Source organism: Bradyrhizobium sp. MOS003 (assembly GCF_003020125.1).
Taxonomy (GTDB): domain Bacteria; phylum Pseudomonadota; class Alphaproteobacteria; order Rhizobiales; family Xanthobacteraceae; genus Bradyrhizobium.
In genome coordinates this window covers 397,285-449,592 of record NZ_PYFW01000004.1, presented here as the reverse complement: position 1 = coordinate 449,592, position 52,308 = coordinate 397,285, and the positions used below count along the sequence as shown (strand labels likewise).

Below are 52,308 nucleotides of genomic sequence, written 5' to 3'. Positions count from 1 at the left end.
TTCTCGGTTCCGTCACAATCGGGCCGCACGGCTCGGTTTGGTGGGCAATGGCTGTTTTCTCGCTCGCACCATTTGGGCACAATGGTTTGAGCTTGGGCGCGGTCTTGGGTAAGATTGCCCGGGGCCGTGCTTTGGGACGAGTAGGGGATTTCCCAGGTGTTGGCGTTATGGGACCTGCAAAAGACGCTGCCGATCCGCGGCGCGCTGCTGATCGCGGCGCTCGCCGTCGGCGGCTGCTCGAGTCAGCTCGCGGATATGACGCCCATGGATGCGCAGGCGCATCCCAGGGAGCCTGGCACCTATCTTCCGGTGCACGACCTTCCGCCGGATCGCGATCAGGCGGTCATCCCGCCGGAGCAGCGCGCCAAGATCGAGGCTGAGCTCGCCGCCGCGCGCGACCGCCAGGCGGTCGCCGGCAAGGATGCGAAATGAGCCGCTCCAAGGTAATCGCTGGCGCCCCCGCCTTGCCGTGCTAAAAGACCTCGGTTCAGCCGAGAGTCAGGGCGAACGACTTCAGTCTTCGTCGTCGATGATTGCTCTAAGCATTTGATTTTGAGTAATTTTCACGACGGAAATGGACGCCTTTCCGAATTGCCGTCCCGGCCTGTCGATTCTGTCCTGACCGGTTGCCCCGGAGCCCAGAGAGCCATGGAAGAATTTTACCGCATCCGCCGCCTTCCGCCCTACGTGTTCGAGCAGGTCAATCGGGCCAAGGCGGCCGCGCGGAATGCCGGCGCCGATATCATCGACCTCGGCATGGGCAACCCGGACCTGCCGGCGCCTGCGCATGTGCTGGAGAAGCTGAAAGAGACGCTGGGCAAGCCGCGCACCGACCGTTACTCCGCCTCCCGAGGGATCAACGGCCTGCGCAAGGCCCAGGCCGGCTACTACGCCCGCCGCTTCGGCGTGAAGCTCAATCCGGACACCCAGGTCGTGGCAACGCTGGGCTCGAAGGAAGGCTTTGCCAACGTGGCGCAGGCGATCACCGCGCCCGGCGACGTCATCCTTTGTCCGAACCCGAGCTACCCGATTCACGCCTTCGGCTTTTTGATGGCGGGCGGCGTGATCCGCTCGGTGCCCTCCGAGCCGACGCCGCAGTTCTTCGAAGCCGCGGAGCGTGCGATCGTGCATTCGATCCCGAAGCCGCTCGCGCTCGTCGTCTGCTATCCCTCGAACCCGACCGCCTATGTGGCGAGCCTCGACTTCTACAAGGACCTCGTTGCGTTCGCGAAGAAACACGAGATCCTGATCCTGTCAGACCTCGCTTATGCCGAGGTCTATTTCGACGAGAACAATCCGCCGCCCTCGGTGCTCCAGGTGCCCGGCGCGATGGACGTGGCCGTCGAGTTCACCTCGATGTCGAAGACCTATTCGATGGCCGGCTGGCGCATGGGCTTTGCGGTCGGCAATGAGCGCGTGATCGCAGCTCTTGCCCGCGTCAAATCCTACCTCGATTACGGCGCCTTCACGCCGGTGCAGGTCGCGGCGACCGCTGCACTGAACGGCCCGGACGATTGCATCAAGGAGATGCGCGACACCTACCGCAAGCGCCGCGATGCGCTGGTGGAATCATTCGGCCGCGCCGGCTGGGAGATCCCGCCGCCGGAGGCCTCGATGTTCGCCTGGGTGCCCCTGCCGGAAGCCTTCCGCAGCGTCGGCAGCATGCAATTCGCGACCCTGATGGTGGAGAAATCCGGTGTCGCGGTCTCGCCCGGCGTCGGCTTCGGCGAGCATGGTGAAGGATATGTCCGCATCGCCATGGTGGAAAACGAGCAACGGATCAGGCAGGCCGCGCGCGGCGTACGACGCTTCCTTGAAAGCGGCATCGAAACGTTGCACAACGTCGTTCCGCTCGCCAATCGGCGTTAAGTTCTCTTCGGCAGGTTTTCTAAGTCATCATGGTTGCACCCCTGAAAGTGGGCATAGCGGGGCTCGGCACCGTGGGCGCCGAAGTTGTCCGTTTGATTGAAGCGCAGGCCCGCGTGCTCGCCGGCCGCAGCGGCCGCGGCATCCGCGTGGTTGCCGTCACCGCGCGCTCGAAGGCGAAGAAGCGCGGCATCGACCTGCGCGGCGTCGAATGGGTCAGGGATCCCATGGCTCTGGCCACCCATCCCGGCATCGATTGCTTCGTCGAGCTGATGGGCGGCGCCGGCGATCCCGCGCTGTCGGCGGTCGAAGCCGCGCTCAGCGCCGGCAAGTCAGTGGTCACGGCCAACAAGGCGCTGCTCGCGAAGCACGGTTTGAAACTGGCGAAAGCCGCTGAAAAGCACGGCGGCGCGCTGAATTACGAGGCAGCGGTCGGCGCCGCGATCCCCGTTATCAAAACGTTACGCGAGGGTCTTGCCGGAACCGGCATCAACCGCGTCTACGGCATCCTCAACGGCACCTGCAATTACATCCTGACACGGATGGAGCAGGAGGGCCTGTCTTTCGCCGAATGCCTCGCGGATGCGCAGCGGCTCGGTTATGCCGAGGCCAACCCGTCCTTTGACGTCGACGGCCACGACACCGCGCAGAAGCTCGCCATTCTTGCCAGCCTCGCCTTCGGCACCAAAGTTGCTCAAAGCGCGGTGTATGTCGAAGGCATCTCCTCCATCGCGCCGGAAGATCTGCGTGCGGCCGCCGATCTCGGTTACCGCCTCAAGCTGCTCGGCGTTGCGGTGCGCACCGCCAAGGGCATCGAGCAGCGCGTGCACCCGACCATGGTGCCGAAATCCTCCTCGATCGCGCAGGTGATGGGCGTCACCAATGCGGTCACGATCGACGGCGAGGGCATTCCGCCGATCACGCTGGTCGGCCCCGGCGCCGGTGGTGCTGCGACCGCATCTGCCGTCGTTGCCGACATCGCCGACGTCGCGCGCGGGATCCGCGCCAATCCGTTCGGCCGGCCCATTTCTCAGTTGCGCGACACTAAGAAGGCGCCGATGGAGCGGCACGAGGGCGGCTATTACATCCGCCTCCTGGCGCGCGATTTCCCCGGCACTGCGGCTGCGATCGCGACGCGGCTTGCCGAGCAGAAGATTTCGATCGAGTCGATCGTGCAGCGTCATCCCAATGGCGGCGTTGCGCCCGAAAACGGCAAGGCGGTCCCCGTGCCGGTCATCCTGATCACTTACGCCACTCACGAAGACGCCGTGCGCCGCGCGCTCGCCGCCGTGCAGAAGGACAAGGTGATCAGTGGACGGCCGCAGGTGATCCGGATCGAGAAGAACTAGAGCGTGAACAGACGAGCGGTTCGAACGAACCGTGGGTGTTGCGAGTTGATGCGGACGGAGATGTCCGTCCCAAACGTTTCGAAGGAGTGAGCCGATGTCGACCCATATTTCAGTCCCCCCGCAAGCGTTGCTCGAGCGCATCCTCACGCTGGAGATCGTGCGCGTGACGGAACGGGCGGCGGTGTCGTCGGCGCGGCTGCGCGGACACGGGAACGAGAAGGCGGCCGACCAGGCCGCGGTGGATGCGATGCGCCGCGAGCTCAACAAGCTCCCGATCGAAGGCACGATCGTGATCGGCGAGGGCGAGCGCGACGAGGCGCCGATGCTCTTCATCGGCGAGAAGGTCGGCATGAACGCCGGCCCGCAGGTCGACATCGCGGTCGATCCGCTCGAAGGCACCACGCTCTGCGCCAAGAACATGCCGGGTTCGATTGCCACCATGGCGATGGCCGACGGCGGCACGCTGCTGCACGCTCCCGACGTCTACATGCAGAAGCTCGCGATCGGCCCCGGCTACGCCAAGGGCGTCGTCGAGCTCGACGCCACGCCTGCCGAAAACGTACGACGGCTTGCGAAAGCCAAGGGCGTCCAGCCTGACGGCATCACCGTTCTCGTGCTGGACCGTCCGCGCCACGCCAGCATCATCGAGAGCGTGCGCTCGACCGGCGCTGCCGTGCGCCTGATCACCGACGGCGACGTCGCCGGCGTGATCCACTGCGCCGATCCCGACAACACCGGCGTCGACATGTATCTCGGCACCGGCGGCGCGCCGGAAGGCGTTCTCGCGGCCGTGGCGCTGCGCTGCATCGGCGGCCAGATGCAGTGCCGCCTGATCCTCGATTCCGGCGAGAAGATCGAGCGCGCCGCCAAGATGGGCGTCAGCGATCCCAAGATGATCTACGGCATCGAGGATATGGCGCGCGGCGACTGCCTGTTCGCCGCCACCGGCGTCACCACCGGCTCGCTGCTGTCGGGCGTCAAGTTCCGCAAGGACGGCGTGATCGAGACCGAGACGGTCGTGATGCGCTCCGTCACCGGCACCGTGCGCTACATCAAGGCCGAGCACCGCGAGCTTGCGAAGTTCCATCTGGACTAAGTTAAGATACGCGACCCTCGTTCCGGGCCTGCGCTTCGCGGCGCAACCCGGAACGACCAAGAACAAGCAACATTCAGGGAAGCGCCATGTCCGATCTCTCCGCCGTCAGAGCCCTTGTCTTCGACGTGTTCGGCACCGTCGTGGACTGGCGCACCAGCCTCATCACCGACTTCATGTGGTGGGCCAAGGGACGCGGCATCAGCGCCGACTGGACCGCTCTGGTCGACGGCTGGCGCGGCATGTACATGGCCTCGATGGACGACGTGCGCAAACATCCAGAGCGCGGCTATGTCATGCTGGATGATCTGCATCGCCGCTCGCTGGAAAAGCTGGTCGCGCAGTTCGCGATCAAGGGCCTCACCGAGGCCGATCTCGATTATCTCACCAAGGGCTGGCACCGCCTCAATCCCTGGCCGGACAGCGTCGCGGGCTTGACGCGGCTGAAGACGAAATTTGTGATCGCGCCGCTCTCGAACGGCAACGTCGCATTGCTCACCAACATGGCGAAGTTCGCGGGCCTGCCGTGGGACCTCATCATGTCGGCCGAACTGTTCGAGCACTACAAGCCCGATCCCGAGACCTATCTCGGCGCGGCAAAGCTGCTCTGCCTCAAGCCTGATGAGGTGATGATGGTCGCCGCCCACAACGGCGATCTCGCGGCCGCCCAGAAGAACGGGCTGAAGACCGCCTTCGTGGCGCGGCCGACGGAGTACGGTCCGTTGCAGAAAGTCGATTTCGAGGCGACCGGCAATTGGGACATCGTCGCCAGGGATTTTGGCGGGATCGCCGACAAGCTTGGCTGCTAAACCGGACTCTCGATAGGATGTGCGCGGACCGCAATGGTCCGGGCGGCACGCGCGCCGCCCGGACCAATTTGCGAAGGGCTACAACGTCATCTGCATCGGTTCGGGATAATAGTGGAAGCCTTCACCGGCCTTGGCGACGTGGCCGTAGCCCGGCCAGGCGAAGTGATAGGACATCACCGGCGTCTTGTTGGCCGCGAGCATCGTCAGAAGTTTGACGCGCGACTCGGCCGCCTGCTTGGGGTCGGTGTCGTAGGAAAATTCCATCCGCGGCCGCTCCAGCAGCAGCACGGAATGGTGCGAGAGGTCGCCGAGGAAGGCGAACGATTTGCCGGCCGAGGAGACCATGAAGATGGTGTGGCCGACGGTATGGCCGGGCGCGGAGATCGCCTGCACGCCGGGCAGGAATTCCTGGCCGTCCTTGAAGAACACGATCCGGTCGCGGACCGGCAGCAGGTTCTTGCGGGCGTGAACGACGAAGTCCTTGGCCGCGCTTCCCAGCTTGCCTTCGTCGGTCCAGAAGTCGAAATCGGTCTGGGAGATGTAGATCTGCGCGTTCGGAAACAGAGGCTTGCCGCCTTCGTCGACGATGCCTCCGATATGGTCGATATGGGCATGCGAGCACACTACGGCATCGATGTCCCCCGGCTTGATGCCAGCCTCCGTCATGCTCTTCTGTTGCCGGCCGGTGCTGGCGCCGAACATCTTCGATGAGCCCATGCCGGTATCGAACAGGATCAGCTTGTCGCCGGTGTTCACGATCGGCGAGTTCTGTTCGAGCACGACGTTGTCCGGCGACAGGAAATTCTCCGCCAGCATCTTCTTCACCTCTTCCTTGGGAACACCGGTGAAGGTTCCGGAGGGATCGCCAAGCGGCAGCGGCCCGTCGGAGACGACAGTGACCTCGGCATCGCCGAGTACGAAGCGGTGCCAGTATGGCGTCTGGGTACCGAGCTTCGGAGCCCGCGCCAATGCGCTGGTGCCGAGCACGGCGCTGGCACCGAGGCCAGCTCCAAGGCTGGCTCCAAGTGCGAGTAGGGATCGACGGGAGACATCGATTGTCATGCATTTCCTCCGGTTTTGTCTTTTGTTTTGCGCGATTGTTCGCGCGTTGGGGCCGGCCTGATCGGCCACGCGGCCGCGGCCCGGCAGAAAAGTATGCTGCTCCGGCCGCGACAAGCTAGCAAGTGGAATTAGTGCGCAGATTCACGCAGGCCTAGAACGGGCTGCGGCAGCGGGACGGCCGCGTGTGGAGGCGCACCGACCGCACGAACGAGGCGAATTGCGCCTTACGCAATTTTCAACGTGAGATCGCTTCCTTCCGTCTCGGCAAAGCCCGCCTGCAACACCTCTTCGCGCTTGTGACGGAGATGCGCGCGCAGAATATGCGAGAGGCCGGCGCCGTCGCGACGCTGGAGCGCGTTCAGGATGGCGTCATGCTCCTTCACGGCGAGCGCCCAGCGCTGCGCCGTCATCGGCGTGACGTAGCGCGCCCGACGGATGCGGGCAGTCACGGACGTATATAGCCCCGCGAGCACGGGGTTCCCGGCTGCGCTGACGATGGCTTCGTGAATGGCGCGGTTGCCGCGGTAATACTGGATCAGATCGTCGTCGCGATAATGCTGCACCATGGCCGCATGCGCGGCGGCGATCAGGTCGATCTCGGCGTCCGTGATGCGCTCGCAGGCGAGCTCGCCGGCGAGGGCCTCCAGTCCCTGGCAGACTTCGAACAGGTCGCGCATGTCCTTGTCGGTGAGCTTTGCCGCGCGTGAGCCGCGATGCGGCAGCAGCTGTACCAGCCCCTCGGCGGCCAACACCTTGAGTGCCTCGCGCAGCGGCGTGCGCGATATCTCCAGCCGCTCACACAGCTCGCGCTCCGGTATCCGCGCCCCCGGCGGAATTTCGCCATCGAGCAGGATGGCGCGGATACGCCCGACGACGTCCTCGTGAAGCATGGGGACAAGCACTCCAATTTGAATGCAAAAGTGGGTTGGATGATCGTAACTTTCCAAGTTTCAGCTTGCTAATCGCAAATTTTGCATTCAAAAATGCAAAAAACAAGAGGATATGAGGAAATGGACCGGGCGGTAGGGGCAGACGACCTCGTTTTTGAATGCAACGAAGGCATCGGGCGGATCACCTTCAACCGCCCGCAGGCCCGCAACGCCTTCACTTTCGCCATGTACGAGCGGCTCGCCGCGATCTGCGAGCAGGCCAACAGCGATCATGCGATTAAGGTGCTGGTGCTGCGCGGGGCCGGCGACAAGGCGTTCGCCGCGGGCACCGACATCAACCAGTTCCGCGAGTTCAAGGTGCCGCAGGATGCGATCGACTACGAGAAGCGTATCGATCGGGTGCTGACCACCCTCGAACAGTGCCGGGTGCCGACCATCGCGGCGATCAACGGATTCTGCACCGGCGGCGGCGCCGGCATCGCCGCGGCCTGCGACCTGCGCATCGGCACACGCAGTGCGCAGATCGGTTTCCCCATCGCCCGGACGCTCGGCAATTGCCTGTCGATGTCCAATGTCGGCCGTCTCACCGCGCTCATCGGCGCCGCGCGCGTCAAGGACCTGATCTTCACCGCGCGTCTTATCGATGCCGCGGAGGCGGCGAGCATAGGGCTGCTCGGCGAGGTCGTCGAAGATCTGGCTGCGCTGGAGCGGCGCGCCGACGAAGTGGCCCGGCTCGTCGCCAGTCATGCGCCGCTGACGCTGAATGCGACCAAGCAGGCGGTCGGCCGGCTGCAACAGCGGCTGACGGGAGACGAAGACGAGGACCTCATCCTGATGTGCTACACGAGCCAGGATTTTCGCGAAGGGCTCGATGCTTTCCTCAACAAGCGCGCCCCGCAATGGCGCGGTCAATAGGACGCCCCGATGCAAAGCGATCGATCGCAATCCACCTCCCGCCGTTCGGGACCTCTTGCCGGCCTCAGGGTCGTCGACCTCACCCATGTGATGGCCGGGCCGACCTGCACCCTGATGCTCGCCGACATGGGCGCGGACGTCATCAAGATCGAGAAATCGCCGAACGGCGACGACACCCGCCATTCGGTGCCGCCGAAGATCGGCGATGAGGCGGCCTCCTTCCTGATGATGAACCGCAACAAGCGCGGCATCGTGCTGGACCTCAAGACCGAGGGCGGCAAAGAGGTGCTGCGGCGGCTGATTGCGGACGCCGACGTGCTGGTCGAGAATTTTGCGCCGGGCGCGATGGAGCGCCTCGGCTTCGGCTACGAAGCGCTGCACCAGCAATTCCCGGCGCTGATCTATTGCTCGCTCTCGGGCTTCGGCCGCACCGGTCCCTACAAGCATCGCCGCGGTTTCGATCTCGTCGCCCAAGCCATGAGCGGCATCATGAGTTTCACCGGCGAACGCCCCGACGGTCCGCCCGTCAAATGCGGCCCGCCGCTGTCGGACATCACCGCCGGCCTGCTTGCCAGCATGGGCATCCTCGCGGCCTATGCGCACCGGCTCAAGACCGGGGAGGGCCAGTGGGTCGAGACCTCGCTCTATGAAGCCGCCCTGGTGCAGACCTATTGGCAGTCGACCATCGCGCTCGCCGCGGGCACGGCGCCGCGCGCGATGGGCTCTGCCCATCCGCTCAATGCACCGTATCAGGCGTTCGAAGCCTCGGACGGCTGGCTCGTGGTCGGCGGCGCCAACAAGAAGCATTGGCTGTTGATGCTGGAAGCGCTCGGAGCGAGCGAGCTCGCCTCCGATCCGCGTTTCGTCAATGGCGCCGACCGCATGGCCAATCTCAGAGAGCTGGAAGCGCTCCTGAGCGAGCGCTTCCGGACCCGGTCGCGAGCGCATTGGCTCGCGGCGCTGGACGAGAAGGGCGTGCCGTGCGGACCCGTGCACGACATGCTGGAGGCGCTGAGCGATCCCCAGACTCTGGCGCGCGAGATGGTCGTCGAGGTCGAGCATTCCACGCTCGGCCCGGTCAAGACGATCGGTCTTCCCGTCAAGTTTTCGGAGACCCCAGGCAAAGTGCTTACGGGCGCCCCGGTCTATGGTGAGCATACGCGCGAGGTCCTGGCCGAATATGGGTTCGACCAGAAGCAGATCGAAGCGCTGGAAAAAGACGGCGCAATCGTCCTGGCATCGGGAAGACGCGAGGAACGCGTCGCCTGACCGGACGTCGATACGACAACGATAAAAGACAAAAATCAGCTGGAGGAAATCATGGGTCGGACGTCGATATTTCTGCTCTCCGCAGCCGCAACGATGCTCGCCGGCACGATGCCGGCGCTGAGCGCCTGGCAACCGCAAAAGCCGATCGAATTCGTCGCCACCGCCGGGCCCGGCGGCGGGACCGACAACCTCGCGCGCGCGGTGCAGAACATCATCACCAAGCACAAGCTGGTTGAGCAGCCGATCGTCGTGGTCAACAAGGGCGGCGGCAGCGGCGCCGAAGGCTATGTCTACGGCAAGGCCTCCGCCGGCGATCCCTACAAGGTGATCTTCGGCACCTCGAACGCGTGGCAGCAGCCGCTCGTCTCCAAGGTCGCCTTCAACTACACCGACCTCACGCCCGTAGCGGCGATGGCGCAGGATGAGTTCCTGCTCTGGGTCAAGCAGGACGCGCCCTACAAGAATGCGGGCGACTATCTGAAGGCCGCCGCAACGGGCGAGTTCAAGATGGGCGGTGCCCAGTCAAAGGACACCGACGAGGTCCTGACGCGCATGATCGAGAAGGCCGGCAAGGTCAAGCTGACCTACATTCCCTTCAAGAGCGGCGCGGAGACCGCCGTGCAGCTCGCCGGCGGACACCTCGACTCTCACGTCAACAATCCCAGCGAAAGCCTTGGGCAATGGCGTGGCGGCACGCAGCGGCCACTCTGCGTTTTCAGCCCGAAGCGGCTGCCGCAGGGCGCCAAGGTCACCGCGACCGAAGGCTGGGGCGACGTTCCGACCTGCGTCGAGCAGGGGCTCGACATCAAGCAATATGAGCAGCCGCGCACCGTGTGGCTGCCCGGCAAGGTCACGCCGGACCAGGCCGCGTTCTATGTCGACCTCATGAAGAAGGTGCAGGCGACGCCCGAGTGGAAGGACTACATCGAGAAGACGTCCCAGGTCGACACCTTCCTGACCGGCGCCGAGTTCGACAAATTCATCAAAGAGGATCTCGAGCACGTCAAGCAGGTCGCAGGCGAGCAGGGCTGGCTGGTGAAGTGAGGCGGCGAATGGGCTTCGATCGCGCAGCCGACTGCAGCCCTGGTCCTCATCCTGAGAAGCCCGCCGGAGGCGGGCGTCTCGAAGGATGGCAGCGGATGCGATGTCGCCTGGAGCCGTCCTTCGAGACGCCCGCCTCGGAACGAGGACTGTTTCCCCGGAGCTGCCCATGATCTCACGCCGCGCGCTTGAACTCGCGACTGCCGTCCTCACCGGTGGCTTTGGGGTCGCCGTGGTGGTCCAGAGCCTCGACAACGGCATCGGCTGGTCGAGCGCGGGCGTCGATGCCGGCACGTTTCCGCTCCTGACCGGCACCATCATCGTGCTCGGGAGCCTCTACAACCTGGTGCGGGGCGTGTTGCCGGTTGCGTCCCTGGCCAATGTCCCCATCGCGATCACGCAGATCGAGTTGCGCCGGCTTGCCGGTCTGTTCGTGCCGGCCGCGATCTTCGTGGCCGCGATCCCGCTCGCGGGGATGTACGTCGCCTCGGCGCTGTACGTCTTCGCGGTGCTGGCGATCCCCCGGCATCAATCGGTGCCGCGGGCGCTGGTGATGGCGGCTGCGACGGCGCTCGCGCTCTACGTGGTGTTCGAGCGCATGTTCCAGGTCAGCTTGCCCCACGGCGCGCTTGCCGCCGCACTCGGCTTCTGAGGGCGAGGCCGATGGATAATCTCGGGGAACTCCTGCACGGCTTCAGCATCGCGGTCACCGTGCCGCATCTGGTGCTGATGGTGGTTGGCGTGCTGCTCGGCATTCTCGTCGGCGTGCTGCCGGGGCTGGGTGCGCCGAACGGGGTGTCGCTGCTGTTGCCGCTCACCTTCGGCATGCAGCCGGTATCGGCGATCATCCTGCTCTCCAGCATGTATTGGGGCGCGTTGTTCGGTGGCTCCGTCACCTCGATCCTGTTCAACATTCCGGGCGAGCCGTCGTCGGTCGCGACCACCTTCGACGGCTATCCGATGGCGCGTGACGGAAGGCCGACCACGGCGCTCGCCACCGCCTTCGGCTCGGCGGCATTCGGCGCGCTGGTCGGCGTCATCCTCATCACCTTCCTGGCGTCCTGGGTGGCGCAGGTCGCGCTTGCCTTCGGGCCGGCGGAATACTTTGCGGTCTATTTCCTGGCCTTTGCCAGCTTCGTCGGCATGGGCGGCGCCGCGCCGATCAAGACGGTCGTGGCGCTTGCGATCGGGTTTTCGATCGCCGCGATCGGCATCGACACCGTCTCCGGCAGCGTCCGCCTCACCATGGGTGTCGATGAACTCGTCAAGGGCGTGAGCTTCGTCGTCGCGGTCATGGGCCTGTTCGGGATCGGCGAGCTGCTGGTCGCGGTCGAAGAGGAATTCCATGCCCGCGCGGTGTCCTCGAAGATCGACTGGCGCGAAGTGTTCCGCGCCGTCGGCCGCCTGCCGCGGCATAGCGTTGCCTTGCTTCGCAGCGCCGCCATCGGCTGCTGGATGGGGATCACCCCGGGGGGCCCGACCGCGGCATCCTTCATGAGCTACGGCATTGCCCGCCGCTTCTCGCGCCGTGGCCGCTATTTCGGCACAGGAGAGGTCGAAGGCATCATCTCGCCGGAGACGGCCGATCATGCCGCCGGCACCAGCGCGCTGCTGCCGATGCTTTCGCTCGGTATTCCCGGCTCGGCGACCGCCGCCGTCATGATGGGCGGGCTGATGATCTGGGGCCTCAATCCCGGGCCGATGCTGTTCGTCGACCAGAAGGATTTCGTGTGGGGCCTGATCGCATCGATGTATGTCGGCAACATCGTCGCCGTTGCCCTGGTGCTGCTGACCGTGCCGGTCTTCGCAGCCCTGATGCGGATTCCCTTCGTCGTGATCGCCCCGCTGATCGTGATCATCTGCGTTGTCGGCGCCTATTCGGTGTCGAACTCCTATCTCGACGTCGTCATGATGCTCGGCTTCGGAATCGTCGGCTATCTCTTCAAGAAGCTGTTCTATCCGCTGGCGCCGCTCGTGCTCGCCATCGTCATCGGCGACAAGGCCGAGGATGCCTTTCGGCAGTCGATGCTGATGTCGAAGGGATCCCTCGGCATCTTCTTTGCCAACAAGCTGGTGACATGCCTGATCGTGGCCGGCGTCGCGCTCTTGCTGCTCCCGCTCGTGCTTCAACTCGCCCGTCTCTGGCGCAAGCCCGCAGCCCCCGCGACCGAAACGACCGCCCAGGAGAAGGTGATCATATGACCGCAAAGCCGCTGATCGCACTGGCCATGGGAGATCCCGCCGGCATCAGCCCTGAGCTGACGGCCAAACTGCTGGCACAAGAGGACATCCGCGCGAGCTGCCGGCTCGTCGTGATCGGCGATCGCCGCATCTTCGAGGAGGGCGCGCGCATTGCCGGTGTCAAGCCGGCGCTGAAGATGGTGGAGCAGGGGGCTGATCTTCGCGCGGCGGAGGAAGACGCGTTGTTTCTCGATCTTCGTCACCTCGATCCCAAACAGGTCGAGCCGAAGACCGCAACGCTTGCCGGCGGCCAATTCGCGCTGGCGAACTATCGGCACGCACTCGAGCTCGGCCGCGACGGCCGTGTCGAAGCGGTCTGCTTCACCCCCTTCAACAAGCAGGCGATGCGGCTCGCCCGCGCGGAGTACGACGACGAGATTGCGTTTTCGGCCGAAGTGGTTGGGCTCAAGACGCCGGCAAGCGAGTTCAACGTGCTGGACCGGCTGTGGAACGCGCGCGTCACCTCCCACATCCCGCTGCGGGACGTCGCCGCAAAGCTGTCCAGCGAACGCATCCACCGTGCGCTTGAGCTGACCGATGCCTGCATGCGCAACGCCGGCTTCGCGCGGCCGCGCATCGCGGTCGCCGGACTGAACCCGCACGCGGGCGATGGCGGCAATTTCGGCCGCGAGGAGATCGACATCATCGCGCCCGTGGTTGCGGCCGGCCAGCGCGAGGGCATCGCGGCGGAAGGACCGTTTCCCGCCGACACCGTGTTTCTGCGCGCCAAGGGCGGTGCCTTCGATGCGGTGCTGACGATGTATCACGACCAGGGCCAGATCGCGATGAAGCTGATGGGTTTCGATCGTGGCGTCACCTTGCTCGGCGGCTTCCCTTTCCCGATCTGCACGCCCGCACACGGGACTGCCTACGACATCGCAGGGCAGGGCATCGCGTCGATCGGCGCCAGCCGTGCGGCGGTGTTGCTCGCGGCGGAGATGGCGGCGGCCGGCACGCGCCGTGGATGAGCACTACTTCGCCATCGGCGTCGTCAGCTCCTTGTCCGTCGTGTCCACCACGAACACGGCCAGCAGCTTGGCAGGCTCGGTATCGCTGGCATTCGCGCTGATGCCGTGGCGGTCACCGGGGTGTTCGGCAAAGTTCTCTCCCTTGTGAAAGACCTTGGCGGGGCCGTCATTGACCTGACTGCGGATCGCGCCTTCCAGCACCGTGGCGTAGATGAAAGCGGAGGGCGCGTGGATGTGGGCCGGCGACGAGCCTCCGGGACCATACTCGACCAGCACGCCCTTCATGCTCTTGCCGGGAGCGTTGGGCAGTGCCTGGTCGAACACGACCGTGACTTTCGCCAATGGCGCTGCCGGCTCGGCTGCGTGGACGGTCAGCAATGATGCGGCATAAACCGCTGTCGCGATCAGCAATCTGCGCATGGGAGCTCCTTATCTGCGGTGTCTTGTGAACATCAGTCTCAGAGGCGTGCGAGCCATGTTTCGAGCGGGGTTGCCCCGAGCCGTGCCTCGCCGAGCGGGACCAGCGATGTGTCGTCAATCGGGCCGCCGTAATACGGCGCCTTCGGGTTTCCAACCACGGGTCGGGTGTCGCCGGATGCCTTCAGGCGACGTGCGATGAATTCATTGAAGGGGGCCTTCTGGGGACCTGCGATGTCGATCGTGCCGTTGAGCGGCAGGCCCGTTGCGACCTCCGCAAGGCAAGCGGCGACGTCGTCGGCCGCGATCGGCTGAAACGAGGCCGAGGGAACGACGATCCTGCCGTCGAGCGCACCCATGTCGGCAATGGCGCCGAGAAATTCGAAGAACTGGGTGGCGCGCACGATCGAGTAGGGGACTGAGGAAGATTTGATGATCGTCTCCTGGGCGAGCTTGGCAAGGAAATAGGCGTTATCGGGCGACCGTTCGGTCCCGACAATCGACAGGGCCACGTGATGCTTGACGGCTGCGGCGGTCTCTGCCGCGACCAAATTCCTGCTCGACCGCTCGAAGAATTCGAGCACGGCGGCGGGCTCCCACGACGGCGCATTGGCGACGTCGACGACGACATCCGCGCCTGCCAGTGCCGCGGCGAGGCCATCGCCGGTCACGGCATTGACGCCTGATTTCGGTGAAGCTGCCACGGCCTCGTGGCCTTGCTGCCTGAGCCGCGCCACGAGCTTGGATCCGATCAATCCGGTTCCGCCGATCACGACGATCTTCATGGGCTGTCTCCTTGATATGTGACGTGCGCGAGATGGCCAATGCCAGTGCAAATTCGCGCGCTCACGTCGATGAACGTGATGCGAAGCGACTCTATTCGAACAAGGGCGCCGGGCTCTTGCCCGTAACGGGCGCGGCTTGCCGAAAAATGCTTCAGAAGCCGGGGTGTAATTTCACAAAGCCGCTAGGGGCATCCCCTCGTGCCGCAACACACTATGGCGATGATCGTAGATTGCCAGTGTTTTGCCCGTCGTGTCAAAAACTTCGGGAAATCAGGCGGAAACTTCAGCTGAAAAGATCAATGAAAACAACCCTCTGGCTACTGTGCATGGGGTTGTTTTCGCATTTTTAGCTAGCCTGCCGCATCACGGACCGCAGACGATCACGCCATACCAGCCGAGGCCGCGATAGGTTTCGTAGCCGGGCGTCGCATGGAAGGCGATCAGCCCACCGGTGCGGTCGTGGTAGAAGCCCGATCGCTGACCGTTCAGCGAGATCGAGATGCGCTCGCTGAGGATGCCCTGGCCGTCGGACGCCGCGATCACGCGGAAATTCGAATCGACCAGCAGAACGCGGGCCTTGTCGCTGTCGCCGACGCGCACGCCCTGCACGATGGCGCGGGCCTGCGGCTCCCAATCGAAATGGATGGCGAGCACGCCGATCGGCGCGCCGTTGGCCTGGCCGCCGGCGCGGACGCTGGCGCAATAGGTCGCGACCTGTGCGTTCGCGAGCAACGGCTGGTTCTCGACGTCGCCGGCAACGTAGTCGTCACCTGAGCGCAAGCCCTTTGCCTCGCGAAACCATCTGGTGTGCGCGACGTTCTGGCCGACGACGCGGAAGCGGTCGGCACGGCCGTTGGCGATGACGTTGCCGTCGAGGTCGCAGAGCCAGAGGTCGAGATAGACGGTGTAGGCCCCGAGGATCACGCCCAGGCGCTGCGAGGCGTGGGAGACGGCCGCAGCGTCGGGTGAGGCGGCGCAATCGACCACCGCGGAATCGGTCGCCCACCAGCGCACGTCGCAGGTTCGTTCATAGAGGTTGCGGTCGATCAGTTCGATTGCGTTCAGCGACAGATCCATCATGCGTTCGCCGCGCGAACGCTGGCTCATGCGCTCGATCGAGGAGACGAGATCGCCGGTCCGCTTCGTCAACTGGCTTTCGAGTTCGCGGGCGATGGTCTCGACCTGCTGACCGACGCCGCGCACCTCCTGCGCCACCACCGCAAAGCCCGCGCCTTGCGCGCCGGCGCGCGAGCTTTCGATCAGCGCGTTCAGCGCCAGCATCTTCATCTGGTTGGTGATCTGCTGGATCGACTTGGTCTTGTCGACCGCGATCTGGTTGACCTCCGCGGTCAGGCGGTTGATCAGCGCGGAAATGTCGGAATCGTCCTCAGCGGGTTCGGTGGCGATCGGCTTGGCCTTCAGACCCAGCGCAGTAGACATCGGGGGCTTCCCTTGGCAATGAGGTCTGATCTGCAACGAAACCGGACCAATCGCTGACAGATCGAATACAGTTCTTTTTCGAAGATTCCGCCTAACGCCTGCTTAATTTGCTGTTCCGCGGAATGCCCAAATGATAGTCAGTCGACGCGGCAAATCGGCAATCCACCGCTTTGTGCGGTGCGGAGATTGCAAATCCCTGAGGATTTCGGGTCAATCGTCCTGCAACGCCGGACCGACGCCATACCGCCGATTGCAGGTTCCTCAAACCGACTGCAACCCATGACGCCGCCCGCAACAGCCTTGCCCGTCGAATCGCCCCAGGCCTTCCTCGGCGTCGCGCGCTCGTTGACCGACAAGCTCTGGCGCGATCGGCTGGATGCGCGCGGCTCGGCCCAGGCCCTCGCGATCGTGCAGCGGCACCAGCTTCCCGAACTGCTCGCCCGGGTGCTGGCCGGCCGCGGCGTCGACATCGACGCGGTGCCCGACTTTCTCGATCCGACCATCCGCAAGCTCATGCCGGACCCGTTTACCGTGACGGAGATGGAGGCCGCGGCGAAGCGGATCGCGGATGCGGCGATGAAGGGCGAGAAGGTCGCGATCTTCGGCGACTACGACGTCGACGGCGCGACCTCGGCGGCTTTGCTCACCTGGCACCTGCGCCATTGCGGGCTCGATCCGCTGATCCACATTCCCGACCGCATTTTCGAGGGCTATGGCCCCAACGTCGAAGCGGTCCGCGGGCTGGCGGCCAAGGGCGCCACGCTGCTCGTCACCGTCGATTGCGGCACCACCAGCATCGAGCCGCTGGCGGAAGCCAAGCGCCTCGGCATGTCCGTCGTCGTGATCGACCATCACCAGGCCGGCACCGAGCTGCCGGCGGTCGATGCGCTGGTCAATCCGAACCGGCTCGACGATCTCTCCGGCCTCGGTCATCTCGCCGCGGTCGGGCTCGTGTTGGTGACGCTGGTTGCGGTCAATCGCGAACTGCGCCAGCGCGGTTTCTGGAATGCGGAAATGCCCGAACCGGATCTGCTCGGCATGCTGCACCACGTCGCGCTCGGGACGGTTGCCGACGTCGCGCCCCTGATCGGCCTCAACCGCGCTTTCGTCGCCAAGGGGCTGATCGCGATGCGGCGGCGCGACCATGTCGGCCATACCGCGCTGATGGATGTGGCGCGGTTGAACGGGCCGCCGGAGGCTTGGCATCTCGGCTTCATGCTGGGGCCGCGCATCAATGCCGGCGGCCGCATCGGCCGGGCCGATCTCGGCGTGCGGTTGCTGCTCGAAGGCGACAGCGTCGAGGCCGCGCGGATCGCCGCCGAACTCGACCGCCTCAACGGCGAGCGGCGCGTCATCGAACAGGCCGCCGAAGCGCAAGCCGAAGCCGAGGCGCTGGCCTCGATCGGGCTGGAGGACAAGCTCGGCGTCATCGTCACGGCGTCCGAGGGCTGGCACCCCGGCGTCGTCGGCCTCGTTGCCTCCCGGCTGAAGGAAAAGTTCTCGCGGCCCGCTTTCGCCATTGCGCTCGAGCCGGGCGGCATTGGTACCGGATCGGGCCGCTCGATCGCAGGCGTCGACATCGGGAAAGCCGTGCGGCAGGCGGTCACTGACGGCATTCTGCTGAAGGGCGGCGGCCATGCGATGGCCGCGGGCGTGACGCTCCGGAAAGAGAAGCTCGCCGAATTTCGCGCCTATCTCGAGAACGCGCTGGCGCGGGACGTCGCCGAGGCGCGCCACGTCAACGAGCTCTATATCGACGGCGCGGTCTCCGCGCGCGCCGTGACGACGGAGCTTGCGGCGACGCTGAACCGTGCCGGTCCGTTCGGCAGCGGCAATCCGGAAGCCGTACTGGCGCTCCCGGCACATCAGCTCGTGTTTGCCGACGAGGTTGGGCAGGCCCATCTACGTCTGCGCTTCAAGTCGGGTGACGGCGCCATCGTCAACGGCATCGCGTTCCGCTCGATCGGCCAGAAGCTCGGCAACGCGCTCCTTGCCAACCGCGGCCAGCAACTGCATGTCGCCGGCTCGCTCTCGGTCGATCGCTACCAGGGCGCCGAGCGGGTGCAATTCCGTGTCATTGACGTCGCGGTACCGGACCAGGGGCCATCCGTGATTAGATAACGCAAGATCTGACGCGATAAACTGGGCACGCGTTTGCGCGGGATCATGCGGCAGACAATAGGTCGCCCAAGTAACAAAAAAAAGGAGTGAACATGGCAGGGCAGGTTGAGGGCAAGGTCGCGCTGGTGACCGGTGGCGCCTCGGGTATCGGCGAGGCCATCGTCGAGCTGTTCGCGCGCGAAGGCGCGACCGTCGTCATCACCGACATCGATGAGCTGCGCGGGCCCGAGCTCGCCCAGCGCGTGACAAAAGCCGGCGGCAAGGCGATCTTCCTGGAGCAGGACGTCACCAGCGAGGAGCGCTGGATCGACATCGTCAGCGACATCGCCAAGCGCTATGGCCGGCTCGATATTATGGTCTCCAATGCCGGCATCGGCATCGCCGTGCCCTCGATCGTCGACATGACGCTCGCCGACTGGCGCAAGCAGAACGCGATCAATCTCGACGGCGTATTTCTCTCGGTCAAGCATTGCCTGCCACTGATGCGCAAGCATGGCGGCGGTTCGATCGTGATGATGTCCTCGCTCGCGGGCCTGCGCGGCGCGCCGGGCCTGTCGGCCTATTCGGCGACCAAGGGCGGCGTGCGGCTGTTCGCCAAGTCGATCGCGATGGAATGCGCGGCGGCCGGCGACGGCATCCGGGTCAATTCCGTGCATCCCGGGATCATCGACACCCCGATCTGGGGCAAGATCCCGACCGGGGCGACCGGTGCCGGCCAGAACGCGCCGATCGATCCCGAGGAGCGCGCCAAGGTCGCAACCCCGCTCGGCCGCGCGGGACAGGCTGCCGAGATCGCCTCGGGCGTGCTGTATCTGGCCTCCGATGCCTCGCGCTACGTCACAGGCAGCGAGCTCGTCATCGACGGCGGCATGAATGCCGGCGGCGTGCCGCGGCGGGCCTGAGCGCGCAGGGCAGGGTGGCACGCGCAGGGGCTGACGCGCAGGCGCAGCCCTTGTACAAGGCGGACAGCTTTCGACCGACAGAGGTGTCCATCGCCATGGCGCACAGCCTTCACGCTTCTTCACCCGCGCCCGCCCCATTCCGCTCGAACCGGCCGGACCTCGCCACCGATGCGATCCGCACCGCGCGCGAGGATCTCGCCGCCTGCTTCCGCATGGCGGCGCGCAACGGTTTCGAGGAGGGCATCTGCAACCACTTCTCGGCCGTCGTGCCCGGCCATGACGATCTGTTTCTCGTCAATCCCTATGGCTATGCCTTTCGCGAGATCACGGCCTCGAAGCTGCTGATCTGCGATTTCCACGGCAACGTGCTCGACGGAGAGGGCGTGCCGGAGGCGACCGCGTTCTACATCCACGCCGAGATGCACAGGTTGCTGCCGCGCGCCAAGGTCGCGTTCCACACGCACATGCCCTATGCGACGGCGCTGTCGATGACCGAAGGCGAGCCCTTGATCTGGGCCGGCCAGACCGCGCTGAAATTCTACGGCCGCACCGCGGTCGACCGCGACTACAACGGCCTCGCGCTCGACAACCGCGAGGGCGCGCGGATCGCCTCGGCGGTGGGTGACGCCGATATCGTCTTCATGAAGCATCACGGCGTGATGGTGCTGGCCCCGACCATCGCGGAAGCCTGGGACGATCTCTATTATCTCGAGCGCGCCGCCGAGGTGCAGGTGCTGGCAATGTCGACGGGACGGAACGTGCTGCCGGTCGATCCTGCGATCGCGGCCGAAACCTACCGGCAGATGCGTGAGGGCGATTCCGAATCCGCCCGGCTGCATCTCGCCGCGATCCGCCGGCAACTGGATGCGGAAGAGCCGCAGTACCGGCACTGAACTGGTCGTCATTCCGGGCTCCCGACAAGGGGCGCCCCGGAATGACGGCAACCTACGACCCCTGGCGCAGCTTCGCCAGCACCTTCAACCCGCCATAACCGTCCGCAGGCGCAATCCCCGCGCGCTGCTGGAAATCCTTGATCGCCTTCATGGTGTCGTTGCCGACCCGGCCGTCGGTACCGCCGGTGTCGAAGCCGGCTTTTGTCAATCGCGTCTGCATCTCCTGCACCTCGGCGAGCGTCAGCGCGCGCTCGGAGCCGGGGAAGGGCTGGATGAAGGGCGGTCCGCCGAGGCAGCGGTCGCCGAGATGGCAGATCGCCAGCGCATAGTTCATGGAAGGGTTGTAGCTCTTCACCGAGTAGAAATTCGGTCCCAGCAGGAATGTCGGTCCGCCAGCGACAGGCGTCCACATTTGCGCGGATGCGTTCGGCTGCGGGAACGGCTGGCCGTCGGCGCGGGTGACGCCGGAAGATGCCCAGGCCGCATAGGTGCGGCTGCCGCTCATATTGCCTGATGCCCGCACCTCGTAGCCCCAATGCTCGCCGCGATGCCATTTGCCGCGGTTGACGAGATATTTTGCAGTCGAGCCAAGTGCGTCGTCGGGCTTTCCGAAGGGGGAGACCTTGCCGTCGCCGTCATAGTCGATGCCGACGTTGAGCCAGACTTCCGGCATCCATTGCGAATGGCCCATCGCGCCGGCCCAGGAGCCCTGCATCTGCTCCGGCGTGCTCCAGCCCTTGTCGACGATGCGCAGCGCGTTGATCAGTTCGGTCTCCCAATAGGCCTTGCGGCGCGGTTCGTTCCAGGCGAGCGCGGCGAGGGAGGGAAACACCGGCGTCATGTGGTTCTGTTGCACCAGCGGATCGCCATAGGCGGACTCGACGCCCCACAGTGCCAGCAGCGTGCCGCGCTCGACACCGAAGTCCCGCTCGATGCGCGCCAGCAGCGCCTCGTTGTTCTTCAGCGCGATCTTGCCGTTGATGATGCGCCAGTCGGAGACGCGGCGGTTGATGTATTGCCAGACCTGTTCGTGAAATTCGGGCTGGCTGCGCATCTGCTTGAACACGCTCATGTCGGGCTCGACCCGTGCCATCGCGCGCTGCCAGGTCGCGGCCGAAATGCCCTTGGCTATCGCCCGTGCGCGAAAGCTTTCGCGCCATTCGTCGAAGCCCGGCGGTGCTGCGAGGACGCCCGCGGGTGTCGCGAGGACAGCGGCCGCGCCGAGCACGGACTTCAGCACTGTGCGGCGGGTGTGATGGGCCGAGGAATCAGCTTGTTTCATGGATCTAGTCTAGCTCGAAACATGGCCGCTGTGAGCCGGTTCCGGTTTCGCTGGAATAGGCCGTTCATGCGGAACAAAGTGTCGCAGTCCCGCATTCCCTCCCCATGACAACGAGGAGGACAAGATGAGGAAATATCTGTTTGCCGCCGCCATGGTGACCGCCATTGCAGCCCCTGCATTCGCCGATGAAGTTGGTGTCCACGTCGGCCCGGTGGGTGCCGGCGTGACGGTTGGCCAGTCGCCGGACTATCGCGTCCGCGAGCGTGACCGCACAACGGTCATCCGGGAACGCGAGCCGTCGAGCCGCACCACCGTGATCAAGAAGGAAGATGAGTACGGCAATCGCAGCAAGACCGTGATCCATCACGACAACGACTGACGGAATTTGGCCCCGGCCCGAGCGCCGGGGCCAATCCTTTGATCGAGAATCGGGGTGGAATGAAGATACGCGCGCATGCGGAGAGCCATGTCGTCGAACTCGACGACGGATCGCAATGGCAGATCTTTCCCGGCGATCTCGCAACGACACTGAGCTGGAAGCCCGAGACCGATCTGCACCTGGAGCCGAGTGGCGACCGGGTAAGTTCGCATGTGCTGGTGAATGCCACCGACAACAGCCGCGTACGGGTGATCGCGGCGGACGGGACCTGGGTCGATGGTGACGTTAAGAACGTTTTGAAGGGCGGTTAGCCGGCTCCCGCGCTTCCCGAATATTCCCGACTTTTAAGCCTGTCGTTTTACGGTCGGTTCGCTTCCGTCTGCGTAAGATGCGGCATGCGGGAGCTTTTCGACATCATCCGTGCCAATCCCTGGCCCTTCGGCGCCGGGCTCCTTGTGGTCGTCCTGATGATCATCGCCGAGAATTTCGGCCGAGGTATTCAGGGCGGCGGTGACGGCGGTTCGAGCGGCGATTTCCCGGATGCCGGAGGGGGCGACGGGGGAGGTGGCGACTGATCCTCGCCTAGTCCTCCTGCAACTCCGCCGCGACATTGGCGAGCCAGCGGCGAATGCTCGCCTCGGCCTTGGCGTCGAGCCCGCCAGCCAGACGTTTCTCCAGCGCGATCACGCGTTCCCTGCACGCTTTCAACAACGTCGTTCCCCGCTTGGTCAGCGTCCATTGCTGGATACGGCCGTGGACGGGATGAGGCGTCATCAGAATCGCACCGTCACGCTCGAGATTGCGGATGATGACCCCGACCGTTTGCGGTGTGAGGAAAGTGAGACGGGCCACGTCGGCGCCCGACAGGCCCGGATAGGCATTCAGCATCGTCAGCACTGCAAATTGCGGCGACGTCACGCCGAGGTCTGCGAGCGTCCGCTCCATCGTCAGGCGGACCGCGGCATGGGCCTGGCGCAGGAGATAGCCGAGATAGCCTTGCTCGCCGCGCTTGCCTTCTCCCGGGGCGGGCACCTGCACGGGAGCAGGCTCGGCGCTTTCGCCCCGGTATTTCGATCTCGTGATATTCGGTACCTTGCGCAACATATAAGTGCTCTTATAAGATGTAAGCCATCTTACAATAGACGAGGTGGACGGCAATGTCACATGCCCGCAGTGAATATGAGGAGTTCAAGCGGATCGCGCCCGATGCGTATGATCTGGTGCTCGCGCTGGGTCAGCTTGCGGCCAGGGCCGGCCTCGACAAGCAGCTTCTCGAGCTCGTCAAGCTGCGCGCCTCGCAGATCAACGGCTGTGCCTTCTGCGTGCAGCACCATGTCCTGTTGTCGGAACGGATCGGCGTTCCCGTCGACAAGCTCCATCTGGTCGCGGTCTGGCGCGAGGCGCCGATCTTCTCGCCGCGCGAGCGCGCCGCGCTGGCCTGGGCCGAGGCGCTGACCTTGTTGCCCGACGGCGTCAGCGAGGAGATCTATGCCGAAGCTGCCCGGGAGTTCTCCGAAACCGAGCTGATTTACCTGACCTCGGCGGTCGCCTCGATCAACGTCTGGAACCGTTTTGGCGCGGCGTTTCGCTGGACGCCGGCGCCGCGGCCGGTGGCCGCGAATGCTGCAGCATCCTGACCGGCACAAAGGGAGGTTAAGATGACAGCAATGAGTCTATCTGCCGTACAGCGGCCGGCGCCGTCACGTTCGACGGCGCTTGCCGTCGTCGCAGGACTTGCCTGCGCATTTGCGATCGGCAAAACGCTGCCGCTGACGATGGATGCCGTCTCCGGCGCGCTGGCGCCGCTCTGCGCCACGGCGGAGGAGAGCTCGCCGCTCGACAAGGTCGAACCGATCGAATCCTACGCCTTGCCGAATGTGCCGGGCAAGCGCGTCACCATCGTACGCGTGACCTATGGACCGGGCGGGTTCTCACGCCCGCATCGTCACGCAGGATCGGTGACCGCCTACATCACCAAGGGCGAGATCCGCTCCCAGCTCGGCGGCGGTCCTGTCGAGACGTTCGGCGTCGGCCAGTCCTTCTTCGAGCCGCCAGGCTCGACGCATCTGGTCTCGGCCAACGCGAGCACGACTGAGCCCGCGGAATTGATCGCGGTGTTCGTGGCCGACGAGGGCGCGCAGCTCACGACGTTGCTCGAATAGCCGATAGCCTTCAGGCGTGCCGCAAGCCCTTCACCCGCTTCCATGCCGGCGAGAGACCGTATTGGACTGCCGGAATCGCAACCGCGCCGACGATCAATCCAACGATCCCTGAGATGGCCGCCTCGACCGACCATTCGACGATGCCGGCAACGAAGGGCAGAGCGTGTGCGGCAGCCTCGGTTGCAGCGTGGACCATGCGGCCGACCACGGGGGGACCGTATTTCTCGATGCCGTGCAGGATGATGCCGCCGCCAACCCAGATCATGGCGGCGGTGCCGATGGCACTCAGCACCGCCAGGAAGATAGGCATGCCGCGGACGAGTGCGCGTCCAAGCGAGCGGATCGCTGCGCCAATAAAGGAGGCCCCGTCGTAGCGCGCAAGGGCCACGCCGGCATCGTCGGCCTTCACGATCAGGGCCACCACGCCGTAGACCCCGACCGTGATACCGAAGCCGACCAAAGCCAGCACCAATGCCTGGGTCCAGATATTGCCTGCGGGAATGGCCGCCAGCGTGATCGCCATGATCTCCGCCGACAGGATGAAATCCGTCTTGATGGCGCTCGCGACCTTTTCGTCCTCGACCGACCTGGCATTCGCCGCCATCGGCCGGAGCTGAGCCTCGTGGTGCGCATGGTGCGGCATCACGGCTTCGAGCACCTTCTCCGCGCCCTCGTAGCAGAGAAAGGCTCCGCCCAGCATGAGCAGCGGGGTTACCGCGGTTGGAAGGAAATATCCGAGCAGCAGGGCAACGGGCAGCAGGATCAGCAATTTGTTGCGCAGCGATCCGACCGCAATCTTGCCGACGATCGGCAGTTCGCGCTTTGCGGCAAAACCGATGACGTAGTTCGGCGTGACGGCTGCGTCGTCGATGACCACGCCGGCCGCCTTTGCACCCGCTTTGGCAGCCTGACCCGCCACGTCGTCGAGCGAGGCCGCTGCCACCTTTGCAATCGCCGCGATATCGTCGAGAAGGCCAAGCAGTCCGACACTCATTAACCCGATCCCTTGTTCGTTCGAGCCAGCGGTGTCCGCGACTGCATATTGCTGTGCCCCTTGTTTGGAGGCGAGCAAGCTCTCAATTCTCTTCGCCGCCTGACCCCTCGCGCAGGTCTGGCTTCATCACGTCCTCGGGCAGCGCATGGGCGACCGGCTGCGCCGTGACTGCGATCTCCGGGCCGACCTCGCGGCCGCGGGCGCGGATCAGGCGTTCGTAGGCAGAGACCAGCGTGACGTAGGGGCTGACCCAGATCCAGCCCTCGCGCGTGAACACCTGCACGTCGAAATGCAGATGCATCGAGGTGCCGGCGGGATGGTCGAGATAGTTCGAGATCACACCGATCTTCTCGCCTTCGGTCACGAGGCGACCATTGAGCACGCCATCGGCGTTCATCGCATGCGGGTTCATGTGCATGTAGCGGAAGCGGATGTGCTCGGTGCGGCTGTTGACCTGAAGCGTCGCGGCCTGGTCCTTGAACGTGCGGATCACGATGGCATCGCGCACGGCGACGACGGCGCGCTGCTTGGGATCGCAGGGCTCGCGGCCTTCGCCGGGCGGCGGGCAGTCGGCGGCGCGGATGTCCTCGCCCTGATGGCCGTAACCGCCCGCGCATTGCCACACCTCGAAACTGCGGGACTCGCAGAAATTGTCGCGCCAGGGATAGGCGGTCGTGCTCTCACTCTTCTCGCGCTTGGCATAGGATTGCGAGCGGACGAAGGCGGGCGCCTTTTCGAGCGGAAAGCGGATTTGTGCATAGGCCATGGCGTCGGGATGGCCGCCCTGCTTGCGATAGCCGGTGTTCGGGATGATGTCGCCGCTCGGCCGGTAGCTGAAATCCGGTGAACGCCCAGCCGGACGATCGAGGATGTTGGAGGCGATGTCCGTCAATGGCCGCATGCGCTGGCCGCCGGCGACGCGCAGGGCCTTCAGGAAGCGCTCGGCGACCGGAGAGGCTTCCTTGCAAGCCAGCCGCCGCGGCTTGGCGACGCTGTCGAGGCACTGGATCGACACCACATAGGCGACGCCGAAACGGCTGAAGGCGTAGCGCACATAGCCTTCCCGGATGAACCTGCGCAGGTCCGGGTAGGTTGTCGCGAGCGGCTTGATTGGGTCGCCCTTGCCGCCGGCGGGATCGGCGATGTCGTAGACCAGCGCCGAGCCCGTGATCTGCACTTCGACTGGCCTTGTGAACACCCGGGCCGGCATGCCGTCGCCGGCGCCGGGCTCGAGCGAGAAGGTCGCGCTGTAGCCGGCGGGGCCGGCATCGAACATGTCGACGGGATTGAAGTCCGCCTGGTAGCGCGACAGCGCGAGCGTCGTGGGCGCGCCGCCGCGCTGCGCTTCGAGGTAAGCGGCGGCATCGAACGGCAGCAGCACGGGCACGGGACTGCGGGTGATGCCGGCAAAGAAACGCGAGGAAACCGCGTTGAGCTGCACCAGTGCCGGTGTCGCGCGCGGATCGTAGCGCGGCACCGAACGGCGAGGTGCAAAGACGAAATCGCCCGCGACCCTGGGGCGGCTGTTGATCTCGGTGCGGAGCTGGTCGAGCGCTGCGCGCCAGTCGACGCGCAGAGCCGTGAGCGAAGGGCTGCGGAATTCATCCGCAGCGAGCGACGTGGCAATGAGGAGCGAAAGCGACGCCAGAAGCAGCGAGACGAAGCGGAAACCCTTCCCAACCACTGTCTCGCCCCCCGGCGGCACCTGTTGCGCTCGCTCTGTTCCCCGTCAGTCCTTGGCGCGTTCGGAGTAGGAGCCGTCTTCGGTCATCACCACGATGCGGGTGCCGACCGCGATGTGTGGCGGCACCGTGGTGCGCACGCCGTTGGAGAGCACCGCAGGCTTGTAGGAGGACGAGGCGGTCTGGCCCTTGGTCACCGGCTCGGTCTCGACCACTTCCAGCGTGACGCGCTGGGGCAGCGCGAGAGAGACCACGTTGACGTCGTGGGTCGACAGCTTGACGGTCATGTCCGGTTGAAGATAGGAGGCCGCGTCGCCGACGACGTCCTTGGAGACCTGGACCTGATCGTAGGTCTCCGGGTTCATGAAGTGGTAGCCGTCGCCATCTTCATACAGGAAGGTGTAGTTGCGCTCTTCGATGGTGGCCTTTTCGACCTGGTCGGTGGTCTTGTAGCGTTCGGAGATCTTTACCCCGTCCGAGATTCGGCGCATTTCGATCTGGCTGACGGGGGTGCCCTTGCCGGGATGGATGTTCTCGGCGCTCACGACGACATAGAGCTTGCCGTCTTGCTCGATCACGTTGCCCTTGCGAATAGAACTGGCGATGACTCTCAAAGCTATATTTCCTGCTTGCTTGGCCCGGCACCGGCCAGGACGTGATCAAATTGATGGGGGACCTGGGGCCTCAAATCAGACCGCGGCACCCGTTTCGGGCCGCAACATACTGATTTTGCCGTTAGATGCCAGCATTTTGCTCGGACCTGGGGCGGTCGGGTAATGGCTGGGGACAAGCCTATCTCACCGTTCTGGTCGCCCGGGCGGCACCTTGATCGCCGGCCGTTCCTGCAGGCCAGGGGGGTCATTACTGGGTCCCTCAGGGGCTTTTTTGCCGAGCAGGGGTTCGTGGAGGTCGAAACCTCCATCCTCCAGGTCTCCCCGGGCAACGAGACCCATCTGCACGCCCCCCGGACCGAGATCATGCGGCCGGACGGCAGCCGAGCCAGCCGATATTTGCGGACTTCGCCCGAATTCGCCTGCAAGAAGCTGCTGGCGGCGGGCGAGACGCGGATTTTCGAGCTCGCCCGGGTGTTCCGGGACCGTGAGCGCGGCGACCTGCATCTGCCCGAATTCACCATGCTGGAATGGTATCGGGCGGGCGCCTCCTACGACGCCATCATGGCCGATTGCGTCGTCGTCATCGCCCGCGCCGCGCAGGCGACCGGCATCGGGACCTTCTCGTTCCGCGGCCGGACCGCCGATCCGTTCGCCGAGCCCGAGCTCCTGACGGTCGGGGGCGCCTTCGAACGGTTCGCAGGCATCGACCTGCTGTCGACAATCAGGGACGGCGAGGGTAACCGTGCCGCGCTGGCCGAGGCGGCCAGCGGCAAGGTCCGTGTGGCCGGGGACGACACCTGGTCGGATATCTTCAGCAAGGTCCTGGTCGAGCATGTCGAGCCGCATCTGGGGCAGGGGCGTTTGACCATTTTGTTCGAATACCCATCTCCGGAGGCGGCGCTGGCACGGGTGAAGACTGACGATCCCAGGGTCGCCGAGCGCTTCGAGGTCTACGCATGCGGCGTCGAGCTCGCCAACGGCTTTGGGGAACTGACCGATGCCTGGGAGCAGCGAAAGCGCTTCACGGAATCGATGACGGAGAAGCAGCGCCGCTACGGCGAAGCCTATCCGCTCGACGAGGATTTTCTGGCCGCGGTCGCCGCAATGCCGGAGGCGAGCGGTGTCGCGCTCGGCCTCGACCGGCTGGTGATGCTGGCGAGCGGCGCATCGCGGATCGATCAGGTGGTTTGGACGCCACCTGCAAATGAAGAATCTTTCGAGACATGACGAAAACGAACCTTGCACGCACTCTGCGCGAGCCGGCTGAGCTCGTCGCCGAAGGTCTGGCGCCCGCAGCAGCGCTGCCGGCGCTCGAACGCGTTGCCGCACGCTATGCCGTGGCAATCACGCCGGCGCTGGTCGAACTGATCGATAAGTCCGATCCCGACGATCCCATCGCCCGTCAGTTTGTTCCGAGTGCAAGCGAATTGGAGATGCAGCCGGGCGAGGATGCCGATCCGATCGGAGATCATCCGCACTCGCCGGTATCCGGCATCGTGCACCGCTATCCCGATCGCGTGTTGTTCAAGCTGGTTCACGTCTGCGCGGTCTATTGCCGCTTCTGCTTCCGCCGCGAGATGGTCGGCCCCGGCAAGGAGAATGCGTTGTCGGACAGCGCCTATCGCGCGGCGATCGACTACATCCGTTCGCATCACGAGATATGGGAAGTGATCCTGACCGGCGGCGATCCGCTGATGCTGTCGCCGCGCCGAATGGGCGAGATCATGGCCGAACTCGCGGCGATCGATCACGTCAAGGTCATCCGCCTTCACACGAGGGTGCCGGTGGCCGATCCCGCGCGGATCAGCGAGGAGATGGTCGCGGCGCTGAAGGTCGAGGGTGCGACGACGTGGGTGGCCGTGCATGCCAACCATGCGCGGGAATTGACGGGAACGGCGCGCGCCGCCTGCGCGCGGCTCGTCGATTCCGGCATTCCGCTGGTGAGCCAGTCCGTGCTTTTGCGCGGGGTCAATGACAACATCGCCGCTCTGTCGGATTTGATGCGAGCTTTCGTCGAATGCCGGATCAAACCCTATTATCTGCATCACGGCGATCTCGCGCCGGGCACCGTGCATTTGCGAACGACACTGGCCGAGGGACAGGCTTTGATGCGCCAGCTGCGCGGGCGGGTGTCGGGGCTGTGTCAGCCCGACTATGTCATCGACATTCCCGGCGGCGCCGGCAAGTCGCCGGTCGGACCGAATTACGTGTTGGCGGAGCAAAATACCGCACCTGACGCGCGTGATGCCGACACCGAAACGCGCTATCGTATCGTCGATTATTGCGGCGACGTTCATCTCTATCCGCCCGAGACCTGAGCGGTGAAAGCGGCGACGCTGGTTTGAGGAATGGAGGAGAGACATGAAGAAGATCATCGTGGCAGCATCGCTCGTGGTCTTGCTCGGTGGCGCGGCGGTCGCGCAGACCGGGAGCAAGGGATCAACGTCAGGCGGCGCGACGTCCGGACAGTCGTCGGGCTCTCTACCGCCTGCACCCGTCGGTCATCGTCAGCCGCGAGCCGGCGACGTCCCGAATGAGAAGAATTTGAGCGATCCGAACGATCCGCTCAGCAAGGAAAACCAGGCGCTCGACAAGAAGATCAAGAGCATCTGCCGCGGCTGCTGAGGCTCAACCTCTCCCCGACGGGTAGAGGTCGATACCAAGCCCGCGATCGACGCTTCGCCCTATGCCGACCGCTCGTGCAGGCCTGCACCGCGGAGGTTGCGGCGGACTTCCACCGCGTCAGCAAGCTGCTCGAGCACGGTCGCGGTGGCGGCCCAATCAATGCAGCCATCGGTGATGCTCTGGCCGTAGACGAGCGGCTTGCCCGGCACGACGTCCTGGCGGCCGGCAACGAGATTGCTCTCGATCATCACGCCCATGATGCGGCCTTCGCCGCCGGAGATCTGGCCCGCGATGTCGGCCGCCACAAGCGGCTGGTTCTCGGGCTTCTTGCTCGAATTGGCGTGGCTGGCATCCACCATCACCAGGGGTGCGACGCCGGATTTGGTCAACTCGTTGCAGGCGGCCGCGACGCTTGCCGCGTCGTAGTTCGGCTTGCTGCCGCCGCGCAGGATGATGTGGCAGTCCTCGTTGCCCGCGGTCGAAGCGATCGCCGAGCGGCCGAGCTTCGTCACCGCCATGAAGTGATGCGGATGCGAGGCCGACTTCACGGCGTCTGCTGCGATCCGCACATTGCCGTCGGTGCCGTTCTTGAAGCCGACCGGACAGGACAGGCCCGAGGCCAGCTCGCGATGGATCTGGCTCTCGGTCGTGCGCGCGCCGATCGCGGCCCAGGACACGAGGTCGGCGATGTATTGCGGCGTCGTCATGTCGAGGAATTCCGTGCCGGCGGGCAGGCCGAGGTTGTTTACCGCCGACAGCACGTTGCGCGCCAGCCGCAGGCCCTTGTTGATGTCGAAGCTGCCGTCCAGATCGGGATCGTTGATCAGGCCCTTCCAGCCAACGGTGGTGCGCGGCTTCTCGAAATAGACCCGCATCACGATTTCGAGCTGGTCGGCGAGCTCTTCGCGCAAGCTCGCCAGGCGCTCGGCATATTCGAGCGCGGCCTTGGGGTCATGCACAGAGCAGGGGCCGACAACGACCAGCAGGCGGTCGTCCTGGCCGGCGAGAATGGCGTGGATGGCGTTGCGTGAGGCCATCACCACGCGCGTCGCGGTGAGCGTGCGCGGGACTTCCCGCATCACCTCTTCCGGCGTGCTCAGCTCTTTCAGTTCGCGGATACGAAGATCGTCGGTCGTGCTCAGCACGGCGGGCTCCTGTTTGTTTCGAACCTGCCGGCCAATAAAAAAGCCGCCAGGTCTGGCGGCTTGTTCGGACGTTTGCTTCAATATTCAGATTGAGCGCGATCCTCCTGCCGCCAGCGAGCTGTCGTAGCTAAAGTACCAAAAATAGCTGGTGGCGACGGTGATCATGGAGCGGCATATAGCGCGCCATCGGCGGGTTGTCACCCCCCAATCGGCACGGCAGGTGACGAGGCGGGTCAGGTGTTGCTGTTGCGCGCCGCCAGCGCCATGCCAATCAGGCTGGCGCCGCCGAACAGGAGGTTGATACCGACGAGGACTCCGATGGCCCATTCCGCCGAGCTCGGCAATCCCGTGATGACCATGAAGGAGATCGCGATGTCGACGAGGCCCGAGATCAGAAGCCACGACCAGCGGCCGCTGAGCTCGCGGCGGTGCTCCAGCGCGTACATGATGGTGGTGACGCCCTCGGCCAGGAAGTAGGCGCCGACCACGATGGTCAGCGTCAGCACGGCCTGCATCGGCCGGGCCAGCAGCAGCAGGCCGGCAAGCACGGCGAGCGCCGCCGAGATCAGCGACCACCAGAATCCCGGCGTGCTGCGCGCCCAATAAGTCACGATCAATCCGCCGATACCGCTGATCAGGAACATCCAGCCAAGGAAGATCGTGATCGCAAGGCTTGCGAGCGGCGGCAAGATGAGCGCCGCGACGCCGAGAATTGCGAGCAGGATGCCCTCGAACAGGAAGGCCTTCCAGTGGGTCTTGACCGTCCGGCTCATCATGGATTGCAGCCGTGATAGATCTTCGGGCGACGTCATCGGCAGGCTCCAGGTCGAAAGGTCAGCGCTCAATGTAGTACGCGCGCGGCGCGCTAGCCATCCCGCGGCTCACCCGCCGCCGGGCGCCGAGGAAAAACCTTCCGCGCTGGTGCGGATGCGGTTTCTGCCGAGAACATAGATCGCCGTTGTGACAATCAGAAGCGCCAGGCCGAGCAGGATCGAGACGAAACCGATCGGGATCAGGGCCAGTGTCAGATTGCGCTCGGGGTTGATGAGCCAGTGATGGATCGAGGTCAGCACGAAGGCCAGCCCGAGAAAGCCGACGCCGCCGCCGGCAAGCAGCAGCGCCCACATCCGCCGGAGCTGGCTGAGCCGCTCCCGCGCGACGTCGGTCCGGGGGGCGTGGTGGCGGGCGACGCGCCGGACCAGGCGGATCGCGAAGGCGATCGAGCTGAAGCCGATCAGGAGGCTGGCGGCGCCGAGCCACATCCGCAGCGTCGGATCGAGGTCGGGCATTCTTTGCAGGGTCAGCAGCGGAAAGTCGAAGGCTGAATGCAGCGCGAGCGGGCCGGCGAGCATCAGCAGGCGGCTGGAGAGGCGGGCCCAGTCGCGGTGGTGGCGGTTCGCGCCGAGCGCCGTGCCGGCGCGCGCGATCGTCAGGTAAGCGCCCGCAATGATGCCGAGCGCGCCGTGGAACGGCACGGTCAGGACGCTGCGCAAGGCGGCCAGCGAGCGCCACATCTCGGCGTGCTGAACCAGATAAGCCAGGTTCTCGTAAGCGGCGAAGCCGAGTCCGACCGCGGCACCGTAGACCACGGTATCCATCGGATTGGCAAAGGTCCGCCGCTTGGTCGAGGAGATCACCACGATGGCGATCACCTTGACGGCTTCCTCGGGCAGCGCGACGCCGAAGATCGAATGCATGGCAAGGGCCGCCCAGGGGTCGTCGGGGGCTGCGACCATCCTGGCGAAGGGCGCGCGGGCGAGGCCCAGCAGCGAAATGCTGGCCGCCCCGAGCAGGAACGCGGTCCAGACCTGGGCCGGCGGGCCAGGGCGCTCTTCGGCGGCGATGACAAGCCACAGCATCAGCAGCGCCGGGGCGATGGCGGCCGTTCCGATGACGGTGGGCAATGCTTCAATCAGGTACATCGGCGCCGAAAATAGGTTCCCTTGATCCGCTTATCTACATTCACCGATGCGACCATCTGTCATGCGCCTGCTGTCGGCTGGCTTAATGGACGCGATAGCTTCCGTTCATCTGCAGTCGCCCGTGGAGGCAAAATACACGCGCAATCAATTGCATGACAGCACCAGTTCGTCATCCACGGCAACGACAGCCCGACGGAGGTCGGGGCGCGATTGGCGAGCTGGATCAAAGAAGTGCGCAAGTTTCTTCGATTCACCACGCAGCCGCGCGCAAGATTGGCCAGCTAGCTGCGCTTCGTTGGTCCCCGACGGGGCGGTGAGGCGATCCGGCGCGTCCGCGTCTGCTCCAACTCCCAGAAGACGCGTACCAGGCACCCGCCGAGGCAGAACACGATCAGTAACAGCAGGAAGGCCTGGTCCACGGCGGGGATGTGTATCATGGCGAAGATAAAGCAACGCCCATGCCATGCGTTCCAGCAACTGCCGGCGTTTTCCGCATTCAATGCGTGGTGAACGGCGGCGGCGCGCTGGGGGCGACGTCGAAGGCGCCGAGATGGAATTCCTCGCCAGGGGACGCATCCGGCCGACCCGGTTGCACCAGCAGCGTGAACGCGGCCTGCGGGTAAAGCTTCCAGATCTCCAGATCGCCGGCGGTGATGGTGAGCCAGCCGAACGTGTACATGTAGCGTCCGGGCTCGGTGACCCGACCGACCCTGTCCCAGGTGATCTTGTCGACTGTGATCTTATCAAGCGTAACTGCCATTCGGTCCCCCGATCGCAGGTCTGCAATGACGTCCGGCCCCAAGGTACAAACCAAGGCGCAGACCTTCAAAAGCTGATCCCGCAATGGGGCCGCGATAGGGCAGCGATGCGGAGGCAAGACGGCCTGGCGGTGGCCGCTGCCTGCCGATTCAACGCGCCGTCGAGGCCGCCTCTGCTTCGGCCGCCCGCTCCAGCTGTCGGTGCGAGGCGTGGAAGACGTCGTGGACGAGGCCGATCTTCTCCATGCCCAGGATGATCAGGCCGTTGAGATCGATCTCCCACCAGGCGTGCGAGATGTAGGCGTCCCGCGGGAAGCGGTGATGGTTGTTGTGCAGGCCCTCGCCGAAGGTGAGGATCGTGGTCACGAACTCGTTGGTCGAGGCGTCATCGACCTCGAAGCGGCGATAGCCGTAGGCGTGGCAGACCGAGCCGGTGAGCTGGCTGGTGAGGATCAGCAGATAGGCGCGGAGCAGGCCGGAGAACAGCACGCAGCCGATCATGCCGTGCACGCCGCCGAAGGTGTAGCCGATCACGCCGGGAATGAAGACGGCCGACATCCCGTACCAGACCCAGCGCGTGCGCACGAAGAACATCGCGATCGGATCGGCGAGGATGTCCTTGGCGTAGTATTCGTTGTCGGTGGTCGCCTGGTCGAACACCCAGCTTCCCTGGGCGTGCAGGAAGCCCTTGAGCGCGCTGACATAACGATTGCCGAAGCCGTCGAATTGTGGGCTGTGGGGATCGCCGACGTCATCGGCGTAGAGATGATGGCGGCGGTGGTTGGCGACCCATTTCGCGATCGAGCCCTGGATCGCCATCTGGGCGATGGCGCAGAAGAACACGCGCATGATCGGGCCGGTGCGGAAGCTGCGATGGACGAACAGGCGGTGCATGCCGGCGCCGATGCCGAATGTCGTCAGCGCGAACATCCAGGCGAACGTGAACAGCTCGACCTTGCCGACGCCTTGCGTCACGGCCCAGACGATGCCGGCGACCGCGCCGACATAGAGGATGCCGAGCAGGAGATAGCTCTCGCGCAGCTTGGCCTGGACCAGAGGTCCTTCGGTGACGACGCCGGGGGGAAGCTGCGGCTTGGACGTAACGGGCGCGTTCGGGGCGATCTCGGCCGGGGCGAACTCGGCGTCGGCGATGGACATTCCAGGACTTCCGATACTCGGGGCCCGCAGTGATTGCGGACGTGCTGGGCCACACCCTACCGTGCGAGCGATGCCACCTCCAGTATTTAGTTAAGGAAAGGTTAAAATCGACGCGCCGGCTTCAGGCCGACTGCTGCAGCGGCGAGCGTACGATGAGCCGGACGAGGTCGTCCCGCGACTGCTTTTCGGCGAATTTGACCGCAAAGCCGTTGTCGAATTTGCGGATGACCCGCCCGACGCAGGCGCCGACGGCCAGCGGGGTTCCGACCGGTGGGTCGTACTCGCAGGAGATCGCCACCCCCGCCGTGGAGACGTCGATGATGAAGCAGGAATAGGTGTGGCCATCGGCGAGCGTCAGGACGGTATGCGAGACCTGCGGAACGAAACGTGCGTCGCGCCGCAGTTCCTTGACGCTGTCGTCCTTCTGCTTCTTCTCGAGCCAGGTGAGCTTTTCCGACATCCAGGCGCGCCGCGCGCGCGTCATGTCGAGCTCCATCAGGAAACCCGACTTCATCGTCGCGCTGATCGTGCACTGGAATTCGCCGAAATCCTGGAAATAGGAGGTGAGGCGCTCACCGACCTTGCCGACGACGGGCACGTCCACGATCATGCGGAAGGGCGATACGCGCTTGGTGCGGCAGGCGAAGCTGCGCAGCTTGCCCTCGCAATCGTACCAGCGGGGCAGCGAGTAGCTGCCGCTTACCGTGACGTCCACTGCTCGTTGCCTGAGGAATTCTGCGACGGACATGCGGGCCAATCGTGTTTCGGATTATTTCCGTAATTCCACGGTAGCGGTCAAATTCTAAGCAAGTGATACCCGCGCTCAGGAGCAGGGGTAAATTTCCGGTAAATGCGTGCCTCGGTCGCGTAGCCGAAAACGCGGCAAAAGGACCCGTTGGGTTGCAGGCCGTATCACAAGCTCGTCAATGAGGGCTCAGTGCCTCAATGAAGCAACGAGGCGCCCCGGCAGTTAGAGAAATCCGAACAGCACCAGCAAAGCCAGCGTGCCCACGGCCAAGACGAGTTGGATCGCCATCCATGTCAGGCCGTTCGGGCTGATCTTCAATCCCAGCGGCAGCAATGCACGCCGCATCGCCAGCGCCGCGAGTGCTTCGGCGACGGCGAGCAGGAGTGCGATACCGGCGATGAAAGGCCATGACTTGGCCGGGGGCATCCATGGCGCGAGCCAGGCGGGCACAGAGCCTGTCAAGACGGGCAGCAACGCGAACCAGCCGAACCAGAATGCGGAGCGCTTGACGATTTCGGGGCCGATCGTTTCGGGCTCGAAGCGGATACCGATCGTAGCCAGCGCGCTTTCGATGCGCCCGGCGTCGGTCAGGACGACGAACGCGCCGAGATAGAGCGGAATGCGCGACTGGAAGAGGAGGGCGAGGATAGCGAACACGACGGCGTAGCCGATGACATCGCCGAGAATGTCCTTGGCGCTCGGGCCCGGCAGCCCAGGCGCGGCCGGTGCAGATTCCGGCTGGGGCTGCGGAAGCGATCTGGCGCGTGCCAGGTGCTCTAGCATTTTGGCGCGCCGGTCCGGCGAATATGGCGCCGTACGCCGCATCCATGCCGGTGGTGTGGTCGTCACCGAGGGGGTGCCGGAGTGGCCTTGCGTGGTCGACTTGCGCTGCTCCATGAGCCGGAACCAGGTCCTTCAATCCGTGACGCCATCGCGGCGGGCGAGGCGTCTGCTACCGGACGTTGGTCGGAGGCAAGGGCCAGCAAGGTTCATGATGAAAGAAGAACAACTTTCGCCCGCACAGCTACGCCAAGCTCAGGGCGGACTATCCCTGCATCATCGTCCGTTCGGCGGTGCTGCTCGATGCCGAAAATTCGATCGGACTGCTGGCGCTCAATCCGGACCATCGCGTGATCGAGGGAATCCACGGCTATGCCGTCGGGCTCGCCTACGCGAAGGTGCTCAGCAGCGTGCTGGAGCAGAGGGTGAGGGGAACCGGGGCTGCCTGGCGCTCCCTAGCGGAATCGAACCGCTCTCTCCACCGTGAAAGGGTGGCGTCCTAACCGATAGACGAAGGGAGCAAACGCAGGGCCCTGCCGATTTTGCCGGCATGGCCACTGGCCGGCCGAACAGGGCCCGGCGGCTTGCAGCGGGCGAACGTATAGTTGCCTTTCCGGCTCCGGGCAAGCCGTTCAGGAACGGTCTTTTCACCGGCAGTGGACAGCGCCGGACCCGGATCATTCGGAAGCAAATGCAACGGTTTTTTAGGGTTCCCTGCGTAGCGCTGTGAGGGGAGATTTTCCAATGCCACCGCCGAAAAAGCGCGCTAGCCGCAAGCTGCTGTCGCGGCAAGCCTGGATTACGCTCGACGGCGGTTTCGCCGTGCGGCAGTGCCTGGTTCAGGACATCTCGGATTCCGGCGCCAAGATCACGCTGGACGAGGACGCCAGCCAGCTCCCGGGCGTGATTCGGCTCGCCTTCGCACGCGACGCGCGGACCGGGCGGAGCTGCCAAGTGGTCTGGCGCCGCGGCAAATCCGCCGGCATCAAGTTCATCTGATCGCAGCCGCGGCCGCCCCGGTGGCGCGCGGCGCCGCTCCAGGCTAGAACGCCGCCATGCGCGCGCCGCTCCTCATCGTGATCTCGTTACTGGCCACACAAGCCGCGGCGACGGAGGCCCTTCGTCTTCCGCCGACGGAGCGGCAGCAGGCCGGCAAGGCGCTGCCGCTGAAGGGCGCGGCCGGGAAGGCACAAGCGGGCTCCTGCGCCAATTACGGTCCGCGCTTCGTCATGGTGGAGGGCACCGGGACCTGCGTGAAGATCGGCGGCTCGATCAGCATCGACACCACCGTCAGGCGCTAGAGCCGATGCCCCAGGATCTGCTGCGCCTCGATCTCATCGTTCCCGTGCTGATGTCCTGCGCGATGCTGTGGTGGGTCGGCCGCGGCCTGAGCTGGACGGCACGACTGGCGACCGCTGCGGTGACCTTGGTGCTGATCGCCTGCGTGCTGCTGGTCGAGCGGGGCTGGCGCTGAGCCAGAACTAAAAAATGCGAAAACAACCCCATGCACAGTAGCCGTCAAGTGCCGAGGTGACGCCGCAGGATTGCGCCGCAAGGCGGATTTATCGCGTTCTCACCGCAGCTTGCACAGCGCCGCCGGCTCACGACATCGGTGGCGCGACATGTTGTGCAAATCCGGCCCGTTTGCCGAGCTCGGCGAGCCAGCGCGTCAGATGCGGCTGGGCCGGCCGGGTGATGCCCTCGACGCCGAGCCAGCGTCGCGCATAGGAGCCGAGCGCGATGTCCGCGAGCGTGAACGCATCGCCGTCCATGAAACGGCGCGAGGAGAGCAGGCGGTCGGCGATCGCCCAGACCTCGGCGGCGGCATCGGCATCGCGCTGCACCTGGATCATGTCGCGCTCGGCGGGCGCCGTGCGCACGATGCCCCAGAACACCGGACGGTCGACCGGCTGCACGGTCGACAGCGTCCAGTCGAGCCAGCGGTCGACGGAGGCGCGGCTCTTCGGTGCCTCCGGGTAGATCGTCGTGCCGCTGCCATGCGCGAGGCAGAGATAGCGCATGATGGAGTTGGATTCCCACAGCACGAAGTCGCCATCGACCAGCGTCGGGATTCGCGCGTTGGGGTTCATCGCGAGATAGTCGGCCTCGCGGGTCTTGCCGTAGGCCATGCCGGCGTCGATGCGCTCATAGGGCAGGGCGAGTTCGGTCAGGCACCACAGCACCTTCTGTACGTTGACCGAATTGGCACGGCCCCAGATCGTGAGCTTAGTGTCAGGCATGAAGCGTCTCTCCCCGCGGCGTTGTCCTTTGCCGCGGGTGATAGCGGAATTTCCTCAAACGAGCGATGTGCGATTGCGGCGCGCCCCTCATGCAAAAAGCTCCGCCGGAGGCGGAGCTTCGTTTGCAAAACAAACTGGCCAGTTGAAGCTGTCGCTCAGCGGCCGAAGAACAGCCACAACAGAATGATGACCGGGATCGGCACGCCCAGCATCCACAACAGAAGTCCGCGTCCCATGATTTTCTCCTCCAATCGCATTGTCGGAGAGTGAACGCGGGCGGCGCGGGCTTGTTCCAGTGTTTCGCGCCTACCAATGGCCCGTATTGGGCATCGACGCCCAGGGCTCCTGCGGCGGCTTCGGCTCGCCCTTCTGCAACAGCTCGATCGAGTGCAAGTCCGGCGAGCGGACGAAGGCCATGTTGCCGTCGCGCGGCGGACGGTTGATGGTGACGCCGGCCTTTTGCAGCTTCTCGCAGGTCGCGTAAATGTCGTCGACCTCATAGGCGAGATGGCCGAAGAAGCGGTCCTCGCCATATTTCTCCTCGTCCCAATTCCAGGTCAGCTCGACCAGCGGCGCGCCGCGCGTTTGCGGCTGCTTCTTCAGCGCCTCGAGATCGTCCGACGAGCACAGGAACACCAGTGTGAACCGCCCCTTGTCGTTCTCGATCCGCCGCACCTCCTTCAGCCCGAAAGCATCGACATAGAATTTCAGCGCGACATCGAGATTGCGCACGCGCAGCATGGTGTGGAGGTATCGCATGGGTGTTGCTCCCTGGGTGTTCGGAGGGTCTTGCTTTGGGCCGGGACGGCGAGAGTAGGGAGATAGCAGGAAAGTGGGAGGAGGGGCAGGGGGCGCGGCGCGTGAGGGGGCGGTTGGAGAAGTAGGTCAGCCAAGCGTGGACCTAGGTGCTGGCCAAGGACTCTCACCCATTGAATGGCGTAGCGGACGCGTGGCCACCTTATAGCTCCTGGAATGTAGAGCACTTGCGAAACCCATCATGTTTCTTCACGCAACAATTCCTCGATGGGTCTCCGCTTCGCTGTACCCATCCTACGCTCTGGCAGTCGCGTTATTCGCGACAACCATCTGCCTCGGGTCATTTCTGATGTCGTTCTTCGAGAACGAGTCAATAACAGGTGGCGGGCTCACTCGGTCGGCACACGGGGCGCCTCATTCCCAGCGAAAGCTCAGAACGCGAACCATGCCAGTACCGCAATGACGGGTAAAACGGCCACGCCGAAGAGCACCAAGGGTGCGGGTTCGTGACCGGTGCGGTCACTCATGGCAGAGGCTCCTCGAAAAAAGCCCCGCAGCGGCGGCGCCACGGGGCAATCAGTGCCGACATGTGGGGGGAGAATGTCGGCACCGCTCGATCACGCAATTCCGGCTTTGCGGACTTGTTCCTGGCAAGTGCTGTATCGCGCCGGAGCAGCTCCAACGACGACGAGCCGCTCTCACGCTGCCTTCTCGACGCCCTTGGCGATGATCTCGACTTCGAAATAGCCCATGTCGCGGAGCTCGGCGGCCTTCTTCTCAGCCGCCTCCCTGGTGTCACGCTTCAAGATGATCTGGCCGGCACCGTCGCGGGCGCAAACGAAATAAGGCATCTTCGATTCCCAATTTCGTTTGCATACACATGGCTCCCGGCTCCCGCAACTTTCTATGGCTACTCGTCGAGCCCGGCGTTTTGCCGCAGCTGGTCGATCAGCTCCGACGCTTCGGCTTTGGTCAGATCGTTCTCCGGTAGGTTCTCATGGGCCTGCTCAGCGAGGGTCCTGAGGTAGGATTCCTGGGCCCCGGTCATCGGGTCGTCCCCGGACACCCAGTCTTTCGGGTTCTTTTGCGTGTTGTCGGCCATCGCGCATCTCCTTTTCGGTCTCCGTACAACGTCGGACTCGACTCCGCGTTCCGTTTTTGTTCTCTTGAGCCAAATTCAATCGCGAGGCGGAACATGCCGGACCTGGACTATGTCAGGCGGGAGATCGAACGGATGCGTATTCAGATGGGCAAGCAGAGGAGGGAGATCCTCCAGTTGCAGCGGGCCGGCATCGGAACCGCGTCTGCCCTAGCGCTGCTGTCGCGGATGGAAGCAAAGATCGAGGGGCTTTGCGCGCAGCGCGATGCGCTGAAGGCGGCTGAGCCGCGCGCGACCAAGGGCAGAGTGCTCGGCGGGAGGACGTGGTGAGCAAGCGATGGTTCGACGACGAGAGAGAGCTGTCGCCCTTTCTGATCGCGCTGGAGGATGTTCGCCGTAGAGCGACACGGGAAGGGTGGTGCCATGCTCACGTCCAGGCCATCATCGTGGCCATCGACCAATACGCGGAAGCCGCGACCGGCAATCGCGAGTATTTCCTGAACAAACCGGTCTCGATCGGTGACAGGAGAAAAGCTGCGGACATTCCGTGAGGGCGCTGTCGCCTTGCATTATGCCTTGGCGAGCACGCCGTAGCGACGCGCGTGTTCGAGTTGCGCGCATCGCCGTGGTGCCGATCTGTCAGCGCAAGCGGACTGCGATCCGCGTTCCGAAAACGGAACGTCGATCGTTTGAGAGCTTGTTAACCGACCATCCTCAGGATGCCGCTCAAATCGGAGGAGATGATAATGTCGGACTTGGAACAGGCGATCCGCGAACGTGCCTACCAACTCTGGATGGAGAGCGGTGCCGAGCACGGCCACGCCGAACGACATTGGCTCGACGCCCAGCGCGAAGTTCTCTCGGCATCTTTGGGCGCCGTGGCGCGGGTGTCGAAGGTAAGCTCGGACAAATCGAAAGCGAAACCCGCAGGTGCGCGAAAGAAGCGACGCGCCGCGTAGGTGCGCTCACGGGTCGAAGAAGCGCTTTCCAACCTCAAGAGACCCGGTGAACCGAAGAACGAGATGATCTGATCCGACCGGAAGATGCAGTCTTCCGGGGCGAGGCCGCACGGCGCGTCTTGCCGGACTTCGAATGAACTTCGGAGATGATCCCGTTCTGCTCATCGAATTGCTTCAGCCACGCCTCGATGTAGCCGGGATCGTCGGCACAAAGCCGCTCGAGCAAACGAAGGTTCTGCGCTCTGAATTCCACGAGGGTCTTAGGCATCATCTTTCCTCAAAACCCTGCCCGCCGAAAAAATGCGTGGAAGCGATCGACGGGTCAACGGCAAAGAGGGGCTTGAATTTGCACGTGAGCTGATGCAGCGCGCAAAAACGAAAACCCCGCCGGGGGGGAGCGGGGTTCTCTGTTGGGGTGAAGCTTAGGGACGCTTCAACTGTAAGACGCTCGAGCCGGCGGAAAGTTCAAAAGGCCAGCACGAATTTTCCGGGACTACGATGCGTGAACCTGGCCGATCCCATTGCGACCAATCGGCATGCTTCAAAGCCTGCTCGGCACACTCGTGGAACTCATCTTGTCTGCGGCATGGAGTGCCGCCGTGCGATTGCTCGGTGTGGAAAACCTCGTCGAGATCACGACCGCGATCCTCGGGCTAAGCTGTATCGTGATCGGCTTCGCCGTCCTCCTGCTGGATCACTGAAGACCGCCGGCGAAGACCATCGCGCTGCACTGCCGGCATGGCCGCGCCACTGCAACGACTTTGCTCAGTTCGCACTTGCTGGGAGCCTGCCAATACAATCCGCAAGTCACGGATTGTCTAGCTTTCGCGTTCGTACGAGGACGACGGTGGCGCGGTTCTTGGGATCGAGCTTAGGCCGCAATCCGTTGCTCGACCGGGGCGGTCAGCAGTTTGAGCGCCTGGGCGTGTTGCAGGTCGGGGACTGCGATCGCCGTATGGCTGTAGACCGCATGCGTCCTCGAATTTGCAATCGTGTCCAGGATCTGGCTGCCCTTGATGACATGAAGGCCCATGCCTTCTTCGGTGGGGAAGATCGCCAGCACCACGTCGTAGGCCGTGATGACGGCTCTGAGCGCTTCGGCCTTGTCTTCGGCGACGTCGACGAAGACACGAACATCAGCCGCGAGTTCACGCAGCTCGTCAAAATCCAGCACTGTGGGGGTACTCCAACGCAACAAGGACTGAATGGAGCTTGGCGGCGTTGGGTTACTGAAGTGTCAACAAGGCGTGCCGGGCCACAGGTTTCACGACGAGGTGACTTCGCGTCTAACGCTTTGCTTCCTCCTTGCGAAGCCGCGCCTCTGCGGCCTCGTCCACGAGGTTCAAGGCGACACCGTCATAACTCAGCTTGAATCCGCGGCCGACGATCCATGTCCATCCCTCGCGCTCCTTGATCGCTTCCGCGTTGAACTGGTCGGAGATCGATTTGACGGCAGCGTCCTGTGCCCCCGGATTGTTCAACTCCGCCTTGACGCGCCAGATCGGGTGCCTGGCGTCAGTCTCGTCGCTGTCGACCGAAACCTTGGCGCCGTTGATATCGCAGTCGAAGGTATAGGAGTCGTGGCTCCGGCGGCAGAGATAGCGGCGTTGACTGACGAGCTTGCTGGTCTCGTCGAATGTCATCCCGGGCGAGAAGCCGAAGATGTCGGACTTTTTCACCAGGGCGAGGGAGGCAGGCTTCAGGAAGCTGGGCTGGATCGCGACGAGGGCTGCGACGGCAACGACGATCAAGCCTGCGATGACGATAGCGACCTTCATGAACACCCCTCGGGAAACCTTCAGACCATTATAGACAGAAGGGGCTTTCTGCCATGCCCCAAAAGCGAAAACCCCGCCTGGGGGAAGCGGGGCTTTCTGGTGGGGTGAAGCTTGGGGACTTCAATGATATGACGCGCCAGCTGCAAAATGGTTCAAAGGAAATTGCGTGCCCCTGCGGCACCTTGCACAGGAAGTCGGGAACCCCGCAGAACCCCTGCTTGCGTTTTTGGCCTTGATAGGCTCTAAGCCCGTCACTTCATGACCTCTGGCATGAATCAGAAGCGCGCCTCCGCGGTCCGGCCGCGTCACAACAGAGTATTCGCGCGCACCCCTTCAAAGGAATTCAGACATGGCGAAGATGACGAAGACCCAATTGATCGATGCAATTGCCGAGGGCACGCAGCTTTCGAAGAACGACGTGAAGTCGGTGATCGAGTACATGGCGACGGTCGGCTACAAGGAGCTCAACGAGTCCGGTGAGTTTGTCATTCCCGGCTTCGCAAAGATGTCGGTCGTGAACAAGCCGGCGACCGAAGCCCGCATGGGCGTCAATCCCTTCACCAAGGAGCCGATGCAGTTCGCGGCCAAGCCCGCCAGCAAGTCGGTGAAGGCTTCGCCGCTGAAGGTCGCCAAGGACGCCGTCTAAGGCGCCGGCGATATCGTTGCGGCCGAGAGCTGCCGCAACGCGAGGACTGAAGACAAGGCCGTGCTCGGCGATTGCGATCCCGAACATCACCATGACGATCGGGACGAACAAAGAGCCCGCCGCGCCTTTTCAGCCAGACACGGCTTCGAAAGAAAAACCCCGCGCTTTCGCACGGGGTTTTTTTGGCTGACGGCGTTGGGATTTCAGCGCCTGGCCGCCAGCCGTGATCCTAACTTAAAGTTGAAACTCCAAAAAGCAACAGCGCCGCGATGACGGAATATGTTCGTCTACCGCGGCGCTGCGATATGACTGGGCGCTGAAATCCCCAGCCTTCCTGGGTCAACGCCGCCTTGTAAAGGTTCAACGCGACATGCCGGGAAATCGCGCACCAGGGACTGGACTTTTTGTTCCCATTTTGTTCTAGTGAGCCGCCTTAGGGACCCGCTTGGGAGGTGACTCATGACCGTCGAAAAGCAGCGCGAAATGATCAGGCTCTGGAACGAGCTCCGGAAGCTCGAGGGCCCGGCCGCGGAAGAGCTCCGCATCCAGATCCTGGAATGCTTCTCGGAGAAGAGCAGAGCGAAGCGGGCGGCATGACCTGCGCCGGCGGACGCCGACGACATCGGGCATACGGCAAGCGCGGCCTCAATCGGACCGCTCGCGCTTGGTAGGACGGTTGTCGCAGCCGGGACGGGGCGAGCATTTTGAAGTTCGTCCTGGTGGGAGGCGTTGCGGCGCAGGCATTCGCCGCTGATGCTTCAGGAACGAACATGTGCAAGCAGCGTTCGCCTGCATGACATGCCCGCGATTCGCCAAGCCGATGATGGCGACTTCCGTCAATAGCTTTCGATGCGAACTCTGCCGCGAGATGGTCATCGTGTTCGCGGTCGTCTCGAAATTCCAGCCGCCGAAGATCGTGCCGGCGAGTGCCGCCGCTCAAGAGGTTGCTCGGCGTGCTTTCATCGATCGTTAGGAATCGATTCGCGCTGATTTTTCCGACTCCGATTCGTTCTTCGAGAACGAAATGGAGTCGGATGCAGAACATGTTGCGCCTTCCGGCGGCGATGCCGTCGCTCGTATCATAACGAGACAGCGTGATGCTTCGCACAGTCTCGTCCTCGTCTCCTCCGTAAGCCGTAAGGCGAGGGAGAGCGACATGAATGCGTGCTGGTTTCTCGCCGAGATCGCGAAAGTGTTTTGGTACGATCGGCATCCGCGCTTGCGCAAAGGCAAGCCGTCGGTGCCGCAGGTGCCGCCACCGGGATCGAAATCTCCCGATGCATCGTCGTCTCACGATGCGACGTGATCGGATCGGAGCGCACGCACGCTTTGTTAAGACCTGCTCCGCGCCGATTTCTTCGATTCCGATTCGTTCTTTGAGAACGAAATGGTGTCGAAGCTGGAACAAAGCCGGTCGGCGGAGTGCGACAGGTCTGAGCTTCGCACAACACCCATCGCTGCTCAGCGATGGGAGGCTTCCATCAATTCCTAACGAGAGTTTGCGCCGAAACCGATAACCCTATTCGGTTAGGTTAAAAGCCTAATCGCGTTGCGCCTGGCGCTCGTTGCGGTAGGTGTCTGGCAAGGACAAGCAAGAAACGACCTTTGCCAAGAAGCAATTTTGCCATGACACCTTTTTCAGAGCCGTCCTTTTACCAGGGCGACCGCCACACCTACCGGCGTGTCGCGATCGTCGGAACGCTGTTCTGTCTCGCTTTCGTGCTGATCAGCTTCTCGCTGCGACCGCAGCTCGAGGACACGCGCGTCGCGGTCAAGGCCGACCGGCTGGTGCGCACGGCGGGCCAGCCAGCGCATGCCAACTAGAGCGCGACACGCCAGCTAGCGCCCGTCGCCACAGATGTGCTCGTCGGCACGCACGGAGGTTGACGCTCCGCCGTGCGAGGCAAGCGCCACGAAGCCGGCATAGCCGGACAAATTGAGCAATACTTCCAGCCACACGGGCATGTCGGCCTCTTCTGATTTGCCTGAAGACGGCATCAACGGCCGCGCGCAATTCTGGTTTCATGCTCCTGTCCGAAAACGCAAAGAACTCAAAGCGGAGAGGAGGGGTCGAGCCGGCGGCCGAGGGTCGCGACGGATTCGCTCGACGGCTGCTGTTTCAGGAACTCGGCGATTGCCCGCGCCAGCTCGCCATCGCTCATCGGCGTCGGCGGCGGGTGCAGCGTGCCGACGCCGAAGTTGCGAACGATTTCGTCGTAGTGCCGATCGTCGGATCGGGGAACCAGCTTGCGGATGCGGGCCAGCAAAGCGGATAACGGCAAACTCTCCTCCTCGGTCGTTCGCCCCGCTGGCAGCAATCTTCGTCTGCTGCCATCTGCTCCCCTGAAACTGAAAACCCCGCCGCATCGCGGAGATGCTGACGGGGTATCGGTGCTGTCGCATCAACCGGACGGCCGACGCTCCCGCACTTGAGGTGGCAATCCGCGACCGCCGATTTGGTTCCGGCTGCATCGAATGTTTTTGTCGCGCCCGGTTCCGCTCCGCTGCGCAACCTTCGCAAGCGCTCGTCGTTATCTCGGCAGACGCGAAGGAGAAGTTGAATGAAAAAAACATTGGCAGTTTTGGCCACCGTCGCATCCGTGGGCGTCACCGCGGTCGCGGCCCCTGCGCCTGCAGAAGCGCGCGGGCGCGGCATCGGCCCGGGCCTTGCATTCGGCCTTGCGGCCGGCGCCATCACTGCGGGCGCCGTCGCTGCATCGCAGCCCTACGGCTACGGCTACGGGTACGGATATGGCCCCCGCTACGGCTATTATGGCGGACCCGGCTACTACTCACCGGGACCGTACGCCTACTACGGCGGCGGACCGTACTACCGGCACCATCGCCATTGGCGCCATTGGTAGCCACTCTCAAACGAAAAGCCCGGAGCAACGCTCCGGGCTTTTTTCATGCGTTTTGATCGGACCGTGCTTTACGGCCAGAGCGAGGGCCGCTCGACCTTGCGAGCGTTCTCCAAGGTCGACACGAAATACTCTTCGCGCTCTCGTTTGAATTTTTCCTGCGTGGCACGGAAGGCGGCGACACGGGCGGCGATTTCGTCGCGCTCACGGGCTTTGCGTTCTTCGTCTTCGGTCATAGCCATCCCCTCAAGTTTGCTACTGAACCCAAGCACTGCCGCCGCATCATCTTGAGTCGCATTGACACATCCATTGATGCTCCCGAATGGGGCGTCAATGGGGAGGAGGCATTGCAGGATTGTGATATGCGAGGGTCGGAAAAAATTGCCGAGCGCATCGCGTTAGCGCTTGATAAGAGCGTCAGCAATCTTGCCGCTTGCGCTCGTTGCTGTCAGGAAAAGAATCGGGAGTTGCGATTGATTGCATCGGATCTTCAGAGCGGCGTTGAACGGCTCGGCGAGATGATCGCCGAGGCGAGGATCATCGTGCCGTTCACCGGCGCCGGCATCTCGACCGAATGCGGCATTCCCGACTTCCGCTCGCCGGGCGGAATTTGGACGCGCAACCGTCCGATCCCGTTCGACGAGTTCGTTGCGAGCCAGGAGGCGCGGCACGAATCCTGGCGCCGCCGCTTTGCGATGGAGGAGGTCTTCGCGGCGGCGAAGCCCGGCCGCGGCCATCGTGCGCTGGCCTCGCTGTACCGCGCCGGCAGGGTTCCCGCCGTCATCACCCAGAACATCGACAATCTGCACCAGGCCTCCGGCTTCGCCGGCGAGCATGTGATTGAACTCCACGGCAACACCACTTACGCGCGCTGCATCGGATGCGGGCAGGCCTATCCGCTCGACTGGGTGAGGCAACACTTCGACGGCGACGGCTTCGCGCCCAACTGCACCGCCTGCGACGAACCGGTGAAGACCGCCACGATCTCCTTCGGCCAGATGATGCCCGACGATGAGATGCAGCGCGCGACCGCGCTGTCGCAAGCCTGCGATCTCTTCATCGCGATCGGTTCCTCACTCGTGGTCTGGCCTGCGGCGGGCTTTCCGATGATGGCAAAGAACGCCGGTGCTCGTCTGGTGATCATCAACCGCGAGCCGACCGAACAGGACGACATTGCCGACCTCGTCATCCACGACGACATCGGCGAAGCGCTCGGGCCCTTTACCGGCAATTGAGGCGTCAATTTGATTCGCGGCCGTGCAAGCTGTTCATAGGTTCCGGCCGATCTCTTTTTTGTCTATGCCTCGCAACCGGGAGTGTTATCTTTTGAGTCGAAAGATTCGCGTCGCGTCCAATTGAGAACATTCTCTTAAGACGCGTGATTCGAGCGCCGCCGATGTGGCGGGTTGCATGGCAGTGTGGGGTCCGGGGTTATGGGGTCGTCGGACGGATTTGAGTCCAAGAAGCTCGGGGTTCCCGGGCAAATATCGCCCGGGCGGATCACGCCGGGCGAGCACGGCGGTGCCGGCCGCGACAGCGCGCTCAGTCCCTTCAGCGGGCTGGGGGAGGCCAGCGCCAATCTCGTCGAAGTGCACGGCGTGATCAAATGGTTCGACGCTTCCAAAGGTTACGGCTTCATCGTTCCCGACAATGGCTGGCCGGACGTGCTCCTGCACGTTACCGTGCTTAGGCGCGACGGCTTCCAGACCGCTTATGAGGGCGCCCGCATCGTCGTCGAGTGCATCCAGCGCGCCAAGGGTTACCAGGCGTTCCGTGTGGTCTCGATGGACGAGTCGACCGCGATCCATCCGGCCCAGATGCTGCCGCCGCGCACCCATGTCACGGTCACCGCGACCAGCGGGCTGGAACGGGCACAGGTCAAATGGTTCAACCGGCTGCGCGGCTTCGGCTTCCTGACCTGCGGCGAGGGCACGCCCGACATCTTCGTGCACATGGAGACGCTGCGCCGCTTCGGCATGACCGAGCTCAGGCCCGGCCAATACGTCCTGGTTCGCTTCGGGCCCGGCTCCAAGGGCATGATGGCGGCCGAGATCCATCCCGAGACCGGTTCGCCGGGATTGCAGTCGCACTAAGCGCGACGCATCTCGGGCTCCGGCTTTCAATTCCCGCAATCGTGAGCAAGGGTGCGCCGGCAGGCCGGCGCGGCTCTGGATTTTCCGGCGACCGCCGCGTAAGGACGGGTTCAGTCCCACGCCTCGAGTGCCCTCATGAATCCTGATCGCAAGCCTGTCTGGTCCGCTCTGAAGGGCTGGCTTGCCGCCGTCCTCGTCATCGCCGGCTGTGCGGTTGCCGGCGCGCCCTCCCACGCCGCCAGTTTCCAGCCGCTCGAGATCGTCACCAAGAACGGCGTGCAGGTGTTCTCCGTGGAGATGGCGACGACCGAGGAGGAGAAGCAGACCGGCCTGATGTACCGAAAGGAACTCGCAGACGGCAAAGGCATGCTGTTCGACTTCAATCCCGAGCAGGAAATCTCAATGTGGATGAAGAACACCTATGTCTCGCTCGACATGATCTTCATCAGCGCCAACGGCCGCATCCTGCGTATCGCCGAAAACACCGAGCCGCTGTCGACCAAGATCATCTCGTCTCGGGGGCCCGCCCGGGCCGTGCTGGAGGTGGTGGCGGGAACGGCGCAGAAATACGGCATCCGGCCCGGCGACCGCGTCGGTCATCCGCTGTTCGGCAGCAAATAGCGCGGGCAGGCGGGCATCCCGGGGCTTGCTCGCCTGGAAGCTTGTTGCGCTTGCAAGTCTTGCTGGCACCTTGGTGTCTTGCTGGCGCCCTGGGAAGCGTGTATCGACGGGGCTCGCCGGACATTCGGGGTATAGCGCAGCCTGGTAGCGCGGCAGTTTTGGGTACTGCAGGTCGTTGGTTCGAATCCAGCTGCCCCGACCAGTCCCGGGGTTGAATCTCCGAGACTTTTCCCTGCGGCCTGCGACGTGATCCGACAGGCGGCGCTTACGGTGGTCCCGCGAATTCTGCGCGATTGCTCAAGTCATTGTCCTGCCGACCGGGACAGAATTGCCGACGCTGCATCGAACCTTTGGCTGTCGCCATAGACATATGTGTGTTGGGGATTTCAGCGCCCAATGTCTAAACGGACGCCGCCAAGCGATGATATTACGCTTGCGCGGCGTTGCGCTTTTTCAGGTGTCGCTTTTCCGGATCCGGCCGATCAGCTGGAAGCGCACCAGCCGAGCGGAAACGGTAGCAGGGGCCATATCCCGTGATTGTCGTTGGCGGCTTTCGGCTGTTGCGCCGGCGTCTTTGCGATTGGCGCAGGAGGTGTCGATGCCAGCGCCAGGCGCAGACGTTCACATTGCAAATTCATTGTGGTCGCCCCGACGAGTCGTCTCGAAATTCAACTTACAAAATTGGACGTCAGTTCAATAAATTAACTCCGCGCCCAGATGGCACGGTCATTCTCAAATCGTGCGCGCATTCTAGGTAATTCGGCGGCGGCTTTCAACCGATCTCGGCTCCAGGCCGGGAGAAGTAAGGTTGACCGGTTAGGTTAAGGACGAGCGGCTGTTGCGGCCGCTTCGGCGATCGTTATCAGATCGATTCCGGCTCGCGATGGGCTGCCTGAACTTCGTGCTCACATAAGGTGACGGTTCGTCGCAGCGCGCGTATCCTGTGAGTTCTGCGTCATGTCCTTAGATCGCAATTTCAAGACCGTCGGTCCGCAATCGAGCTGGAGCGAGATCTGGCACCTCTGGACCGTGATCGTGCCCCGCCGCTCGATCAACGGACAGCTCGTGGTCGGCAAGGTCTGGCGCCGCCATGACGGCCGCGACTGGATCTACAAGAAATTCACCGAATTCGACGGCGAAGAAGCCGCCTGAAGCGCGAGGAGCTCGGAATGAGCCATCATCGCGCCCTGCTATGCTGAGGCCGTGCGGCCCCAGCTAGCGTGTCGTTCGCCCGCAGCCTATCCGGGCGCCTGTACGCGCGGCAGCGGCAGCTTGAAGTGACGTTTCGCATAGGCGATGATCTCGGCGTCCGAGGGATGATCGGCGGCTTCCACCGCGGCAATCCGCTTGGCAACATCTGGTGCGCTCGCGCGAATGTGGCTCGCAAGCTCCGTCTTCGCGCTGGCCGGACCGATGATGAGGATCTCACCGGCATCGGCCAGGGCGTTGGTCACCTCGCCGTAGAACGCCTTGTCAGGGGCGGCATGACCGCTGCCGATCGCGTTGGCCTTGTGATGAAGGTGACGCGTTGCCAGCTGCGGATGCAATGTGATTTCGTCCGAGCCGCTCAGGCCGAGATGGAAGATCCTGGCCTGCGAATGGTCGATCCATACCACGGCGTGAAAATGAGAGGGCATGTGCTTTGGCCTTGTCCGAGGGGAGGCCGCCGGTGCGGCGGCGCGAGTCATGACGACACTAGGCCGGCCGCCGCCGCCTCCGGTTGACCCAAGTCAACCGTTCCACGTCAATCGATCTCGGCCGATGGCGATTGAAGGGAGAACTCCAACCGGCAGGCGGTCCCGGCTCAGGCCGCCTTCGCCGCGGCTGCCGCAGGCTTGGGGGGCGGTGGCTTGAGCGGCTTGTCCTGCTTCTTCGACCACGAAATGTAATAGGCCACCGTCGTCATGATCGCGATGCCGGCGACGCTGACGAAGATCTGCGCGAGCAGCGAGCCGGAGCTCATCGACAGCTCGAAATGGCCGACGAAGGACAGGAACACGCCGACGCAGAATACGGCGAGCGATTGCTGGCCGCAGACGATCAGGGGATCGAACACCTTCCATTCAAGCCCCGGCCATTCCTTGGGCACGAAGCGGATCACCAGGATCACGATCACGACGAAATGCAGGAAGCGGTAGGGCGCGAGGTTGGTCTTGTCGTTGGGATTGAAGGCCGAGAACAGCCACTCCGGGAACATGCCGCCCAAGGCCGGGAAGCGGCCAGCCATGGTCATCACCAGCGCGAACAGCATGTAACCGAGGCACAGCCATAGCGTGACCGGCGCATTGATCAAACCCATCGAGCGCCGCGCGCCGCCCATCGCGCACCAGGCGCCGAACACGAACAGCACCTGCCAGCAATACGGGTTGAAGTACCACTGGCCGGCCGGATAGGCGGTCAAATTCCAGCCGAAATGGCGCGCCGCCAGCCACAGCACGATCGAAAGCCCCATCGTCAGATCGGGCTTGCGCAGCATGAACCACAGCACCGGCGGAAACAGGCCCATCAGCACGATGTAGAGCGGCAGCACATCGAGATTGAGCGGCTTGAAGCGAAGGAACAGGCCTTGGCGCAGCGTCTCGGTCGCGTTGTCGACGAGGCCGGCGACGTTGAACTCGTTGATCATCTCGCTATCGCCGAAGCGCAGCGCCAGATAGCTGATCGAGGCGATGTAGATCACGAACAGGATGATGTGGGCGACGTAGAGCTGCCAGACCCGCTTGGTCAACCTGGTGGCGCCGACCAGGAAGCCGCGGTCCAGCATCATCCGGGCATAGACGAACGAGGCGGTATAGCCGGAGATGAACACGAACAGGTCGGCGGCGTCGGAAAAGCCGTAATTGCGCGTCGTCACCCAGTTCACGACGTTGTCGGGAATGTGGTCGAGGAAGATCGCCCAGTTCGCGACGCCGCGAAACAGGTCGAGCCGGAGGTCACGCCCTTTT

At 64.0% G+C, this 52,308-nt stretch carries 66 protein-coding genes and 2 tRNA genes (1 of these 68 only partly in view); 38 read left to right on the top strand and 30 right to left on the bottom strand.

All coding sequences use genetic code 11. From position 1 onward, the window contains the following. The first annotated feature begins 156 nt into the window (after positions 1 to 156). From C7G42_RS20970 to C7G42_RS20950, 5 genes are all read left to right on the top strand, one after another. Complete coding sequence (locus tag C7G42_RS20970) at positions 157 to 432, top strand: hypothetical protein (protein ID WP_106950846.1); 276 nt, start codon at positions 157 to 159, stop codon at positions 430 to 432. A gap of 216 nt (positions 433 to 648) precedes the next feature. Beyond that, positions 649 to 1,869: an LL-diaminopimelate aminotransferase gene (locus tag C7G42_RS20965; protein WP_106950845.1), complete on the top strand. Its 1,221-nt coding sequence runs from the start codon at positions 649 to 651 to the stop codon at positions 1,867 to 1,869. Between the two features lie 29 nt (positions 1,870 to 1,898). Further along, positions 1,899 to 3,215, top strand: a complete 1,317-nt coding sequence (locus C7G42_RS20960; RefSeq protein WP_106950844.1) for a homoserine dehydrogenase — start codon at positions 1,899 to 1,901, stop codon at positions 3,213 to 3,215. Between the two features lie 94 nt (positions 3,216 to 3,309). Next, positions 3,310 to 4,311, top strand: coding sequence for a class II fructose-bisphosphatase (gene glpX, locus C7G42_RS20955; RefSeq protein WP_106950843.1), 1,002 nt, complete (start codon positions 3,310 to 3,312; stop codon positions 4,309 to 4,311). Positions 4,312 to 4,397: 86 nt separating this feature from the next. After that, positions 4,398 to 5,117: a haloacid dehalogenase type II gene (locus C7G42_RS20950; protein WP_106950842.1), complete on the top strand. Its 720-nt coding sequence runs from the start codon at positions 4,398 to 4,400 to the stop codon at positions 5,115 to 5,117. A 78-nt stretch (positions 5,118 to 5,195) separates the two neighbouring features. Here the strand turns inward: C7G42_RS20950 and C7G42_RS20945 are convergent, their stop codons facing one another. Both C7G42_RS20945 and C7G42_RS20940 read right to left on the bottom strand, forming a co-directional pair. Beyond that, a complete protein-coding gene (locus tag C7G42_RS20945; RefSeq protein WP_106950841.1) occupies positions 5,196 to 6,179 on the bottom strand; it encodes an MBL fold metallo-hydrolase in 984 nt (327 codons plus the stop codon). Between the two features lie 224 nt (positions 6,180 to 6,403). Continuing rightward, a complete protein-coding gene (locus C7G42_RS20940; protein ID WP_106950840.1) occupies positions 6,404 to 7,069 on the bottom strand; it encodes a GntR family transcriptional regulator in 666 nt (221 codons plus the stop codon). A 120-nt stretch (positions 7,070 to 7,189) separates the two neighbouring features. On the opposite strand from C7G42_RS20940, the gene C7G42_RS20935 reads away from it, so the two are divergent. The 6 genes from C7G42_RS20935 (at position 7,190) to C7G42_RS20910 (ending at position 13,503) form a co-directional block, all read left to right on the top strand. Further along, positions 7,190 to 7,984: an enoyl-CoA hydratase/isomerase family protein gene (locus C7G42_RS20935; RefSeq protein ID WP_106950839.1), complete on the top strand. Its 795-nt coding sequence runs from the start codon at positions 7,190 to 7,192 to the stop codon at positions 7,982 to 7,984. Positions 7,985 to 7,993: 9 nt separating this feature from the next. Then, on the top strand, positions 7,994 to 9,253 hold the full coding sequence (locus C7G42_RS20930) for a CaiB/BaiF CoA transferase family protein (protein WP_106950838.1): 1,260 nt from the start codon (positions 7,994 to 7,996) through the stop codon (positions 9,251 to 9,253). 51 nt (positions 9,254 to 9,304) lie between these two features. Further along, positions 9,305 to 10,297 (top strand): Bug family tripartite tricarboxylate transporter substrate binding protein, encoded by a 993-nt coding sequence (locus tag C7G42_RS20925; RefSeq protein ID WP_106950837.1) that lies wholly within the window; start codon positions 9,305 to 9,307, stop codon positions 10,295 to 10,297. Positions 10,298 to 10,463: 166 nt separating this feature from the next. Then, positions 10,464 to 10,946 (top strand): tripartite tricarboxylate transporter TctB family protein, encoded by a 483-nt coding sequence (locus tag C7G42_RS20920; RefSeq protein WP_106950836.1) that lies wholly within the window; start codon positions 10,464 to 10,466, stop codon positions 10,944 to 10,946. An 11-nt stretch (positions 10,947 to 10,957) separates the two neighbouring features. Continuing rightward, a complete protein-coding gene (locus tag C7G42_RS20915; RefSeq protein WP_106950835.1) occupies positions 10,958 to 12,496 on the top strand; it encodes a tripartite tricarboxylate transporter permease in 1,539 nt (512 codons plus the stop codon). Continuing rightward, positions 12,493 to 13,503, top strand: a complete 1,011-nt coding sequence (locus C7G42_RS20910; RefSeq protein WP_106950834.1) for a 4-hydroxythreonine-4-phosphate dehydrogenase PdxA — start codon at positions 12,493 to 12,495, stop codon at positions 13,501 to 13,503. Before C7G42_RS20915 ends, C7G42_RS20910 begins: the two co-directional genes overlap by 4 nt. Before the next feature lie 3 nt (positions 13,504 to 13,506). On the opposite strand, the gene C7G42_RS20905 is transcribed toward C7G42_RS20910, so the two are convergent. From C7G42_RS20905 to C7G42_RS20895, 3 genes are all read right to left on the bottom strand, one after another. Further along, entirely contained in the window at positions 13,507 to 13,923 is a 417-nt protein-coding gene (locus C7G42_RS20905; RefSeq protein ID WP_106950833.1) for a cupin domain-containing protein, read from the bottom strand. Positions 13,924 to 13,961: 38 nt separating this feature from the next. After that, positions 13,962 to 14,705 (bottom strand): SDR family oxidoreductase, encoded by a 744-nt coding sequence (locus C7G42_RS20900; RefSeq protein WP_106950832.1) that lies wholly within the window; start codon positions 14,703 to 14,705, stop codon positions 13,962 to 13,964. A gap of 363 nt (positions 14,706 to 15,068) precedes the next feature. Next, the gene (locus tag C7G42_RS20895; RefSeq protein WP_106950831.1) at positions 15,069 to 16,145 is read right to left on the bottom strand and encodes a methyl-accepting chemotaxis protein; all 1,077 of its coding nucleotides are present in this window, start codon (positions 16,143 to 16,145) and stop codon (positions 15,069 to 15,071) included. A gap of 279 nt (positions 16,146 to 16,424) precedes the next feature. On the opposite strand from C7G42_RS20895, the gene recJ reads away from it, so the two are divergent. From recJ to C7G42_RS20880, 3 genes are all read left to right on the top strand, one after another. Continuing rightward, positions 16,425 to 18,266: a single-stranded-DNA-specific exonuclease RecJ gene (recJ, locus tag C7G42_RS20890; protein WP_106950830.1), complete on the top strand. Its 1,842-nt coding sequence runs from the start codon at positions 16,425 to 16,427 to the stop codon at positions 18,264 to 18,266. A 92-nt stretch (positions 18,267 to 18,358) separates the two neighbouring features. Then, positions 18,359 to 19,168, top strand: coding sequence for an SDR family NAD(P)-dependent oxidoreductase (locus C7G42_RS20885; RefSeq protein ID WP_199581041.1), 810 nt, complete (start codon positions 18,359 to 18,361; stop codon positions 19,166 to 19,168). Between the two features lie 95 nt (positions 19,169 to 19,263). Further along, a complete protein-coding gene (locus C7G42_RS20880; RefSeq protein ID WP_162308529.1) occupies positions 19,264 to 20,061 on the top strand; it encodes an aldolase in 798 nt (265 codons plus the stop codon). A gap of 52 nt (positions 20,062 to 20,113) precedes the next feature. Here C7G42_RS20880 and C7G42_RS20875 read toward each other — a convergent pair whose 3' ends face one another. Further along, entirely contained in the window at positions 20,114 to 21,343 is a 1,230-nt protein-coding gene (locus C7G42_RS20875) for a lytic murein transglycosylase (RefSeq protein WP_106950827.1), read from the bottom strand. Positions 21,344 to 21,467: 124 nt separating this feature from the next. Here C7G42_RS20875 and C7G42_RS20870 point away from each other — a divergent pair, with 124 nt between their 5' ends. The 3 genes from C7G42_RS20870 (at position 21,468) to C7G42_RS20860 (ending at position 22,297) form a co-directional block, all read left to right on the top strand. Further along, positions 21,468 to 21,722, top strand: a complete 255-nt coding sequence (locus C7G42_RS20870; RefSeq protein WP_106950826.1) for a hypothetical protein — start codon at positions 21,468 to 21,470, stop codon at positions 21,720 to 21,722. A 59-nt stretch (positions 21,723 to 21,781) separates the two neighbouring features. Further along, positions 21,782 to 22,033: a hypothetical protein gene (locus tag C7G42_RS20865; RefSeq protein ID WP_106950825.1), complete on the top strand. Its 252-nt coding sequence runs from the start codon at positions 21,782 to 21,784 to the stop codon at positions 22,031 to 22,033. Positions 22,034 to 22,117: 84 nt separating this feature from the next. Next, a complete protein-coding gene (locus tag C7G42_RS20860; RefSeq protein ID WP_106950824.1) occupies positions 22,118 to 22,297 on the top strand; it encodes a hypothetical protein in 180 nt (59 codons plus the stop codon). Between the two features lie 7 nt (positions 22,298 to 22,304). On the opposite strand, the gene C7G42_RS20855 is transcribed toward C7G42_RS20860, so the two are convergent. Further along, on the bottom strand, positions 22,305 to 22,826 hold the full coding sequence (locus tag C7G42_RS20855) for a MarR family winged helix-turn-helix transcriptional regulator (protein ID WP_106950823.1): 522 nt from the start codon (positions 22,824 to 22,826) through the stop codon (positions 22,305 to 22,307). A gap of 53 nt (positions 22,827 to 22,879) precedes the next feature. Here C7G42_RS20855 and C7G42_RS20850 point away from each other — a divergent pair, with 53 nt between their 5' ends. Together C7G42_RS20850 and C7G42_RS20845 are read left to right on the top strand one after the other, a co-directional pair. After that, positions 22,880 to 23,359 (top strand): carboxymuconolactone decarboxylase family protein, encoded by a 480-nt coding sequence (locus C7G42_RS20850; protein WP_106950822.1) that lies wholly within the window; start codon positions 22,880 to 22,882, stop codon positions 23,357 to 23,359. A 21-nt stretch (positions 23,360 to 23,380) separates the two neighbouring features. Continuing rightward, positions 23,381 to 23,884 carry a cupin domain-containing protein gene (locus C7G42_RS20845; RefSeq protein ID WP_106950821.1) on the top strand — a complete coding sequence of 168 codons (504 nt, stop codon included), beginning with the start codon at positions 23,381 to 23,383 and terminating at the stop codon, positions 23,882 to 23,884. 10 nt (positions 23,885 to 23,894) lie between these two features. On the opposite strand, the gene C7G42_RS20840 is transcribed toward C7G42_RS20845, so the two are convergent. From C7G42_RS20840 to efp, 3 genes are all read right to left on the bottom strand, one after another. Then, entirely contained in the window at positions 23,895 to 24,878 is a 984-nt protein-coding gene (locus tag C7G42_RS20840) for a DUF808 domain-containing protein (protein WP_106950820.1), read from the bottom strand. A gap of 82 nt (positions 24,879 to 24,960) precedes the next feature. Next, positions 24,961 to 26,583 carry a peptidase M23 gene (locus C7G42_RS20835; RefSeq protein ID WP_106950819.1) on the bottom strand — a complete coding sequence of 541 codons (1,623 nt, stop codon included), beginning with the start codon at positions 26,581 to 26,583 and terminating at the stop codon, positions 24,961 to 24,963. 24 nt (positions 26,584 to 26,607) lie between these two features. Then, positions 26,608 to 27,174, bottom strand: coding sequence for an elongation factor P (gene efp / locus C7G42_RS20830; protein ID WP_028161298.1), 567 nt, complete (start codon positions 27,172 to 27,174; stop codon positions 26,608 to 26,610). Positions 27,175 to 27,336: 162 nt separating this feature from the next. Here efp and epmA point away from each other — a divergent pair, with 162 nt between their 5' ends. The 3 genes from epmA to C7G42_RS20815 are packed head-to-tail and all read left to right on the top strand — an operon-like array spanning position 27,337 to position 29,799. Further along, a complete protein-coding gene (gene epmA / locus C7G42_RS20825; protein WP_106950818.1) occupies positions 27,337 to 28,401 on the top strand; it encodes an EF-P lysine aminoacylase EpmA in 1,065 nt (354 codons plus the stop codon). Then, positions 28,398 to 29,492 (top strand): lysine-2,3-aminomutase-like protein, encoded by a 1,095-nt coding sequence (locus C7G42_RS20820; protein WP_106950817.1) that lies wholly within the window; start codon positions 28,398 to 28,400, stop codon positions 29,490 to 29,492. Before epmA ends, C7G42_RS20820 begins: the two co-directional genes overlap by 4 nt. A gap of 43 nt (positions 29,493 to 29,535) precedes the next feature. After that, entirely contained in the window at positions 29,536 to 29,799 is a 264-nt protein-coding gene (locus tag C7G42_RS20815) for a hypothetical protein (RefSeq protein WP_106950816.1), read from the top strand. 59 nt (positions 29,800 to 29,858) lie between these two features. On the opposite strand, the gene C7G42_RS20810 is transcribed toward C7G42_RS20815, so the two are convergent. From C7G42_RS20810 to C7G42_RS20775, 8 genes are all read right to left on the bottom strand, one after another. Further along, positions 29,859 to 30,944, bottom strand: coding sequence for a 3-deoxy-7-phosphoheptulonate synthase (locus C7G42_RS20810; RefSeq protein ID WP_106950815.1), 1,086 nt, complete (start codon positions 30,942 to 30,944; stop codon positions 29,859 to 29,861). 233 nt (positions 30,945 to 31,177) lie between these two features. Beyond that, entirely contained in the window at positions 31,178 to 31,756 is a 579-nt protein-coding gene (locus tag C7G42_RS20805; RefSeq protein WP_106950814.1) for an HdeD family acid-resistance protein, read from the bottom strand. 69 nt (positions 31,757 to 31,825) lie between these two features. Continuing rightward, the gene (locus C7G42_RS20800) at positions 31,826 to 32,866 is read right to left on the bottom strand and encodes a PrsW family glutamic-type intramembrane protease (RefSeq protein WP_106950813.1); all 1,041 of its coding nucleotides are present in this window, start codon (positions 32,864 to 32,866) and stop codon (positions 31,826 to 31,828) included. 496 nt (positions 32,867 to 33,362) lie between these two features. Then, complete coding sequence (locus tag C7G42_RS35385) at positions 33,363 to 33,626, bottom strand: hypothetical protein (RefSeq protein WP_199581040.1); 264 nt, start codon at positions 33,624 to 33,626, stop codon at positions 33,363 to 33,365. Positions 33,627 to 33,774: 148 nt separating this feature from the next. Then, positions 33,775 to 34,782 carry an acyl-CoA desaturase gene (locus C7G42_RS20790; protein WP_106950812.1) on the bottom strand — a complete coding sequence of 336 codons (1,008 nt, stop codon included), beginning with the start codon at positions 34,780 to 34,782 and terminating at the stop codon, positions 33,775 to 33,777. 121 nt (positions 34,783 to 34,903) lie between these two features. After that, on the bottom strand, positions 34,904 to 35,530 hold the full coding sequence (locus tag C7G42_RS20785; protein WP_106950811.1) for a PilZ domain-containing protein: 627 nt from the start codon (positions 35,528 to 35,530) through the stop codon (positions 34,904 to 34,906). Between the two features lie 222 nt (positions 35,531 to 35,752). Further along, on the bottom strand, positions 35,753 to 36,427 hold the full coding sequence (locus tag C7G42_RS20780) for a hypothetical protein (RefSeq protein ID WP_106950810.1): 675 nt from the start codon (positions 36,425 to 36,427) through the stop codon (positions 35,753 to 35,755). Positions 36,428 to 36,756: 329 nt separating this feature from the next. Beyond that, positions 36,757 to 36,831: transfer RNA gene (locus C7G42_RS20775), tRNA-Glu, on the bottom strand. Between the two features lie 223 nt (positions 36,832 to 37,054). Between C7G42_RS20775 and C7G42_RS20770 the strand changes: the two genes are divergently transcribed. From C7G42_RS20770 to C7G42_RS20760, 3 genes are read left to right on the top strand one after another with little or no spacing between them, the layout of a single operon-like run. Further along, on the top strand, positions 37,055 to 37,309 hold the full coding sequence (locus C7G42_RS20770) for a PilZ domain-containing protein (protein ID WP_106950809.1): 255 nt from the start codon (positions 37,055 to 37,057) through the stop codon (positions 37,307 to 37,309). A 56-nt stretch (positions 37,310 to 37,365) separates the two neighbouring features. After that, entirely contained in the window at positions 37,366 to 37,611 is a 246-nt protein-coding gene (locus C7G42_RS20765) for a hypothetical protein (protein WP_106950808.1), read from the top strand. Between the two features lie 5 nt (positions 37,612 to 37,616). Beyond that, the gene (locus tag C7G42_RS20760) at positions 37,617 to 37,784 is read left to right on the top strand and encodes a hypothetical protein (protein ID WP_106950807.1); all 168 of its coding nucleotides are present in this window, start codon (positions 37,617 to 37,619) and stop codon (positions 37,782 to 37,784) included. 127 nt (positions 37,785 to 37,911) lie between these two features. Here C7G42_RS20760 and C7G42_RS20755 read toward each other — a convergent pair whose 3' ends face one another. The 4 genes from C7G42_RS20755 to C7G42_RS20745 all read right to left on the bottom strand — a co-directional run bounded on the left by C7G42_RS20755 (position 37,912) and on the right by C7G42_RS20745 (position 40,408). Then, positions 37,912 to 38,550, bottom strand: a complete 639-nt coding sequence (locus tag C7G42_RS20755) for a glutathione S-transferase family protein (RefSeq protein ID WP_106950806.1) — start codon at positions 38,548 to 38,550, stop codon at positions 37,912 to 37,914. Between the two features lie 306 nt (positions 38,551 to 38,856). Then, a complete protein-coding gene (locus C7G42_RS20750; protein ID WP_106950805.1) occupies positions 38,857 to 39,309 on the bottom strand; it encodes a VOC family protein in 453 nt (150 codons plus the stop codon). Between the two features lie 695 nt (positions 39,310 to 40,004). Beyond that, positions 40,005 to 40,157, bottom strand: coding sequence for a hypothetical protein (locus C7G42_RS35060; RefSeq protein ID WP_155253518.1), 153 nt, complete (start codon positions 40,155 to 40,157; stop codon positions 40,005 to 40,007). 59 nt (positions 40,158 to 40,216) lie between these two features. After that, positions 40,217 to 40,408, bottom strand: coding sequence for a DUF3072 domain-containing protein (locus C7G42_RS20745; protein ID WP_106950804.1), 192 nt, complete (start codon positions 40,406 to 40,408; stop codon positions 40,217 to 40,219). A 93-nt stretch (positions 40,409 to 40,501) separates the two neighbouring features. Here C7G42_RS20745 and C7G42_RS20740 point away from each other — a divergent pair, with 93 nt between their 5' ends. The 3 genes from C7G42_RS20740 to C7G42_RS20730 all read left to right on the top strand — a co-directional run bounded on the left by C7G42_RS20740 (position 40,502) and on the right by C7G42_RS20730 (position 41,364). After that, complete coding sequence (locus C7G42_RS20740) at positions 40,502 to 40,735, top strand: hypothetical protein (protein WP_106950803.1); 234 nt, start codon at positions 40,502 to 40,504, stop codon at positions 40,733 to 40,735. Next, on the top strand, positions 40,732 to 40,956 hold the full coding sequence (locus C7G42_RS20735; RefSeq protein WP_502694219.1) for a hypothetical protein: 225 nt from the start codon (positions 40,732 to 40,734) through the stop codon (positions 40,954 to 40,956). Before C7G42_RS20740 ends, C7G42_RS20735 begins: the two co-directional genes overlap by 4 nt. A 195-nt stretch (positions 40,957 to 41,151) precedes the next feature. After that, positions 41,152 to 41,364 carry a DUF2934 domain-containing protein gene (locus tag C7G42_RS20730; RefSeq protein WP_158537619.1) on the top strand — a complete coding sequence of 71 codons (213 nt, stop codon included), beginning with the start codon at positions 41,152 to 41,154 and terminating at the stop codon, positions 41,362 to 41,364. A 34-nt stretch (positions 41,365 to 41,398) separates the two neighbouring features. On the opposite strand, the gene C7G42_RS35055 is transcribed toward C7G42_RS20730, so the two are convergent. From C7G42_RS35055 to C7G42_RS20720, 3 genes are all read right to left on the bottom strand, one after another. Beyond that, on the bottom strand, positions 41,399 to 41,635 hold the full coding sequence (locus C7G42_RS35055; protein WP_158537617.1) for a hypothetical protein: 237 nt from the start codon (positions 41,633 to 41,635) through the stop codon (positions 41,399 to 41,401). 600 nt (positions 41,636 to 42,235) lie between these two features. Then, complete coding sequence (locus C7G42_RS20725) at positions 42,236 to 42,538, bottom strand: hypothetical protein (RefSeq protein ID WP_106950800.1); 303 nt, start codon at positions 42,536 to 42,538, stop codon at positions 42,236 to 42,238. Positions 42,539 to 42,650: 112 nt separating this feature from the next. Next, positions 42,651 to 43,142: a hypothetical protein gene (locus tag C7G42_RS20720; RefSeq protein ID WP_106950799.1), complete on the bottom strand. Its 492-nt coding sequence runs from the start codon at positions 43,140 to 43,142 to the stop codon at positions 42,651 to 42,653. A 349-nt stretch (positions 43,143 to 43,491) separates the two neighbouring features. On the opposite strand from C7G42_RS20720, the gene C7G42_RS20715 reads away from it, so the two are divergent. The 4 genes from C7G42_RS20715 to C7G42_RS20700 all read left to right on the top strand — a co-directional run bounded on the left by C7G42_RS20715 (position 43,492) and on the right by C7G42_RS20700 (position 45,612). Beyond that, the gene (locus C7G42_RS20715) at positions 43,492 to 43,788 is read left to right on the top strand and encodes an HU family DNA-binding protein (RefSeq protein ID WP_094896974.1); all 297 of its coding nucleotides are present in this window, start codon (positions 43,492 to 43,494) and stop codon (positions 43,786 to 43,788) included. 459 nt (positions 43,789 to 44,247) lie between these two features. Then, positions 44,248 to 44,385, top strand: a complete 138-nt coding sequence (locus tag C7G42_RS35380; protein WP_199581039.1) for a hypothetical protein — start codon at positions 44,248 to 44,250, stop codon at positions 44,383 to 44,385. A 559-nt stretch (positions 44,386 to 44,944) separates the two neighbouring features. Continuing rightward, the gene (locus tag C7G42_RS35375) at positions 44,945 to 45,094 is read left to right on the top strand and encodes a hypothetical protein (RefSeq protein ID WP_199581038.1); all 150 of its coding nucleotides are present in this window, start codon (positions 44,945 to 44,947) and stop codon (positions 45,092 to 45,094) included. Positions 45,095 to 45,414: 320 nt separating this feature from the next. After that, positions 45,415 to 45,612, top strand: coding sequence for a hypothetical protein (locus C7G42_RS20700; protein ID WP_106950796.1), 198 nt, complete (start codon positions 45,415 to 45,417; stop codon positions 45,610 to 45,612). Positions 45,613 to 45,627: 15 nt separating this feature from the next. Here the strand turns inward: C7G42_RS20700 and C7G42_RS36140 are convergent, their stop codons facing one another. Together C7G42_RS36140 and C7G42_RS20695 are read right to left on the bottom strand one after the other, a co-directional pair. Further along, positions 45,628 to 45,753 carry a hypothetical protein gene (locus C7G42_RS36140; RefSeq protein WP_283809853.1) on the bottom strand — a complete coding sequence of 42 codons (126 nt, stop codon included), beginning with the start codon at positions 45,751 to 45,753 and terminating at the stop codon, positions 45,628 to 45,630. An 86-nt stretch (positions 45,754 to 45,839) separates the two neighbouring features. Next, complete coding sequence (locus C7G42_RS20695) at positions 45,840 to 46,070, bottom strand: hypothetical protein (protein WP_106950795.1); 231 nt, start codon at positions 46,068 to 46,070, stop codon at positions 45,840 to 45,842. Between the two features lie 279 nt (positions 46,071 to 46,349). Between C7G42_RS20695 and C7G42_RS20690 the strand changes: the two genes are divergently transcribed. Continuing rightward, positions 46,350 to 46,652 carry a hypothetical protein gene (locus C7G42_RS20690; protein WP_106950794.1) on the top strand — a complete coding sequence of 101 codons (303 nt, stop codon included), beginning with the start codon at positions 46,350 to 46,352 and terminating at the stop codon, positions 46,650 to 46,652. A gap of 68 nt (positions 46,653 to 46,720) precedes the next feature. Here C7G42_RS20690 and C7G42_RS35370 read toward each other — a convergent pair whose 3' ends face one another. Further along, on the bottom strand, positions 46,721 to 46,885 hold the full coding sequence (locus C7G42_RS35370) for a hypothetical protein (protein ID WP_162832225.1): 165 nt from the start codon (positions 46,883 to 46,885) through the stop codon (positions 46,721 to 46,723). A gap of 237 nt (positions 46,886 to 47,122) precedes the next feature. Between C7G42_RS35370 and C7G42_RS20685 the strand changes: the two genes are divergently transcribed. From C7G42_RS20685 to C7G42_RS20665, 5 genes are all read left to right on the top strand, one after another. Further along, positions 47,123 to 47,884 carry an SIR2 family NAD-dependent protein deacylase gene (locus C7G42_RS20685; RefSeq protein ID WP_199581037.1) on the top strand — a complete coding sequence of 254 codons (762 nt, stop codon included), beginning with the start codon at positions 47,123 to 47,125 and terminating at the stop codon, positions 47,882 to 47,884. 198 nt (positions 47,885 to 48,082) lie between these two features. Continuing rightward, positions 48,083 to 48,742: a cold-shock protein gene (locus tag C7G42_RS20680; protein ID WP_199581036.1), complete on the top strand. Its 660-nt coding sequence runs from the start codon at positions 48,083 to 48,085 to the stop codon at positions 48,740 to 48,742. Positions 48,743 to 48,877: 135 nt separating this feature from the next. Continuing rightward, positions 48,878 to 49,363 carry a DUF192 domain-containing protein gene (locus C7G42_RS20675; RefSeq protein ID WP_106950791.1) on the top strand — a complete coding sequence of 162 codons (486 nt, stop codon included), beginning with the start codon at positions 48,878 to 48,880 and terminating at the stop codon, positions 49,361 to 49,363. 125 nt (positions 49,364 to 49,488) lie between these two features. Then, positions 49,489 to 49,565 (top strand) — tRNA-Pro (locus C7G42_RS20670). A gap of 755 nt (positions 49,566 to 50,320) precedes the next feature. Next, positions 50,321 to 50,515 (top strand): hypothetical protein, encoded by a 195-nt coding sequence (locus C7G42_RS20665; protein WP_106950790.1) that lies wholly within the window; start codon positions 50,321 to 50,323, stop codon positions 50,513 to 50,515. 86 nt (positions 50,516 to 50,601) lie between these two features. Here C7G42_RS20665 and C7G42_RS20660 read toward each other — a convergent pair whose 3' ends face one another. Beyond that, positions 50,602 to 51,000 (bottom strand): translational machinery protein, encoded by a 399-nt coding sequence (locus tag C7G42_RS20660; protein WP_106950789.1) that lies wholly within the window; start codon positions 50,998 to 51,000, stop codon positions 50,602 to 50,604. A gap of 167 nt (positions 51,001 to 51,167) precedes the next feature. Continuing rightward, a protein-coding gene (locus C7G42_RS20655; protein WP_106950788.1) for an OpgC domain-containing protein crosses the window boundary here: on the bottom strand, positions 51,168 to 52,308 show its 3' portion. The gene runs 35 nt beyond the window's last position; only the last 1,141 of its 1,176 coding nucleotides appear in the window; the start codon falls outside the window, past its right edge; its stop codon occupies positions 51,168 to 51,170.

Bases quoted from the DNA above. Each gene is read 5' to 3' on its own strand.
- C7G42_RS20925 (WP_106950837.1), top strand. From the start codon at position 9,305: ATGGGTCGGACGTCGATATTTCTGCTCTCCGCAGCCGCAACGATGCTC.
- C7G42_RS20920 (WP_106950836.1), top strand. From the start codon at position 10,464: ATGATCTCACGCCGCGCGCTTGAACTCGCGACTGCCGTCCTCACCGGT.
- C7G42_RS20820 (WP_106950817.1), top strand. From the start codon at position 28,398: ATGACGAAAACGAACCTTGCACGCACTCTGCGCGAGCCGGCTGAGCTC.
- C7G42_RS20730 (WP_158537619.1), top strand. From the start codon at position 41,152: ATGTCGGACTTGGAACAGGCGATCCGCGAACGTGCCTACCAACTCTGG.
- C7G42_RS20780 (WP_106950810.1), bottom strand. From the start codon at position 36,427: ATGGAGCAGCGCAAGTCGACCACGCAAGGCCACTCCGGCACCCCCTCG.
- C7G42_RS20850 (WP_106950822.1), top strand. From the start codon at position 22,880: ATGTCACATGCCCGCAGTGAATATGAGGAGTTCAAGCGGATCGCGCCC.
- C7G42_RS20755 (WP_106950806.1), bottom strand. From the start codon at position 38,550: ATGCCTGACACTAAGCTCACGATCTGGGGCCGTGCCAATTCGGTCAAC.
- C7G42_RS36140 (WP_283809853.1), bottom strand. From the start codon at position 45,753: ATGCCCGTGTGGCTGGAAGTATTGCTCAATTTGTCCGGCTATGCCGGC.
- C7G42_RS20790 (WP_106950812.1), bottom strand. From the start codon at position 34,782: ATGTCCATCGCCGACGCCGAGTTCGCCCCGGCCGAGATCGCCCCGAAC.
- C7G42_RS20845 (WP_106950821.1), top strand. From the start codon at position 23,381: ATGACAGCAATGAGTCTATCTGCCGTACAGCGGCCGGCGCCGTCACGT.
- C7G42_RS35380 (WP_199581039.1), top strand. From the start codon at position 44,248: ATGACCGTCGAAAAGCAGCGCGAAATGATCAGGCTCTGGAACGAGCTC.
- C7G42_RS20800 (WP_106950813.1), bottom strand. From the start codon at position 32,866: ATGTACCTGATTGAAGCATTGCCCACCGTCATCGGAACGGCCGCCATC.
- C7G42_RS20805 (WP_106950814.1), bottom strand. From the start codon at position 31,756: ATGACGTCGCCCGAAGATCTATCACGGCTGCAATCCATGATGAGCCGG.
- C7G42_RS20675 (WP_106950791.1), top strand. From the start codon at position 48,878: ATGAATCCTGATCGCAAGCCTGTCTGGTCCGCTCTGAAGGGCTGGCTT.
- C7G42_RS20875 (WP_106950827.1), bottom strand. From the start codon at position 21,343: ATGAAACAAGCTGATTCCTCGGCCCATCACACCCGCCGCACAGTGCTG.
- C7G42_RS20765 (WP_106950808.1), top strand. From the start codon at position 37,366: ATGCGCGCGCCGCTCCTCATCGTGATCTCGTTACTGGCCACACAAGCC.
- C7G42_RS20760 (WP_106950807.1), top strand. From the start codon at position 37,617: ATGCCCCAGGATCTGCTGCGCCTCGATCTCATCGTTCCCGTGCTGATG.
- C7G42_RS20700 (WP_106950796.1), top strand. From the start codon at position 45,415: ATGACACCTTTTTCAGAGCCGTCCTTTTACCAGGGCGACCGCCACACC.
- C7G42_RS20905 (WP_106950833.1), bottom strand. From the start codon at position 13,923: ATGCGCAGATTGCTGATCGCGACAGCGGTTTATGCCGCATCATTGCTG.
- C7G42_RS20740 (WP_106950803.1), top strand. From the start codon at position 40,502: ATGCCGGACCTGGACTATGTCAGGCGGGAGATCGAACGGATGCGTATT.
- C7G42_RS20770 (WP_106950809.1), top strand. From the start codon at position 37,055: ATGCCACCGCCGAAAAAGCGCGCTAGCCGCAAGCTGCTGTCGCGGCAA.
- C7G42_RS35370 (WP_162832225.1), bottom strand. From the start codon at position 46,885: ATGACCGAAGACGAAGAACGCAAAGCCCGTGAGCGCGACGAAATCGCC.
- C7G42_RS20885 (WP_199581041.1), top strand. From the start codon at position 18,359: ATGGCAGGGCAGGTTGAGGGCAAGGTCGCGCTGGTGACCGGTGGCGCC.
- C7G42_RS20965 (WP_106950845.1), top strand. From the start codon at position 649: ATGGAAGAATTTTACCGCATCCGCCGCCTTCCGCCCTACGTGTTCGAG.
- C7G42_RS20865 (WP_106950825.1), top strand. From the start codon at position 21,782: ATGAAGATACGCGCGCATGCGGAGAGCCATGTCGTCGAACTCGACGAC.
- C7G42_RS20960 (WP_106950844.1), top strand. From the start codon at position 1,899: ATGGTTGCACCCCTGAAAGTGGGCATAGCGGGGCTCGGCACCGTGGGC.
- C7G42_RS20690 (WP_106950794.1), top strand. From the start codon at position 46,350: ATGAAAAAAACATTGGCAGTTTTGGCCACCGTCGCATCCGTGGGCGTC.
- C7G42_RS20720 (WP_106950799.1), bottom strand. From the start codon at position 43,142: ATGAAGGTCGCTATCGTCATCGCAGGCTTGATCGTCGTTGCCGTCGCA.
- C7G42_RS20815 (WP_106950816.1), top strand. From the start codon at position 29,536: ATGAAGAAGATCATCGTGGCAGCATCGCTCGTGGTCTTGCTCGGTGGC.
- C7G42_RS20930 (WP_106950838.1), top strand. From the start codon at position 7,994: ATGCAAAGCGATCGATCGCAATCCACCTCCCGCCGTTCGGGACCTCTT.
- C7G42_RS20840 (WP_106950820.1), bottom strand. From the start codon at position 24,878: ATGAGTGTCGGACTGCTTGGCCTTCTCGACGATATCGCGGCGATTGCA.
- C7G42_RS20660 (WP_106950789.1), bottom strand. From the start codon at position 51,000: ATGCCCTCTCATTTTCACGCCGTGGTATGGATCGACCATTCGCAGGCC.
- C7G42_RS20900 (WP_106950832.1), bottom strand. From the start codon at position 14,705: ATGAAGATCGTCGTGATCGGCGGAACCGGATTGATCGGATCCAAGCTC.
- C7G42_RS20910 (WP_106950834.1), top strand. From the start codon at position 12,493: ATGACCGCAAAGCCGCTGATCGCACTGGCCATGGGAGATCCCGCCGGC.
- C7G42_RS20860 (WP_106950824.1), top strand. From the start codon at position 22,118: ATGCGGGAGCTTTTCGACATCATCCGTGCCAATCCCTGGCCCTTCGGC.
- C7G42_RS20785 (WP_106950811.1), bottom strand. From the start codon at position 35,530: ATGTCCGTCGCAGAATTCCTCAGGCAACGAGCAGTGGACGTCACGGTA.
- C7G42_RS20665 (WP_106950790.1), top strand. From the start codon at position 50,321: ATGTCCTTAGATCGCAATTTCAAGACCGTCGGTCCGCAATCGAGCTGG.
- C7G42_RS35055 (WP_158537617.1), bottom strand. From the start codon at position 41,635: ATGATGCCTAAGACCCTCGTGGAATTCAGAGCGCAGAACCTTCGTTTG.
- C7G42_RS20895 (WP_106950831.1), bottom strand. From the start codon at position 16,145: ATGTCTACTGCGCTGGGTCTGAAGGCCAAGCCGATCGCCACCGAACCC.
- C7G42_RS20880 (WP_162308529.1), top strand. From the start codon at position 19,264: ATGGCGCACAGCCTTCACGCTTCTTCACCCGCGCCCGCCCCATTCCGC.
- C7G42_RS20945 (WP_106950841.1), bottom strand. From the start codon at position 6,179: ATGACAATCGATGTCTCCCGTCGATCCCTACTCGCACTTGGAGCCAGC.
- C7G42_RS20750 (WP_106950805.1), bottom strand. From the start codon at position 39,309: ATGCGATACCTCCACACCATGCTGCGCGTGCGCAATCTCGATGTCGCG.
- C7G42_RS20855 (WP_106950823.1), bottom strand. From the start codon at position 22,826: ATGTTGCGCAAGGTACCGAATATCACGAGATCGAAATACCGGGGCGAA.
- C7G42_RS20935 (WP_106950839.1), top strand. From the start codon at position 7,190: ATGGACCGGGCGGTAGGGGCAGACGACCTCGTTTTTGAATGCAACGAA.
- recJ (WP_106950830.1), top strand. From the start codon at position 16,425: ATGACGCCGCCCGCAACAGCCTTGCCCGTCGAATCGCCCCAGGCCTTC.
- glpX (WP_106950843.1), top strand. From the start codon at position 3,310: ATGTCGACCCATATTTCAGTCCCCCCGCAAGCGTTGCTCGAGCGCATC.
- C7G42_RS20940 (WP_106950840.1), bottom strand. From the start codon at position 7,069: ATGCTTCACGAGGACGTCGTCGGGCGTATCCGCGCCATCCTGCTCGAT.
- C7G42_RS20870 (WP_106950826.1), top strand. From the start codon at position 21,468: ATGAGGAAATATCTGTTTGCCGCCGCCATGGTGACCGCCATTGCAGCC.
- C7G42_RS35375 (WP_199581038.1), top strand. From the start codon at position 44,945: ATGAATGCGTGCTGGTTTCTCGCCGAGATCGCGAAAGTGTTTTGGTAC.
- C7G42_RS20745 (WP_106950804.1), bottom strand. From the start codon at position 40,408: ATGGCCGACAACACGCAAAAGAACCCGAAAGACTGGGTGTCCGGGGAC.
- C7G42_RS20715 (WP_094896974.1), top strand. From the start codon at position 43,492: ATGGCGAAGATGACGAAGACCCAATTGATCGATGCAATTGCCGAGGGC.
- epmA (WP_106950818.1), top strand. From the start codon at position 27,337: ATGGCTGGGGACAAGCCTATCTCACCGTTCTGGTCGCCCGGGCGGCAC.
- C7G42_RS35385 (WP_199581040.1), bottom strand. From the start codon at position 33,626: ATGGCAGTTACGCTTGATAAGATCACAGTCGACAAGATCACCTGGGAC.
- C7G42_RS20915 (WP_106950835.1), top strand. From the start codon at position 10,958: ATGGATAATCTCGGGGAACTCCTGCACGGCTTCAGCATCGCGGTCACC.
- C7G42_RS20950 (WP_106950842.1), top strand. From the start codon at position 4,398: ATGTCCGATCTCTCCGCCGTCAGAGCCCTTGTCTTCGACGTGTTCGGC.
- C7G42_RS35060 (WP_155253518.1), bottom strand. From the start codon at position 40,157: ATGCCTTATTTCGTTTGCGCCCGCGACGGTGCCGGCCAGATCATCTTG.
- C7G42_RS20680 (WP_199581036.1), top strand. From the start codon at position 48,083: ATGGGGTCGTCGGACGGATTTGAGTCCAAGAAGCTCGGGGTTCCCGGG.